Genomic DNA, 56,526 nt, shown 5'->3' with positions numbered 1-56,526 from the left:
GGGACCCACCTTCGGCACGATCGCGCTCGGCCTCGTCGCCGCCGCATCCGTGGCCCTCGTGGGCGCAGGGCTCAAGAACTACCGCAGAGGCGAGGAGACCGCATGAGCACCGCACCCGCTGTCCGTGCCGCAGGCGTGGGCAAGATCTTCCCGACCCGGACCGGCGATGTCGTCGCACTCACCGATGTCGATCTCGACGTCGCGCCGGGCGAGTTCGTGTCGCTGATCGGCCCCTCCGGATGCGGCAAGTCGACGCTGCTGCGCCTGATCGCGGACCTCGACGCCGCCACCGCGGGCACCCTCGAGATCTTCGGCAAGCCTGCCGCCACCGCCCGACTCGACCAGGACTACGGCATGGCCTTCCAGCAGGCAGGGCTGCTCCCCTGGCGCACGATCGCAGAGAACATCGCCCTCCCCCTGGAGATCCAGCGGGTGACGAAGGCGGAGCGCGTCGCACGGGTCGCCGAGCTCGCGGAACTCGTCGGCTTGACCGACTTCGTGCAGCGATACCCCGACCAGCTCTCGGGCGGGATGCAGCAGCGCGTCGCGATCGCCCGCTCGCTCGCCGCGCGGCCCAAGCTGCTGCTCATGGACGAGCCGTTCGGAGCGCTCGACGAGATGACCCGCGAGCGGCTGCAGGCGGAGCTCACCCGCATCGCGGCAGAGACCGGTGCCGCCGTCGTCTTCGTGACGCACTCGATCCCGGAGGCGGTGTTCCTCTCGGATCGGGTCGTCGTGATGAGTCCCCGCCCTGGACGCATCACGACGGTGATCCCGACACGTTTCGACCGCATCCGCGACGAGGCGCTGCGCGAGTCGAACGAGTACTTCGCGAAGGTCACCGAGGTGCGCGAGGCCCTGCACGGAACGCCGGCGACCCGGGCGAACGAACGATGAGCGCCACCGGAGTCGAGCGTCGGCTGCCGTCGTGGTTGCGCGTCGCAGCCCCTGCCGGTGTCGCCCTGATCGGGCTCGGGGTGTGGGTGCTCATCGTCGATGTCGCCGATGCGGCACCGCGGATGCTTCCGAGCCCCTTTGCGATCCTCGAGGAGTTCTTCGCCCGCTGGTCGATCATCGCGCCCGACATGGCGATCACCGGGACCAACGCTCTCGTGGGCCTCGTCGCCGGAACCGTGCTGGCGATCCTCCTGGCCGCACTGGCGGCGTCCGCCAGACCGATCGACGGGATGCTCGCGCCTCTCGTGGCGGCGCTCGCCGTTATCCCGATCGTCGCTCTGACCCCCATCCTGAACACGATGTTCGGCGCCTCGAGCCAGTTCGGCCGGCAAGCCGTCGCCGCCATCGCGGCGTTCGTCCCCGTCTTCGTCAACGTGCTGCGGGGCCTGCGCCAGACCCGCCCCGTGCAGCGCGACCTGCTGCGCGCGTCCGCCGCGTCCCGCGCGCAGACGTTCCGCTTCCTGACCCTTCCCACCGCCCTTCCCTACCTGATGTCCGGAATCCGCATCGCCGCGTCCCTCGCGGTCATCTCCGCCCTCGTGGCCGAGTACTTCGGTGGGCCCGCCGACGGCATCGGCACCGCCATCGCCAGCTACGCGAAGTCGGGCCGCGCCGCTCTCGCGTGGGCTTTCGTGCTCGGCGGCATCCTCATCGGCCTTCTCTTCTTCCTCGTGACGAGTCTCCTGGAGCGACTGTCGACGAGGCGGGCCCCGGTCTGACCGGAGGCGTTCCATCGCACCACCCGGCACCACCGAACCCGAAAGGAACAGCATGAGACACAGCATTCGACGCACCCTCGTCGCCGTATCCGCCGTCGGCATCGCCTCGATGGCGCTGGCTGCCTGCGCAGGCGGAGACTCCGGCGCACCGGCCGCCTCCGGAGACCCCGATTTCGAGCCGCTCACCTCGATCAAGCTGCAGCTGCAATGGCTGCCCCAGGCCCAGTTCGCGGGCTACTACGTCGCGCTCGACCAGGGCTACTTCGAGGAGGAGGGCTTCGACGACGTCGAGATCGTCCCCTCCGGCGGCGACATCGTCCCCCAGGACGCGCTCGTGGCCGGCGACGTCGACTTCGCCGTCGCGTGGGTGCCCAAGGTCCTCGGCACTCTCGAGGCCACGGGAGCCGAGCTGACCGACATCGCGCAGGTGTTCCAGAAGTCCGGCACCCTCCAGGTCTCCTGGGCCGACAGCGGCATCACCTCCGTTGCCGACTTCGAGGGCAAGCGCGTCGGCTCGTGGGGCTTCGGCAACGAGTGGGAGATCTTCGCCGCCATGGCGGCGGACGACCTCGACTCCACCTCGGTTTCGATCACGACGCAGGACTTCAGCATGAACGCCCTGCTGGACGGCGACGTGGATGCGGCGCAGGCCATGACCTACAACGAGTGGGCGCAGGTGCTCGAAGTCGTGAACCCCGCGACGGGCAAGCTCTACCAGCCGGAGGACTTCAACGTCATCTCCTACGAGGACACCGAGGGCGCCATGCTCCAGGACGCCCTCTGGGCCGACACCGCGCGCCTGTCCGACGACCCCGCGTACGCGGACGCCGCCGTGCGGTTCCTGAAGGCCGTCACGAAGGGGTGGATCTTCGCCCGTGACAACCCCGAGGAAGCAGCATCCATCACCTACGACGCGGCGATCAACGCCGAGGCGGCCTTCCCCGTCGGCCCGGTGCACCAGTTGTGGCAGATGAACGAGGTCAACAAGCTGGTCTGGACCGACAGCGACTTCGGCGTCGTGAACGAGGATGCGTGGAACAAGACGGTCGCGGGTGCCCTCAAGGCGGTCAACCAGGACGGTCTGAACCTCATCACCGAGGAGCCCTCCGACACCGCGTACAGCAACGAGTACATCGAGAAGGCGCTGCAGGAGCTCGAAGCCGAGGGGGTCGCGGTCAAGGGCACCTACACGCCCATCGACGTGACGCTCACCGAAGGCGGTAAGTAGGATCCGCGGTGGGGGCGATGCACGCGTCGCCCCCACCGCTCATCAAAGGAGAAGAGCATGACCACCGACCTCGACCGCCGCGCCTGGGAGCTCGACCGCGCCCACGTGTTCCACTCCTGGTCGGCGCAGGCGGCCCTCGATCCGCTCGTCATCGCCGGCGGGGAGGGCACACGCGTCTGGGATCACGCCGGCACGCGCTACCTCGACTTCTCGAGCCAGCTCGTGAACGTCAACATCGGCCACCAGCATCCGGCCGTCGTGGCCGCGATCAAGGAGCAGGCCGAGCTGTTGACGACGATCGCGCCGTCGACGGCGAACCTGACGCGGGGCGAGGCGGCCGAGCGCATCATCGCGCGCGCCCCCGAGGGATTCCACAAGGTGTTCTTCACCAACGGCGGCGCCGACGCGAACGAGAACGCGATCCGCATGGCCCGTCTCGTGACCGGCCGCGACAAGGTGCTCTCGCGCTACCGCTCGTACCACGGCAACACCGGGGCGGCCATCGTGGCCACGGGCGACTGGCGCCGCATCCCGAACGAATACGCCCGCGGACACGTGCACGTCTTCGGCCCGTACCTCTACCGCTCGGAGTTCTGGGCGACGACGCCCGAGGAGGAGTGCGCCCGCGCCCTCCACCACCTCGAACGCGTCGTGCAGGCCGAGGGCGCGGCCACGGTCGCGGCCATCCTGCTGGAGTCGGTGCCCGGCACCGCGGGCGTCCTCGTACCGCCGCCGGGGTATCTCGCCGGTGTGCGCGAGATCTGCGACCGCTACGGCATCATGCTGATCCTCGACGAGGTGATGGCCGGGTTCGGCCGAACCGGCCGCTGGTTCGCCTTCGAGGGCCACGACGTGGTGCCCGATCTCATCACCTTCGCCAAGGGAGTGAACTCCGGGTACGTCCCGGTGGGCGGCGTCATCATCTCCGATCCGATCGCGGCGGCCTTCGACGAGCGCGTCTTCCCGGGCGGTCTCACCTACTCCGGCCACCCCCTGGCGGCGGCCTCCATCGTCGCGACCCTCGACGCGATGGAGGCGGAAGGGGTCGTCGAGAACGCGGCACGGATCGGACGCGACGTCCTGGGCCCCGCGCTGCACGCGCTCGCCGAGAAGCACGACGTCATCGGCGAGGTGCGCGGCGAGGGCGTCTTCTGGGCGCTCGAGCTCGTCGCCGACCGCGGCACACGCGAGCCCCTCGCCGCCTCCGCGATGGGCGCGCTCAAGAAGGACCTCATCGGACGCGGACTTCTGCCCTTCGTGCAGGACAACCGCATCCACGTCGTTCCACCCTGCGTCGTGACCGACGAGGATGTGAGCGAGGCCATCGCCATCTACGACGAAGCCCTCGCGGCCCTCTGATCCCCCACCCACGACGACGTGACAGGAGAAACGACATGACCCACACCCTCGGACACTGGGTATCGGGAAGCGATTGGGACGGGGCATCGGAGCGCACGGCGCCCGTTTACAACCCCGCGCGCGGCACGGTGACGAAGCACGTGCGTCTGGCGAGCGCAGCCGACGTGGATGCGGCGGTGGCCGCCACCGCGGCCGCGTGGCCCGTCTGGCGCGACGCGTCGATCGCCAAGCGCACCTCCGTGCTGTTCGCGTTCCGCGAGCTGCTGAACGCCCGCAAGCAGGAGCTCGCGGAGATCCTCACGGCCGAGCACGGCAAGGTGCTCTCCGACGCCCTCGGCGAGATCGCCCGCGGCCTCGAGGTCGTCGACTTCGCCTGCGGCGTCGGCGAGCTGCTCAAGGGCACCTACTCCGAGAACGTCTCCACCGACGTCGATGTGTACACGCTGCGTCAGCCGGTGGGCGTCGTCGGCGTCATCAGCCCCTTCAACTTCCCCGCCATGGTGCCGCTCTGGTTCCTGCCGATCGCGCTCGCCGCCGGCAACGCCGTGGTGCTCAAGCCCAGCGAGAAGGACCCCTCCGCCTCGATCTGGCTCGCGCGCCTGTTCGCCGAGGCAGGCCTGCCCGAGGGCGTGCTCACCGTGGTCAACGGCGACAAGGAGGCGGTCGACGCCCTGCTCGTGCACCCCGACGTCCGCTCGATCTCCTTCGTCGGATCCACGCCGATCGCGCAGTACATCTACGGGACGGCCGCATCCGCCGGCAAGCGCGTGCAGGCCCTCGGCGGCGCGAAGAACCACATGCTCGTGCTGCCCGACGCCGACCTCGAGCTCGCCGCGGATGCCGCGGTCAACGCGGGGTTCGGCTCGGCCGGGGAGCGCTGCATGGCGGTCTCCGTCGTGCTCGCGGTGGATGCGGTCGCCGACGCGCTCGTCGCGAAGATCACCGAGCGGATGTCGACGCTGCGCACCGGAGACGGCACGCGCGGGTGCGACATGGGTCCGCTCATCACGCGCGAGCACCGCGACAAGGTCGCCGGGTACCTGGATCAGGCCGCATCCGACGGCGCCACGGTCGTCGTCGACGGGCGCGGGATCGACGTCGACGGTGAGGCGGACGGCTTCTGGCTCGGGCCCTCGCTCATCGACCGCGTGCCGCTGGATTCCGCCGTCTACCGCGACGAGATCTTCGGCCCGGTGCTCTCCATCGTGCGTGTGAGCGGATACGAGGAGGCGGTCGACATCATCAACGCCTCGCCCTACGGCAACGGCACCGCGATCTTCACGAACGACGGCGGCGCTGCCCGCCGCTTCCAGCGCGAGGTGCAGGTGGGGATGATCGGCGTCAACGTGCCGATCCCCGTTCCGGTCGCCTACCACTCGTTCGGCGGCTGGAAGGCCTCCCTCTTCGGCGACGCGAAGGCGTACGGCCCGTACGGCGTCTCGTTCTTCACGCAGGAGAAGGCGATCACCAGCCGCTGGCTCGACCCCTCGCACGGCGGCCTCAACCTGGGGTTCCCGCAGAACGCCTGAGCGCGCCCGCCCGCCCGCCGCGTAGCCTGTTCGCACCATCACCACGCCGCATCCGCGGCCGACTTCGACGATCGGAGGTTCCCATGTCCATCGACGCCGCCCACCCCTCCCGTGAGCTCAAGGCGATCATCGGCGAGCCCGAGGTCGTCGAGGACGCCGCGAGCCTCGCGCTCGGCGTGGAAGACGATCCGGCCTGGCTCGAGCTGAAGGACGCCGCCGTCGCACTGCAGGGGATGCAGGCGAAGGACGGCTCGGTGCCCGAGGCGGAGGACCGGACGGCCGCCCGCGTGGAGGTCGAGCGGATCGTGGCGGCCGTGCAGGAGCTCGCGCCGCGCTTCCCGCACGATGCCGAGTACCTGCAGGCCCTCGTGGGCGATTTCCTGCGCTGGTCGGCGGAGGACTTCGGCGTGCCGGATTTCTTCGACGCGCTCGTCGCCTTCCAGCCGCAGCGGCATCGCGTCGACGGGTTGCGCCACCTCGTCGTCTTCCCGATGTACACGCAGAACGGCTCGCCGAACCGGTACATCGAGGCGGTGCTCGTCGAGGTCATCTGGCCCGAGTTCATCGCGCAGCTCGAGACCGAGTACACGAACGCCCTGTTCGTCTCGCTCCGCCTCGTGGACTTCACCCCCGGCTACGACACGAACTCGGCCGTGCTGTTTCCCGAGACCGTGTCGATGCGGGAGGTCCCTGCGTTCACGTGGGGCGCGATCTTCCAGGACCGCGAGGCCGCGCGCTACCGCAGGGTGGTCGCGGCCGCATCCGAGATCACGAAGCTCGAACTGCCCGAGGACGCGGCCCGGATGCTGACCGATCAAGCGCTCACCGAGCAGACGTTCGTGATGTGGGATCTCATCCACGACCGCACGCACATGCGCGGCGACCTGCCGTTCGATCCGTTCATGATCAAGCAGCGCATGCCGTACTTCCTGTACTCGCTGGAGGAGCTGCGGTGCGATCTGACCGCGTTCCGCGAGTGCGTGCTGATCCGCCGGCGCCTCGACGAGCGGGTCGCGGCCGGCGAACAGCTGAGCGAGGTCGACGAGCGGATGCGGGAGCACGCGGGACTCGTGCTGTACGCCGTGCTGTTCGATCGCATCTTCCGCTTCGCGATCACGGGCAGCCGGGTGCGCAACTACGACGGGCTCGGCGGTCAGCTGCTGTTCGCGTGGCTGCACCGCCGCGGCGTGCTGCACTGGACCGACACCCGGCTGCGCATCGACTGGGATCAGGTTCCGGATGCGGTCGTCGCGCTGGCGGATGCCATCGACGAGCTGTACTGGCGCTCGATCGACCGCCCCAAGACGGCGCACTGGCTGGCGGCGTACGAGCTCGTGAGCTCGGTCGTGACCCCGCATCCGGCCTCGGTCTGGGCGCGGGGCCTGCCGGACGAGGTGCTGTCGGGCCCGCCGTCGGGCTACACCGACCAGGTGCTGACCGACGAGTTCCCGCTGTCGATGTTCTACGAGGCGCTGGAGAAGAAGATGCGCGACGTCATCGCCTCCACCGCCGGCATCCGCGCGGCCGACTGACCCGCCCGAGCGGTTCGCCGCCGCATCCGCTCATCAGGAGAAATCCGTTGTGCAGGACGATTCCCCCGGGATCGTCCTGCACAACGGCGATCTCCTGCACAAGGGCCGCCCGACCGGGCGGACGGATGCGGGCACGAGCAGACGTAGATTGGACGATTGTGACGACTCTGCATGACGCCGCCGTGCGCGGCTTCGCCTCCGACAACTACTCCGGCGTGCACCCCGAGGTGCTGGCCGCGATCGCGGCCGCCAACGAGGGGCACCAGATCGCCTACGGCGAGGACGTCTACACGGCCCGCCTGCAGGAGGTCGTCGCCTCCCACTTCGGCGACCGCGCGGAGGCGTTCCCCGTCTTCAACGGCACCGGCGCGAACGTCACCGGCCTGCAGTCGATGCTGCCCCGCTGGGGTGCGGTCATCGCCGCATCCACCGCGCACATCAACGTCGACGAGGGCGGTGCGCCGGAGCGCGTGGGCGGCATGAAGCTGCTCACCGTCCCCTCGCCCGACGGCAAGCTCACCCCCGAGCTCGTCGACCGCGAGGCATGGGGCTGGGGCGACGAGCACCGCGCGCAGCCCCTCGTGGTCTCCATCACGCAGACGAGCGAGCTCGGCACGCTCTACACGCCGGACGAGATCCGCGCGCTCGCCGATCACGCACACGAGCGCGGGATGCGGCTGCACCTCGACGGCGCCCGTATCTCCAACGCGGCAGCCGCCCTCGACGTGCCGCTCGCCGCCTTCACGACCGACGCCGGCGTCGACGTGGTGAGCCTGGGCGGCACGAAGAACGGCGCGCTGGGCGCGGAGGCGATCGTCGTGCTCGACCCCGCCGCATCAACCGGTCTCACCTACCTCCGCAAGCTCAACATGCAGCTGGCCTCGAAGATGCGTTTCGTCTCGGCGCAGCTCGTGGCGCTCTACGAGGGCGATCTCTGGCTGCGCAACGCCTCGCACGCCAACGCGATGGCCCAGCGCCTGCGCCAGGGCGTGGATGCGGGGCTCGCCGACGGCTCGATCCGCGGCGTCTCGTTCACGCATCCCACCCAGGCCAACGGCCTGTTCGCGATCCTGCCCGAGGGCGTGGCGGAGCGCCTGCGCGAGAGCTTCCGGTTCTACGACTGGGGCCCCGCCGACGGAGGCTCGGATCAGCGCGAGAGCGATGATGCGAGTGGCGGTGGGGAGGACGAGACACGCCGCGAGGTGCGCTGGATGTGCTCGTTCGACACGACCGAGGACGACATCGACGCGTTCGTCGCCGCGATCGCGCGCGAGACCACGCGCTGACGCGCTCTCAAGCGCCGGACGGACGCCCGAGCACGAACGACGCCACCGACGGACGCCAGTGGCGGGCCACGTAGTCGACGGCCTCGTCCACCCCGAGCGCGCGCGACGAGTTGCCGACCCGCACCCAGAGCTCACGACTCGAGCCGCCGTCCTTGGGCTGCGTGACGAACACCGGCTTGCCCGCAGGCCGGCACTGCACGAGGCACACCACGACGCCGTCGCCCGCCGTCCCGAAACGGATGCGGGGAAGCGCCGCCGCGTTGCGGCCGAGCGAGGTCGAGAGCATGTCGCGCAGCCACAGCTCGAAGCGGTCGTGGTCGGGCGTGCGCAACGTCTGCAGATCGCGATCGAGTCCGACCGCCTCACCCGCGTCGTTCGCGCCGATCACGAGGACACCGCCGCGCGAGTTGAGAAACGCCGCCACAGTCTTCGCGACCGCGAGCTCCATGCGCGCGTCCTTGCGCGACTCGCGTACGTTCCACCGGGCGGTCTCCTTGAACTCCCGGCGCTCCGACTCGCCGGCGGCGAGCACCGCGGCCGCATCCGGCATCGCGCTCGCACCGCGCACCGCCGCCACCGCTCCTGCGACCAGGAAGGACAGTCCGAGGCTCGCCCCCGTCGCCAGCAGCAGGGTGCTCGGCATCCACAGCCGCTGACCCGGAATGAAGAGTCCCGAGATCAGCGCACCGGCGCTGACACCGAGCACGCCGATGAGGGTCATCGTGGCCGTGCCGAGCGACAGGCGCTCCCCGAACAGCCGTCGCAGCAACAGTGCGATGCCGTAGGCGACGAGGAGGACCACCGGCAGCGCGACGGCGAAGTCGACGAGCGAGGGGCTCGCCGGGAACGCGGATGCGGCGAGCGCCATCTCAGCGCAAGGCGCCGACGCTGGCCAGGCCCAGGCGGATGAGGGTTCCCCGGCCGCCTTCCATCTCGGCCGCGAGCGCGTCGGATGCGGCCTCCGCCGGCTCCATCCACGTCACCTCGAGGGCGTCCTGGCGTGGCTCGCACGTGCCGGTCACCGGCACCACGAAAGCGAGGGAGACCGCGTGCTGGCGGTCGTCGTGGAACGCGCTCACGCCCGGAAGCGGGAAGTACTCCGCGACCGTGAACGGCGTCGGGCTCGGCGGCAGCAGCGGGAACGCCATCGGGCCCAGATCGTTCTCGAGGTGGCGGAAGAGCGCGTCGCGCACGGTCTCGCCGTAGCGCACCCGCCCCGACACGATCGTGCGGGTCATCTCCCCCAGCGGCGTCGCCCGCAAGAGGATGCCCACCTGCGTCACCACACCCATGCCGTCCGTGCGCACCGGGATCGCCTCGACGTAGAGCATCGGCAGGCGACGGCGCGCCTCGGCGAGCTCGACGTCGCTCAGCCACGCCGGATTGCCGGCGCTCCCGGGCAGCCCCCCGAGACCCAGGGGATCGCGCGACGAGTCGTCGCCGGGCTCGTGGGGATCTGGATCGGGCGTGCGGACCGGCATGCCTCCTGTATACCCCACGCGCCCACCTTGCATGGCGGATGGGGGTGGTGGGTAAGAGGATGGAGCGATGGATGCCACCCCGATGCTCGACGACGACGCCGTGCTGTTCTCCGACGACGACAATGCTGCCGACCGCCCCTTGCTCGTGCTGCTGCACGGCTACGCGAGCGACGAACGCGACCTCTTCTCGCTGGCGGCGCATCTGCCCGCCGAGTACCGCATGGCTGCGGTGCGCGCGCCGCTCGCGCCGCCGTGGCCGTCGCCGGGCTACTCGTGGTACCCGATCGAGGGTCTCAACGGCCGCGACGCGGCAGCGATCACCGCCGGGTCGGACGCTCTCATCGCCTGGCTGGATCGCACGAGCACGGCGGAGACCGTGGGGCTCCTCGGTTTCTCGCAGGGCGGCGCCGTCTCGCTGCAGGCCCTGCGACGACAACCGGACCGATTCGCGTTCGCGGTGAACCTCAGCGGCTATGCCACGCCGGGAGAGCTCGACACGGATGCGGCGCTCGCAGCGCTGCGCCCGCCGGTGTTCTGGGGGCGCGGTTCCGCCGACGACGTGATCCCCGCTCCGCTGATCACCCATACCGCGCAGTGGCTGCCCGATTACGTCGATCTGACGGGGCGCCTGTACCCCGGTCTCGGCCACTCCGTCAGCGCGGAGGAGCTCGTCGACATCCGCGCGTTCCTCGAACGGCAGCTCGGCTGATCCTCCGCTCGGCCTGGACATCGCCCTCCGCGCTCGGTAGGGTCTTCGAGTCCTGCCCCTTCCGAAAGGTCGAACCGGTGTACTTCCTCGACGGCTTCCAGCCCACGCGCTGACCCCGTCGATCACCGTGCCCGCGGGCACCCGGGTGTCAGTGCTTCCACCGACATCCCGGGAGGCATCATGCCCGCTCTCTCCGCCGCGGTCGTCCTCGACCGCCTCTCCTTCTCGTGGCCGGACGGCACGGCCGCTCTGACCGAGGTCTCCGGCACGTTCGGCACCGGCACCACGGGCCTGGTCGGACGCAACGGCTCCGGCAAGACGACCCTGCTGCGCCTGATCGCCGGCGAGCTGCATCCCACATCCGGTCAGCTCAGCGTCGACGGCGACGTGGCGGTGCTGCCGCAGCGCCTCACGCTCGACGCCGACCGCCCCGTCGCGGACCTGCTCGGTCTCGGTGAGGTGCTGGCCGCGCTCCGCGCCGTCGAGGCGGGCGACGTCGACGCCCGCCACTTCGACACGATCGGCGACGACTGGGACGCCGAAGCGCGCGCCATCGCCGCGCTCGACGCCGCAGGGCTCCCCGGTGACGCCCTCGACCGGCGCGTCGGACAGCTCTCCGGAGGCGAAGCGGTGCTGGTCGCGACGGCGGGATTGCGGGCCCGCCGGGCGGCGGTGACGCTTCTCGACGAACCGACCAACAACCTCGACCGCGTTGCGCGGACCCGTCTGCGCGACATGCTGACGGACTGGCCGGGCGCCCTGCTCGTCGTGAGCCACGACGTGACACTGCTGGACGGGATGTCGGAGACGGCGGAGCTGTACCGCAATCGGCTGACACGCTTCGGCGGGGGCTACCGCGCATGGCGCGAGCATCTGGAGAACGAGCAGGATGCGGCACGCGCCGCCGAACGCACCGCCGCATCCGCCGTCCGGCGCGAGAAGCGCCAGCGCATCGAAGCGGAGACGACGCTCGCACGACGCGCCAGGACGGCCCACAAGGCGCAGGTCGAGAAGCGTGTGCCCAAGATCATCGCGGGTGGACGCAAGAATGCGGCGCAGGTGTCGGCCGGCAAGCTCCGCGGTATGGTCGCCGATCGCGAGACAGCCGCGCGCGCCGCGCTCGAGACGGCGGAGCGGCGCGTGCGTGACGACGAGAGCGTGCACGTGGATCTGCCCGATCCGCAGGTCGCCGCGGGCAGGCGGCTCGCCGAGATCGGCGACGGCGACCGCACCTGGATCGTGCAGGGCCCCGAGCGGATCGCGATCGTCGGAGCCAATGGCACCGGCAAGTCGACCCTCCTTGAGCGGTTGGCGACGGGGACGGCGCACGGCTCCGTCGGAACCGGTCCGGGCGAAGACGCCGAACGGCAGGTCGGCCCTGCCTGGCTGAGTTCTGCACGTGCGGTGCCGCTCACGGATCGGGTGGGGTACCTTCCGCAGCGCCTGGACGGGCTGGACGACGACGCGACCGTGCTGTCGGTCGTCGCCGCCGCCGCACCGACGATGCCGACGGCGGAGCTGCGCAATCGTCTGGCGCGGTTCCTGCTGCGGGGTGCGACCGTCGACCGCACCGTCGCCACCCTCTCCGGCGGCGAGCGGTTCCGGGTCTGCCTCGCGCGTCTGCTGCTCGCCGATCCGCCGCCGCACCTGCTCCTGCTCGACGAGCCGACCAACAACCTCGACCTGGAGACGGTCGACCAGCTCGTCGACGCACTCTCCGCGTATCGCGGTGCGCTGATCGTGGTCAGCCACGACGACGAGTTCCTCTCCCGCCTGAGCATCGACACGGTCCTCGAGATCGACGAGAAAGGGATGCGGGAGGTGCGACAGGACGACGCCGCATCATAGGGCGCGCAAAGAAATCCCAAAGAGCGCGCCTCATCGGATCTCTCATGATCGTTTCAACACCGCTCGCCGACATGTCAGGAGACGATCATGAAGCGCATCCCCGATGCCGAGCAGACCCCCCAGGGCCCCGCCTACGAAGGCAGGCTGCTGGACCGGCCGGACGAGGAGGTCGTCGACCAGGGCGCGCCCTTCGACGTCCGCACGCTCATCACCCGGCGCGGAGTCCTCGGGCTGGTGGGAGTGGGATTGGGAACAGCGGCGCTCGCCGCGTGCGCCCCCGTCAGCTCTGCCAGCACCACAAGCTCGACGTCGACGCCCAGCGCAACGGCGTCTGCATCGTCCACCAGCGCGACGACGACGACCGCACTGCCGGCAGGAGAGATCCCGGACGAGACGGCAGGACCGTACCCGGGCGACGGCTCCAACGGACCCGACGTGCTCGAGCAGAGCGGCATCGTGCGCAGCGACCTGCGCACCAGCATCGGCTCCTCGACGGCCGTCGACGGCGTGCCGTTGACCTTCACCTTCACCCTCACCGACATGGCGAACGGCGACGCCCCCTTCGCCGGAGTCGCCGTGTACGCCTGGCACTGCGACGCCCAAGGCCGCTACTCGATGTACTCCGAAGGGGTCGAGGACGAGACGTGGCTGCGCGGTGTGCAAGTAGCCGATGCGAACGGGCAGGTGACCTTCACCTCGATCGTCCCCGGCTGCTACACCGGCCGCTGGCCCCACATCCACTTCGAGGTGTACCCGAGCATCGACGACATCACCGATGCGTCGAACGCCATCGCCACTTCGCAGCTGGCCTATCCCGCCGCCCCCCTCGCCGATGTCTACGCGCTGAGCGCCTACGACGGCTCGGCCCGCAACCTCTCCCAGGTCTCGCTGTCCAGCGACAACGTCTTCGGCGAGGACGGGGGCGTGCTGCAGCTCGCCACGGTCACCGGAGACACCACCAGCGGCCACACGGCGACCCTCACCGTCCGCGTCGACACCACCACCACTCCCTCCGCCGGCGCCGCGCCCGGCGGCGGCCGCTGACCGAAAGGATCCGTCTTGTTCCAGAACCTCACCGGATGGCACGCGCTCATCGTGCTGGCCATCGTCCTGCTCATCTTCGGCGCCGCCAAGCTGCCGGCGCTCGCGCGCAGTGTGGGCCAGTCGGTCCGCATCCTTCGGTCCGAATCGACGGAGCCCTCCGTCGCGGCGCCGGCTGCGGCCGAGGGCGTCGACCTCGCCCCCGCGCAGCGCGGGACCGACGACCGTCTCCGCACCGGTTCGGGCTCATGAGCGCCACCGTCGCACCGCCGGCCGGCATGCCGCTTCGCACGCACGTGCGCGAGCTGCGACAGCGGGCGACGCGGGCGACGGTGGCCATCGTGCTCGGCGTTGTCGTCGGGTTCGCCCTCTCCGGCACCCTGCTGGATATCGTGCGCGTGCCGATCGAGCAGATCGCGGCGACACGGGACGCGAGCCTGAACTACACGAGCATCACCGGGGCTTTCGATCTGCGGCTGCGCGTCGCCCTCATAGCCGGGCTCGCCCTGTCGAGCCCGGTGTGGATCGCCGAGATCTTCGGATTCGTCGCCCCCGGCCTCACCCGTCGGGAGAAGCGCTACATGTTCGGCTTCTTCGCCGCCGCGCTACCGCTCTTCCTCGTCGGCGCGGCCTTCGGCCTCGCACTGTTCCCGCACATGGTGGAGCTGTTGAGCTCCTTCGCCGCTGCGGAGGACTCCACCGTCCTCGACGCATCGACGTACGTCGACTTCGTCCTCAAGATCGTGGTGCTGTGCGGGATCGCCTTCGTCGCGCCGGTTCTGCTGGTTCTGCTCAACGCACTCGGCATCCTCCCCGCACGCACCATCGCTCGGAGTTGGAGATGGGCAGTTGTGGCCATCGTTCTCTTCAGCGCGATCGCCACCCCTGCCGCGGACATCCTGTCGATGTTCGTGGTGGCCATCCCCCTCGTCGCGCTCTTCGCCGGCGCATGGGCGGTCGCAGCCGCACATGACCGCCTCGACGCGCGGCGGAAGAGTCAGACCCCGACCTCGAGAGGAGAGGCCCGTGTTCGGACTCACGGTTGAGAAGCTCTTGCTCGTCGTCCTCCTCGCGGCGCTCGTCTTCGGCCCGCATCGCCTGCCGGAGGCTGCTCGAGCTCTGGCTCAGTTCCTCCGCAGGGCGCGCGGCGCGATCGAGGAGGGCCGCGATCGGGTGATCGCGGAGACGGGGCTGCGCCAGGAGGACTGGCGCGAGCTGGATCCCCGCCAGTACGACCCTCGCCGTATCGTCCGTGAGGCGCTGACCGCGCCCGACGTTCCCGCGGTCGCTGCAGCGGCCGACCCAGCGACGTCCGCGCCGATCAGGTGGCGGATCGAGGGAACCTCGGCCCACCCCCGACGCGTGAGGGTACGGGAGACGCAGCCATCCAGCGAGGGCGACGTCTGATCAGCGACCGCCGTCGCGCCCCGCTCCGCCGATGCCGGGCGCGCCCGGCTGGCCGTAGGGCCCGTGCTCGCCCGTCGCACGGTGGTCTTGGATCGGACGCACCGACGAGCCGACGCCGCGCATCATGCGCCACACCCACACGGCGGTGAGCGCCCCGATCACCACCACGACGGCCAAGATCACCGCGAGGCTCTGCGTGACGATGCCGAGGACGACGGCGAGCACGGCGGCCAGTGCCAGCATCCCGAGGACCACCCCGAGGATCGCGCCGATCGATGGACGCCGGAGCGACTGCTGCTCGTCATAGGGCTCGGATGTACCGGCCATCAGCTCGTCCCCCCAGACGTCGAAGATCCGCCCGCGTTGCCGAGCCCCACCGTGTTCGGCTGACCCAGAGGTCCGTACTGCTCGTATCCGGGTCGCTCGCCGGGGCGGTGCTCCGGCGGCGGCGAATCGCGCAGAACGCGGGGCACCCACAGCGCGCCGAGCACGACGACGACGGCGCCGGTGATGATCGCGGCGACCACGCTCTGGGTGATGGCGGCGGTGAAGCCGCAGATGATGCCGGCCAGGACCAGCATGATGGCGGCGAAGGCCACAATGCGCCACACCGAGGAGCGCATCGGGCGATCGTTCTCGTTGTTCGTGTCCATCCCGGCACCCTAGGCACGGGGCTCCGATCGCGCACCCCGTTGACCTGGGCGCGACAGGCGTTTAGGCCTGCGCTCTGAGCGCAATCCCCGCCGGGGTGTCGGCGGCTACGGCCACAATGATCGGGTGAGTGATGTGCTCGGCGAGTTCTCGCCTGCCACGCAGGACTGGTTCCGGGGCGCCTTCGCCGCTCCCACCGACGCGCAGGCAGGAGCCTGGCACGCGATCTCGCAGGGGCGCCACGCGCTCGTGGTCGCTCCCACCGGCTCCGGAAAGACCCTGTCCGCCTTCCTCTGGGCGATCGACAGCGTCTTCCGCGAGCGGACGGCGTCCCCCGCTCCGGCGAAGGATGCACCGCGCACCCGCATCCTGTACATCTCGCCGTTGAAAGCGCTCGGCGTCGACGTGGAGCGCAACCTCCGCTCCCCGCTCGTGGGAATCGGGCAGTCGGCCCGACGCCTGGGCCTCGTCGCGCCCGATGTGCGCGTCGGCGTGCGCTCGGGCGACACCACGTCCGCCGATCGACGCAAGCTCGTGAGCGACCCGCCCGACATCCTCATCACGACGCCCGAGTCGCTCTATCTGATGCTCACGAGCCAGGCGTCAGAGACCCTGCGCGGTGTGCACACCGTCATCATCGACGAGGTGCACGCGGTGGCTGCCACCAAGCGCGGTGCGCATCTGGCCGTCAGCCTCGAGCGCCTCGATGCACTGCTGGAGAAACCGGCGCAGCGCATCGGCTTGTCGGCGACCGTCCGTCCGATCGATGAGGTCGCGCGCTTCCTCGGGGGTGCAGCCCCCGTCGACATCGTCGCGCCTCGCGCCACGAAGGCGTTCGACATGACGGTCGTCGTGCCGGTCGACGACATGCTGCATCCGCCGCCGCCACCGGGGCAACAGCCCGACGGCGAAGGCGAGGACTGGTTCGCCTCCGGCGGGGGCGAGAGCACCGAGGTCACGGGATCGCTGTGGCCGCACGTCGAGGAAGCGATCGTCGACCGCATCCTCCAGCACCGCTCGACGATCGTCTTCTCCAACTCCCGCCGCCTCGCCGAGCGCCTCACCGGACGCCTCAACGAGATCTACAGCGAACGGCTGGGGCTCGATCTGCCCGACCCCGCTGTGCCCGCGGCGGTGATGGCGCAGGCGGGGGCCACCGCCGGCGCGGAGCCGGTGCTCGCCAAGGCACACCACGGCTCGGTCTCCAAGGAGCAGCGCGCCATCGTGGAAGACGAGCTGAAGTCGGGCGCGCTGCGCTGCGTCGTAGCCACGAGCAGTCTCGAGCTCGGCATCGACATGGGAGCGGTCGACCTGGTGATCCAGGTCGAGGCGCCGCCGTCGGCAGCCTCCGGACTGCAGCGCATCGGTCGCGCGGGTCACCAGGTGGGCGAGGTGAGCCGCGCGGCGCTGTTTCCGAAGCACCGCGGCGACGTGCTGCACACCGCGATCGTCACCGAGCGGATGCTGGCGGGTCGGATCGAGTCGATCCGCGTGCCCCAGAACCCGCTCGACATCCTCGCCCAGCAGACCGTCGCGGCCGCCGCGCGAGGCGCGATCGAGGTCGAGGACTGGTTCGAGACCGTCCGACGCAGCGCGCCCTTCCGAACGCTCCCCCGCTCCGCCTATGAGGCGACGCTCGATCTCCTGGCGGGCCGCTACCCGTCCGACGAGTTCGCGGAGCTCAGACCGCGGCTCGTGTGGGACCGCGATCACGGAACGCTCACCGGTCGCCCGGGCGCGCAGCGGATCGCCGTGACCAGCGGCGGCACGATCCCCGACCGGGGGCTGTTCGGCGTGTTCGTCGCGGGCGAGAGCCAGAACGCGCGCGTCGGAGAGCTCGACGAGGAGATGGTCTACGAATCGAGGGTGAACGACGTGTTCACCCTCGGCACGACCAGCTGGCGCATCGTCGAGATCACGCACGACCGCGTCAACGTGGTGCCCGCATTCGGCCAGCCCGGCAAGGTTCCGTTCTGGCACGGCGACGGGCTGGGTCGGCCGGCCGAGCTCGGCGAAGCACTCGGCGCCTTCTCGCGCGAGGTGTCCGCGGCCGAGCCGGCTCGCGCCAGGGAGCGCCTGTCGGAGGCCGGGCTGGATGCGTTCGCGCAAGACAATCTGCTCGCCTACCTCGCCGAGCAGCGCGAGGCGACCGGTTCCGTCCCCACGGATCGCTCCCTCACCGTGGAACGCGGGCGCGACGAGGTCGGCGACTGGCGCGTCATCCTCCATTCCCCGTACGGCATGCAGGTGCACGCCCCGTGGGCGCTGGCGGTGAACGCCCGCATCCGGGAGCGACTGGGGGTCGAGGGGTCCGCCGTGGCCAGCGATGACGGGATCATCGCCCGCGTCCCCGATGCCGAGGCGGAGCCGCCGGGTGCAGAGCTGTTCGTGTTCGACCCGGACGAGCTCGAGCAGATCGTCACGGACGAGGTCGGAGGCTCCGCCCTCTTCGCCTCGCGATTCCGCGAGTGCGCCGCCCGCGCCCTGCTCATGCCGCGCACGAATCCCAACCGCCGCAGTCCTCTCTGGCAGCAGCGCCAGCGTTCGGCGCAGCTGCTGGAGGTCGCCCGCCGCCACCCCACGTTCCCGATCATCCTCGAGACGCTGCGCGAGGTGCTGCAAGACGTCTACGACCTTCCGGCGCTGACCGGGATCGCCCGCAAGATCGCGGACCGCCGCATCCGCCTGGTCGAGACGACGACGTCGCAGCCCTCCCCGTTCGCGCGCGACCTGCTGTTCGGCTACGTCGGCGCCTTCATGTACGAGGGCGACTCGCCGCTGGCCGAGCGCCGTGCCGCCGCGCTCTCGGTCGATCCCGCGCTGCTGGGCGAGCTGCTCGGCAAGATCGAGATGCGCGAGCTGCTCGATCCCGACGTCATCGCGCAGTTCGAACGCGAGGCGCAGCGCCTCGACGACGAACGCAAAGCGCACGGCGCCGAGGGCGTCGCCGATCTGCTGCGCCTGCTCGGCCCTCTCGCCGTCGACGAGCTGGCACTGCGCCTGACCGACGGCGAGCAGGCGGCGCAGTACGCTGCGGACCTGGTCGAGAGCCGTCGCGCGATCCGGGTCGGCATCGCCGGGTCGGAGCGGATCGCCGCGATCGAGGATGCGGGCCGGCTGCGCGACGCGCTCGGTGCCGCGCTCCCGGTGGGACTGCCCGTCGCGTTCCTCGAACCGGTGGCGGATCCGCTCGGCGACCTCGTCGCCAGACACGCCCGCACGCACGGTCCGTTCACTGCCGATCAGGTCGCCGACCGCTTCGGCGTCGGGGTGGCTGTCGCACGGCACACGCTTCAGCGCCTGGAGTCGTCGGGCCGGGTCACGAGCGGCTTCTTCCTTCCCGAGTCCACCGCGCGCCGCAGCGACGACACCGAGTGGTGCGACAGCGAGGTGCTCCGACGACTGCGGATGCGGTCGCTGGCCGCCATCCGGGGCAGCGTCGAGCCCGTCTCCCCCGACGCCTTCGCTCGTTTCCTCCCGGTGTGGCAACACGTGACCCGGCCCCTGGAGGGGATCGACGGCACCCTCGCCGTGATCGAGCAGCTCGCCGGGGTCCCCATCCCGGCGAGCGCCTGGGAATCCCTCGTCCTCCCCTCGCGGGTCAGGGACTACACGCCGTCGATGCTCGACGAGCTGACCGCCACGGGGGAGGTCGTCTGGGCCGGCCACGGCGCGCTGCCCGGTCGCGACGGATGGGTGTCACTGCATCCCGCCGACGCGGCATCGCTCACCCTGGCCGTCCCCGAGGACGAGGTCGCGGCCGATTCGCTCGACGCCCGCATCCTCGACGTCCTCGCCGCCGGCGGCGCGTACTTCGCCGCACAGGTGCGCGAGCTCGCGCAGGCGGAGAACGAGCAATCCGTCGTCGATGCGCTCTGGCGACTGGCGTGGGCGGGTCGGGTGACCAACGACACCTTCGCCCCGGTGCGCGGACTGCTCTCGGGCGGATCCCAGGCGCATCGGGTGGCCCGCCGGGCACCCCGCGCGCGGATGTTCCGAGGCACGAGCATGCCGCGTCCGACGGCTCCGGCGCGGCCCGCATCCGTCGGCGGACGCTGGTCGCTGCTTCCGACGCCGGAGAGCGACCCCACGCTGCGCCACACCGCGGCGGCATCGCTGCTGCTCGATCGCTACGGGGTCGTGACCCGCGGGTCCGTGCAGAACGAGGGCCTGCCCGGAGGCTTCGCCCAGGCGTACCGCGTGCTGGCCCAGTTCGAGCAGGCAGGGCACTGCCGACGCGGGTATCTCATCGAGAAGCTGGGAGCGGCGCAGTTCGCCGCCTCGGCGACGATCGACCGGCTCCGCGAGTTCGCCGCGGTGGGCGACCCACCGCCTCGCCACGGCGTGACTCTCGCGGCGACCGATCCCGCCAACCCCTATGGCGCGGCGCTCGGCTGGCCGGCGCGCGATGGCGTCAAGCATCGCCCCGGACGCAAGGCGGGAGCGCTCGTCGTGCTCGTCGACGGCGAACTCGTGCTGTATCTGGAGCGCGGCGGCAAGACGGCGCTGAGCTTCACCGACGACGAGGACGCACTGGCCGCCGCGGCGGCGTCTCTGGCTCAGACCGCGCGCGCCGGCAGGCTCGAGACCCTCACGATCGAGCAGGTCGACGGCGCCTTCGTCTTCGGCACGGTGCTGGGTCGCCTGCTGCGCGACGCCGGTTTCGTCGAGTCCACCCGAGGCCTGACGCTGCGTCGTCTCACCGCGGGCGATGCGGCGCGAGCGGAGCGGTCGACGCGTGCCTGAGGGCGATACCGTCTATCGCGCGGCGGCCCGCTTGCACGCCGCACTGGCCGGGCGCGTCGTCGAACGGTTCGATCTGCGTGTGCCCCAGCTCGCGACGCTCGACCTCAGGGGTCAGATCGTGCACGCGGTCGTGCCGCGCGGCAAGCACCTGCTGGCGCGCATCGGCGATCAGACGCTCCACTCGCATCTGAAGATGGAGGGCGAGTGGCACGTCTACGCGCCCGGAGCCCGGTGGCGCAAACCCGCCTTCAAGGCACGCGCGATCGTCGGCGTCGCCGCAGCGGATGCGGTGGGTTTCGACCTGGCCATGATCGAGGTCGTGCCGACGGCACGGGAGGATGAGCTCGTCGGCTACCTCGGCCCCGACCCTCTCAGCGATGCGTGGGATGCGGCGGAGGCCGCCCGCAGGCTCGCAGCGGACGCGCGCGCCGCCCACGTGGCCGTCCTGGATCAGCGCAACGTGGCGGGCTTCGGCAACGTCTACGCGAACGAGCTGCTGTTCGTGCGCGGCATCCACCCGGAGACGCCCGCGAACGAGATCGATGCCGCCGGGCTGATCGAGACCGGCGCCCGCATGATCCGCGCCAACCGGGATCGTCCGGCCCGCACGTTCACCGGCCAGGACCGCGCCGGGCAGCGCACCTGGGTGTACGGTCGCGCCGGCAAACCGTGCCGCCGGTGCGGCACCCTCATCCATGAGACGGCCCTGGGCGCCTCGCCCACGGCGGAGCGCAACGTGTTCTGGTGCCCGCGCTGCCAACCGGCGCCCGCCTGAGCTCTCGCTCCCTGAACGGCTCCTCCTGACCCGCCGGCTGCCGGCCGCTGAGTTCCACGGCCCGTCGTCGCCCCTTCGTCACGACCCGGACATGTCCCACTTTCCGCAGGCCATGTCCCCGTTGCCGCAGGCCATGTCCCACTTTGCGCAGAAATCACGTCCCAAAAGTGCAGCAAGTGGGACATGCCGCGGGAATCCAAGCCCAGCAGGGCAGCAAGTGGGACATGCTGCGGGAATCCGCGCCTCAGGATGCGGGAGATGCCGGTGACTGACGGCCCGGAATGTCAGTGACCGATGTAGCGGCCGGGGCGGTGGTTCATGGCGAGGACCAGGTTCAGCAGCACGGCGCCGATCGCGCTCAGCAGGACGGCGGGGGCCGGGATGACCAGCAGCGAGATCAGGATGATCACGAGGTCCAGGATCAGCTGGGTCCATCCGGCGCGGAAGCCGGTGCGTTCCTGGATGAGGAGCGCGACGATGTTGATCCCGCCCAGACTCGCCTTGTGTCGGAACAGGATCAGCAGACCGACGCCGGCCAGGAGGTTGCCGCCGAGCGTGCCGTAGATCGGGTCCAGACTCTCGATGCGCAGGAGAGCGTGGTGCACGATGGACCACCCCGACACGAGCGCGATCGAGACGGCCGTCCGCAGCGTGAAATCCCATCCCTTCTTCCAGATCGCGAGCACGGCGAAGGGAAGGTTCACGACGGCGAAGATCAACCAGAACGGCCACGACGTCGCGTAGTCGAACAGCAGGGCGACGCCCGCGGTGCCGCCGGTGACCGAGCCCGCCGACTGCAGCAGGTAGAGACCGAGCGAGGCAGCGAAGGTTCCGGTCAGAATGCCGAGGATGTCCTCGGGCACACTGTGCGCCGTCTGCTTGACGTCGAAGACGAGTGTCGACGCGGTCTCGGGGGCGCTCGCGCGTGCGCCGAGCTCCGGTTCCATCGCGTCGGCGGATGGCTCGGCGGACTCCGGATGCGGCTCGTTCACGTCGTCCATCGTGCCACCTGGATGCGGCTGCTCCACGCCGCGATGACGTCGTCGGAGCGCGCGGCGCAACCCGCATCCGATCCCCCGTCGGCTCCGAATAAGGTTCAAGGCCGGAAGAGTGCCGGGTCGGGAATGAAATCCCGCACCGGATCGTTTCAATCAGTGCTGGCACCTCGAGGTCCGGAGGAGGCGATCGTGGGCAAGAACTACATCGATATCGAGAACGAGCGCGGTGAGATGCTGCGCTACCGCAAGCACGTCAACGGACGTGGGCTCATCGCGAACGGCGCGAAGGTCCACCCGACGGCCGTCGTCGAAGCGGGCGCCTATGTGGAGCCCGGCGCGCAGATCGCCGCCGACGTCTACGTCGGCCGCGGCGCGTGGATCGAGAGCGACGTCGTCATCGGTCCGAAGGTCAAGATCGCGCCGCACGCGCACATCGGCTCCCGCGCACGAGTGGGCGCCGGCGCGCAGATCGGCGTGCGCACGCAGGTCGGCCCCGGCGCGAGTGTCGCCGGGGGTTCGCTGATCGGCGACGACCAGACCATCGCTCAGGGTGAGCGCGTCGCCACCGACCGCCGGGGGCTTCGCTCCGCCGCCTGAGCGCACCGCATCCGTCACTCCCAACCGTTCGCCTGTCCCAGATCGCGCCCGCCGGCTCGATCTGTGACAGGCGAACTGCCGTTTCGGGTCCGCTCCGTCGGCGCCCGAGTTGCGTCGCATGTGCGCAAATGCCACAGCTTTGCGCAGATGCGACAGCGAACGTCTGTGGCGGATGCGGGAAAGTGTCGCCGCTCGGCGGCCATGCACCGCACCGGTCCGAGCTACGAACGGTGACGCCCCTCGCGACCACACCATGAGCCACGGAGCGGAGGCGGGATAGCCTGGGGGCATGGCTGGTCGAGGGGCACCGAGGGGCGGAAAGAAGCCCGCACGCTCGGCGTCGGCCCGCAGCACCGCCGCACATCGGCCGACCAAGAGCGGCGCACCCCGCCCCCCAGCCAAGAAGCCCGAGCCGGCCCCGGCTCCCCCGATCCCCGAGGGGCCGTTTCGCCTCGGCGCGATCCCGGGAGCCACACCCGGTAAGTGGATCGACATCTGGCAGGAGCGGATGCCACGCACGCCGCTCGAGCTCGTGCCGCTCGAGGTCGCCGCGCAGGAGGGGGCGTTGCAGAGCGGCCGGGTGGATGCAGCGTTGGTCCGCCCGCCCGTCGACACCGAGCGCTGGCACCTCATCCGCCTCTACGAGGAGACCGTCGTCGTCGCCTTCTCGGCCGATTCGCACCTCGCCGCGGGTGAGGAGCTCACCGTCGAGGACCTCGAGGGCGAGGTGCTGATCATCCCGGCCGACGACGTCGTAGACCCGCATGTCGCGGGCACCGTCGCGCCCGCCTTCGCGGCACCGTCGACGACGGCGGATGCCATCGAGATCGTCGCCTCCGGTGTGGGCATCGTGATCGTCCCGATGTCGCTGGCGCGGCTGCACCACCGCAAGGACGTGGAGTACCGGGCGCTCTCGGGCGCAGCACCCTCGCCCGTCGGGTTCGCGTGGCCGCGCGAGGATGCGTCGCCGCTCGTCGACACCTTCATCGGCATCTTCAGAGGCCGCACCGCGCAGTCGTCGCGCGACTGAGCCGACACCGTGGAGGCCGCCACAGCAGCGCCATAGAATCGCAGGATGGATCCCCGCCCGCTGCTGTACCTCTGCGCGCGGCCGCAGAGGGATGCGGCCCAGGCGGAGTGGGGGTCGTTCCGCGTCGCGATGGGGCGCGACGCGGACGGGCTCCATGCGTGGGATCTGATCGCAGACCGCCTGCCGACCGACGTGCTCGATCGCTATGCGGGCTTCGTCGTCGGCGGCAGCCCGTTCAACGTGACGACGCCCGACAAGGGCGCGGTGCAGATCCGGGTGGAGGACGACCTCGCCCGGGTGGCAGAGGCCGCCGCATCCGGCGCGACGCGGGCGATGTTCACCTGTTACGGCATCGGGGTCGTCACCCGCGTCTTCGGGGGCACCGTGGCCGACACGTATCCCGAGGGCACGGGAGCGACGACCGTCACCCTGACGGATGCGGGACACCACGACCCGGTGTTCGGCGGCCTGCCCGAGCGATTCGACGCGTTCACGGCGCACAAGGAGGGCACCGACATCCTGCCGCCGGATGCCGTGCTGCTCGCCACGAACGAGGACTGCCCCGTGCAGGCCTACCGCGTCGGCGAGAGCCTGTACACGACGCAGTTCCACCCCGAGCTCACACCGACCGACTTCACGGCCCGCATGCGGATCTATCGCGACGGCGGGTACTTCGATCCGAGCGAGTTCGACGCGGTCGCGGCGCGGGTGCTGGCATCGCCCGTCACCGAGCCCGCGCGCATCCTGCACGCCTTCGCGCGCCTCTGAGCCGGCCGTCAGCCCCGGCGCAGTCGCCGCACGACACGCACGACGGTGACGAGGGCGATGAGAGCGGCGGCGCAGACGGCGGCCGTGCCGATCGCCGCGCTGTGCGGCTGATCGGTCAGGCGACCCACGGCGAGCCAGGACAGTCCCCAGCAGAGAGCGAGCGAGGGGGCGACGCGGCCGAACCAGGCGATGCCGCATCCGATCGCCGCCACGGCGATCAGCACGACGACGCCCCAGACATCGGCCGCCTCTTCGGCGCCGGCGGGGAGGAGGCGGGTGAGCCACGCGGCGGTGTTCGCCACCGTCGCGAGGGTCACCCATCCGAGGTGCAGTCCCGTGACACCGTCGATCAGCACGGCAGAGACGGCGCCCTCGCGCGGCTGCGTGATGGCTCGACGCCAGGTGATCGCGAGGGCGACGAGAAGCAGCACGATGACGAGCACGGTCAGCGGCAGCGTGGTGAACTGCGCTGACACGAGCCACAGTCCGTTGAGCACCTCGGTCAGAGCGATCAACCAGCCCAGGCGTCGCTGCCGTTCACTCCCCCGCTGACCCGGCAGTGCCTGCCAGATGGCGTAGGCGATGAGGCCCAGGTAGACCGCCGACCAGATCGAGAAGGCCTGTCTCGCGGGGGCGAGGTAGCTCGCGTCGGCGTCGAGGGCACCGTCCTGCAGATCCTGCACGGCCGTGCCGCCGAACAGGCCTGTGCCGACCATGGCCGCGACCAGCATGAATCCGGTCGCGGCCAGGACGACGATCTGGCGCGTGATGTCCGATGAGCGCGAGGTGGCGACGTTCATCCCACAACGCTAGATAATCTAGCTATCTTGCACCAGGGGTTGACAGCGTCCGCCGGGGCCTGCGTCGTCGAGCGAGCACCCGTTCGCCGAGTGAGCACTCCATCGCATACTCGCTCGACGAACGGATACTCCTTCGGCGGCTGGATCGACGCGCAGAGCTCAGCGGTAGCTCGAGAGCACCCGCTGCGACTCCCGCTCCGCCTTCTCGTTCGCCTTCCCTTCGCGCGAGCCCGCGAGCTTCGCACGGATGTGGTCGCCCACGGTGATGGGTTCGTACAGGTCGGGGTGCTCCGCGTCGATGCAGGACGGCAGCGTCTCGATCAGCGCGTCGACGTCGCCGTCGTGGAAGAACGCGGCCGATCGGCGTCGCTCGATCGTCCCGTCGATCACGGGCGGCTTCACCCGGTGCAGGGTCGACATCCACCGCTCGTTCGTCCACCGCGCGGTCACGTCGCCGAGGTTGATGAGAAGCGCGCCGTCAGCGGGAGCGACGTCGTTCCACGAGCCGTCGGCGCCGAGCACCTGAAGTCCCTTCACCTGGTCGGCCCAGAGGATCGTCACGATGCCGTAGTCAGTGTGCTCGCCCATGCCGACCAGGTCACCGTCGAGCGTGACGTCCGTCCCGGGCGGCAGCGCGTAGTTGTTCATCCGCATGACGTCGAGGGAGTGCCCGGTGCGCCGGTCGAAGAAGTCGGGTTCCAGGCCGAGCGCATCCGCGAAGATGCGCGTCATCGTGCGTGCCACACGCGCAGCCTCGGCGAAGTAGGCCCGCACCTGCGCCTCGAACCCGTCGACGTCGGGCCAGATGTTGTCGGCGTACTCCGGCTGCGGAAGGTCCGCGGATGCGGGATAGTCCGCCTGCGCGGCACCGACGTTGAACGCCTCGAAGAAGTCGTTCATCCGGTTCGCCGACTCGACGCCCAGCGAAAGGCTGAGCGACTCGGACTTGGGCGGGCTGTAGCCGCGGTTGATCTGCGGGGGCGTGCGATAGGTCTTCTTCTGCTCCAGATCGAGGGCGAAGAAGCGGTCCATCGCATCGGTCAGGCCGGCGGTGACTGCATCCGGGATGCCGTGTCCGGTGATCTGGATGAAGCCGACGGTGCGGCAGGCCTCATCGATCGCGCGCGCGACGGCGGCTTTCGCTTCGGGGCTGCCGTCTGCGACGTACGCGGTGATGTCGACGAGGGGGACGTGGAAGGTCATGGCGACTCCTGGGTGGGGATCGCCCTCGGAAGGGCGATCGATGGGTATCGAGGCAGCCACTTCACGGTTTCCCACCGCGGCTGCGAGGGCCGCGGCGCGTGTTTACATGAACGCTGCCGCCAGGCTAGACGGCCCGCGTTTCCCCCGCGTTACATCTGCCACGGTGCTCCCGGTCGGGGTACGGCGCGGCGCGCTTGTAGATTCGGAGGGGTTCGCGATGAAGGGGGATCTCCACCATGACGGTTGAGTTGCCGGGGCTGCCGCCCCTGACCTGGACCCACAGCGAGGGTCAGCACCACCGGGAGGGCGATGTGCTGGTGCTCACCTCCGAGGCGGAGGTCGACTGGACGAACGACGCGACCGGCGCGCCGCCGTCGCACACCTCCGCAAGCCTCGCCTTCGACATCGACGAGCCGTTCCAGCTGTCCGCCCGGGTGTCGGTGGATGCCCCGCGCACGACGTTCGACGCCGCCGTGCTCACCCTATGGGTGGACGAGGACTGCTGGGCGAAGCTCTGCTTCGAGTACTCGCCCCAGGGTGAGGAGATGGTCGTCAGCGTCGTGACGGATCGCTTCTCCGACGACGCGAACGGCCCCATCATCCTTGAGGGGTCGGTCTGGCTCCGGGTCTCGAGCCTCGCCGGCGGCGCGTACGCCTTCCACTACTCGACGGACGGCGCCGTCTGGCACTTCGTTCGCCAGTTCCGGCTGAACGCGTCGACGCGCCCCCGGATCGGCTTCATGTCGCAGGCACCCATGGGGCCGGCGGCAACCGCTCGCTTCCGGGACATCTCGCTGGTTCGCGCACAGCTCGCGGACGTGCGCAACGGCAGCTGAGCCCGACCGGTTCGCCGAGCGAGCATCCATTCGCCGAGTGAGCACCCCATTGCATGCTCACTCGGCGAACGAATGCTCATTCGGCGGGGTGCAGCGCGCTCAGGGATGCAGCGGGCCGAGCACCACGGCGGCGTCGGCCGGGACGGAGACCGTGCCGGCGGCGGGCGAGACCGGCACGGTGGCCAGCAGCACGCTCTCCGCCGCGGCGAGCGGCACGTCCCAGGGATCGGCCGCGAGGTTCACGATGATCCGCAGCGCCCCGCGCCCCAGCACGAACCGCCTGGCAGACGGCGCCGCATCCGGTCGCTCGATCGCCGCCGACAGGTGCGCCGACGCGGGGTCGGTGAGCTCGGGCCGCTCGCGCCGCAGCCGCGCCAGGTCGCGGTAGAGCGCGAGGATGCGCGCGTGGTCACCCGACTCGGCCTCGTCCCACGCGAGCTTGGCGCTCTGGAACGTCGCCGGATCCTGCGGGTCGGGCACGACCGAATCGTCCCAGTCCGTCTTCGCGAACTCCTCCGCCCGGCCCTTCCGCACCGCCTCACCGAGCCACTCCTCCGGATGCGAGGTGAAGAACGGCCACGGTGTCGATGCGCCCCACTCCTCGCCCATGAAGAGCATGGGTGTGCCCGGCGCGGTCAGCGTCAGCACGGCGGCGACCGCGAGCCGGTCGGGCGACAGCGTCGCGCTCAGCCGGTCGCCCGCCGCGCGATTGCCGACCTGGTCGTGGTCCTGGGCGAAGGTCACGAGACGCCAGGTCGGAACCTCCGCGGGGATCGGATGTCCGTGGTGACGCTCGCGGAACGACGAGTACGTCCCGTCGTGGAAGAACCCGCGGGTCCACACCTTCTCGAGCGCATCGGATGCGGCGAAGTCCGCGTAGTAGCCGCTCGTCTCGCCGGTGAGCGCGACATGCACGGCGTGATGCCAGTCGTCGCTCCACTGCGCGGCGAGCCCGTAGCCGCCGGCCTCGCGCGGCAGGATCAGCGTCGGGTCGTTCATGTCGCTCTCGGCGATGAGTGTCAACGGGCGGCCGACGTGCGCCGACAGTGCGTCGACGGCCTCCGCCATCTCGCGCAGGATGTGGACGGGCCGTTCGTCGTGCAGCGCGTGAACCGCATCCAGTCGCAGCGCATCGACGTGGTAGTCACGGAGCCACATCAGCGCGTTCTCGACGATGAAGGCGCGCACAGCCGGCTCGTCGAGGTTGACGGAGTCGCCCCACGTGTTTCGGGTGCCCTCCCGCAGGTACGGGCCGAACTCGGGGAGGTAGTTGCCGGACGGGCCGAGGTGGTTGTAGACCACATCCTGCACGACGGCGAGACCCGCGGCGTGGGCCGCGTCGACGAAGCGCGCGTATCCCGCGGGTCCGCCGTAGGCCTCGTGCACCGTGTACCAGGCGACCCCGTCGTATCCCCAGTTCCAGACGCCGTTGAAGCCGTTCACCGGCAGCAGCTCGATGTGGCTGACTCCCAGCTCGACGAGGTGGGGAAGACGTTCGATCGCCGCATCCAGCGTGCCCTCGGGCGTGAACGTGCCGAGGTGCAGCTCGTAGATCAGACCCCCCGCCAGCTGGCGACCGGTCCATGCGTCATCCGTCCACGCGAATGCAGCGGTATCGACCCACGCGGATGCCGCGTGCACGCCCTCGGGCTGGCGGCGCGAGCGCGGGTCGGGGCGCAGTTCGCCGTCGTCGAGCACGAACCCGTAGCGCTCGCCGTCGGTGAGATCCACCGGTGCACGCCACCATCCGTCGGCTTCGGCCGTCAGCTCCCTCTCGCGTGTCAGGTCGGCACCCGAGCGCATCCGTACCCGCCGCGCCTTGGGCGCCCAGAGCTCGATCATCGTCTCGTCCTCGTCTCGTGGGTCGATCGTCATCCGCGCGGTGCCGCGAGCGCGACCGGCGCGAGCAGCGCGACCGGGTAGGTCGCCAGCAGCTCGGCGAGCGGGATCTGCTCGGTGTCGAAGATCCGGCCGGTCAGCTCGTCCTGCACGGCGCCGGCGGGATGCAGGAGGGTCGCGTCGCCCCATCCGCCGTGAGCCGCGAGGCCCATCGGCAGCCGGGTCGCGACCGCGATCGCACCGCCGCGGTCGAAGGCGACCGCGTGCTCGGCGGCCGCACCGGTCACGGTCACCGGCGTGTAGCGGGTGAACAGGTGGGGTCGATCGCGGCGCAGGCGCAGGGCGCGGGATACCAGCAAGAGCTTGGCGGCCGCGGTGTCGTCCACGGGCGGCACGAGTCCCTCATCCAGTCGTGCGAGCGTGGCGGCGCGGGCCGCGAAGTCGACGTGGCGACGGTTGTCCGGGTCGACGAGCGACTGCTCCCACAGCTCGGACCCCTGGTACACGTCGGGGATGCCGGGTCCGGTGAGCTGGAGGATCTTGGCGGACAGGCCGTTCGAGTACCCGGCCGCAGCGATCTCTGCGACGAACGACTCGACGAGCGGGCGCGCCTCGCCGAAGGCGGCATCGACGACGGCATGTATCCGCCGCTCGAAGTCCTCGTTCACGTCGAGCCAGCTGGTCGCGTCGCCGGCCTCGCGCGCGGCCTTCTCGGCGTAGGCGTGGAGCCGCTCGGCGCTCGCGGGCCAGGCACCGACGATGGCCTGCCACAGCAGCGCGTCGAACGGGCCGTGACCGGTCGTCGCGATCTCGCGCAGCGCGTCGAGCGTCTCCGCCCACCGCTCGGGGATCTCCGCGAGCACGTCGAGGCGCGCCCGCACATCCTCGCCCCGCTTCGTGTCGTGCGTCGACAGCGTGGTGAGAGAGTGCGGCCACGATGCCTGCCGCCGCGCGAACGCCTCGTGGAACCCGGCGACATCGAGCGAGAACTCGGAGGGGTCTCCCCCGACCTCGGTCAGCGACCCGAGACGGGTGAAGCGATAGAACGCGGTGTCCTCGACGCCCTTGGCCATGACCGGTCCGGTCGTCTGCTGGAAGCGCTGCGCGAGCTCTCTCGAGCCGTCGGCGAGCAGCGGCACGAGGGCGGCGATCGCCTCGGCGAGCTCCGGACGCGCAGCGGATGCGGCCTCCGCCGCGTTGTCGAGCCACGCGCGCCCCGCAGGCAGGTAGCTGCGGTAGGTCGGGAACAGTGCGAGGAGTTCGGCCAGCGCCTCTCGGGCACCGGGAACGGGGATCGGCAGTAGGCGCACCAGCCGCGCAACCTCGGATGCCTGGATCGTGTCGGCGATCTGACGCTTCGTGCCGTGGATGAGCTCGGCCCACGACGGCGCCGAGGGGAGACCCGTCTCGATGCGCAGCTGCGCATCCAGCGCGTCGAGGCCGGCACGACCCGCGGGGTCGACGAGCACACGCTCGATCTCGCCGAGGGCGTCGTAACCGGTCGTGCCGACGGTGTGCCACCACGAGGGCAGCTCCTCGCCGTGCTCGAGGATCTTCTCGACCCAGACCGGCAGACCGTTCGTGACCTCGGCCAAGCGCGCGAGGTATCCGCCCGGGTCGCGCAGGCCGTCGGGGTGGTCGACGCGCAGGCCGTCCACGAGCCCCTCGCGCACCCACCGCAGGATCTCGACGTGCGCGTCGTCGAAGACGCGCGGGTCCTCGACGCGGACGGCGGCGAGCGTCGTCACGGCGAAGAACCGGCGGTAGTTCAGCAGCGCGACCTCGTCGCGCCAGAAGCGCAGTTCGTAGTGCTGCCGGTCGAGCACCGCGGCGACGTCGTCGGGCTCGAGCCCGTCGAGCGAGCCCGGGGCGAGCGGCAGCTCGTGGTCGTAGTACCGCAGGAGTCCGTCGGGGGCGTCCGGAGCGGGTGTCAGGTCGATCGTGATCTCGCCGATCACCTCCGCGAGCGGAGCGCCCAGGATCGGCAGCCGCACCCGGCCATCGTCGAGCGCGCGGTCGACGTCGAACGCGGCCGCGCGCTCGGACGCCTCGCCGAGGCGCAGGTAGTCCCACCACCACGGGTTCTCGCGGGGGATCGAGACGCCCACGTGGTTGGGAACGATGTCGACGAGCACCCCGAGCCCCGCGTCGTGGGCGGCGGCCACGAACCGATCGAGCGCCTCACCTCCGCCGCGGGCGGGGTCGACGAGGGAGGGATCGACGACGTCGTAGCCGTGATCGGAGCCGGTCGTCGCCTTCAGCAGCGGCGACAGGTACACCCACCCCACGCCGAGGTCGGCGAGGTAGGGCACGACAGCGGCAGCCGCATCCAGATCGAAGCTCGGACGGATCTGCAGGCGGTAGGTCGAGGCGGGCAGCATGCGTCCTCCGGGTCAGTGCGGGAGTTCGGACTTGGGAGCAGCGCCCGGCACCTCGTCGACAGGGACCGTGAGGTTCTGCGTCAGAGATGCGGCGACGGAGTGATCGGGCTCGGCCTCACTCTCGTGGTGCTCGCGCAGCACGATGAGCGACTTCGTCTCGACCGGAAGCACGTCGCCCGGGCGGACGGGCTCCGAGTCGGCGCGGTTGCCGGCCGTGTCGACCAGCACGTCCCACTCGGGCGAGAAGTCGACGTTCGGCAGCGTGAACTCGACGGGCTCGTCGCCCGCGTTGAAGAGCACGATGAAGTGGCTGTCGATGATCTGCTCGCCGCGGCGATCGCGTTCGCGGATGCCGTTGCCGTTGAGGAACACGCCCACGGCACGGCCGAAGCCGGAATCCCAGTCCTCGGGCCGCATGGGCGTGCCGTCGGGACGCAGCCACACGATGTCGGGGACGGGCGCGTCCTCCTCCTGCAGCACCGGACGACCGTCGAAGAAGCGGCTGCGTCGGAACGTCGGATGATCGCGGCGGAGGCGGGACAGCGCTGCGGTGAACTCGATCAGAGGCAGGTCGACGTTCTCCCAGTCGACCCACGTGATCTCGTTGTCCTGCGCGTAGCCGTTGTTGTTGCCGCCCTGCGTGCGACCCAGCTCGTCGCCGTGCAGCAGCATGGGGATCCCCTGGCTCAGCAGCAGCGTCGCGATGAAGTTGCGCTGGGCACGGGCGCGCAGCGTCAGCACCTCGACGTCGTCGGTCGGACCCTCGACGCCGAAGTTGTAGGAGCGGTTGTGGGACTCACCGTCGTTACCGTCCTCGCCGTTCGCCTCGTTGTGCTTCTCGTTGTACGAGACGAGGTCACGGAGGGTGAAGCCGTCGTGGGCGGTCACGAAGTTGACGGATGCGACGGGCCGCCGCCCGGAGTTCTCGTAGAGGTCCGCGGACCCGGTCAGACGTGAGGCGAACTCGCCGAGCGTGGCGGGCTCGCCGCGCCAGAAGTCGCGCACCGTGTCGCGGTACTTGCCGTTCCACTCGGTCCACTGGGGCGGGAAGTTGCCCACCTGGTACCCACCGGGTCCCACATCCCACGGCTCGGCGATGAGCTTCACCTGGCTGACGATCGGATCCTGCTGCACGAGCTCGAAGAAGGCTGCGAGGCGATCGACCTCGTAGAACTCGCGCGCGAGGGTGGCGGCCAGGTCGAACCGGAACCCGTCGACGTGCATCTCGAGCACCCAGTAGCGCAGCGAGTCCATGATGAGCTGCAGCGCGTGCGGGTTGCCGACATTGAGGCTGTTGCCGGTGCCGGTGTAGTCCGTGTAGTAGCGCTTGTCGTCGGCCTCGAGCCGGTAGTAGGCCTCGTTGTCGATGCCCTTCATCGACAACGTGGGCCCGAGGTGGTTGCCCTCGGCCGTGTGGTTGTAGACCACGTCGAGGATCACCTCGATGCCCGCGGCGTGCAGCGCCCGCACCATGCCCTTGAACTCCTGCACCTGCTGCCCGACCTCGCCCGTCGACGAGTACGTGTTCTGCGGCGCGAGGAACGCGATGGTGTTGTAGCCCCAGTAGTTCGACAGCCCCTTCTGCTGCAGGGTGTCGTCGTCGACGAACTGGTGCACGGGCATGAGCTCGATCGCGGTCACGCCGAGCTTTTTGAGGTGCTCGATGATGACCGGATGCGCGATCGCGCTGTACGTGCCCCGGATCTCCTCGGGAATCCCGGGGTGGAGCTGGGTGAGCCCCTTCACGTGAGCTTCGTAGATGAAGGTCTCCGAGTAGGGCGTCTTCGGCTGGCGGTCTCCACCCCAGTCGAAGAAGGGGTTGATGACCACGCCCTTCATCATGTGGGCGGCGGAGTCGTCGTCGTTGCGCGAGTCCGGGTCGCCGAAGTCGTAGCCGAAGAGCGACTGGTCCCAATCGATCTGACCGTCCACGGCCTTCGCGTAGGGATCCAGCAGCAGCTTGTTCGGGTTGAACCGCTTGCCGGATGCGGGGTCGTAGGGGCCGTGCACGCGGTAGCCGTAACGCTGCCCCGGGCCGATGTTGGGCAGGTAGGCGTGCCAGACGAACGCGTCGACCTCGATGATGTCGTGCCGGGTCTCGACGCCGTCGTCATCGAACAGGCACAGCTCGACCCGCTCGGCCCCTTCGCTGAAGAGGGCGAAGTTCGTACCGTTCCCGTCGTACGTCGCCCCCAGGGGATATGCCGATCCGGGCCAGGTGTGCACGTCGTCGCCTCCCGAGGCATCGGATGCAGGGGCTTTCACCCTAATGGACGCGGGGGGCGTGGATTCGTCGGTCACCACCGGAGCATGGCTCATCAGGATGAGGCGGGTGCGGGGCTTGACGCGGACCACCGTGAGGACTCCGGATCCGAGGGCGAGATCACGCTCCCGCGGGCGGGGTGCGGGCAAGAGCCACGCGCTCGGCGAGGTAGGCGCCCAGCGGCATGAACCCGCCCGCCGCGCTCCAGCGCACGAGAGGCCCGTCGGCGCCCAGGCGCAGCGGTGAGGATGCCGCATCCACCGTGTCCGGATCGATCGCCTGCCAGCCGACGTGCACGCTCTGCCCCTCGGCGAATCCGCCACGGAAGGCTGCCGCGGCGATCGCGGCCCGCTCCCGCTGCGACTCGGCCGCGAATCCGCGCCGCACCTCCTCGCGCGCCCGGATGATCTCACCCGTCGCGAGGACGGCGTCCTCAGTCAGCAGCAGGACGCCCAGGTGCCATGCGGAGCCTGCCGGCACGATGCGCGGCGCCGTGGGGATGCCGAGGATGCGGCGGCTGCGCCACGCGCCCAGCGCCTCGCGCGGCACCGCGCCCAGCTCGCGCCGGGCCGCATCCAGCAGTTCGGCCACGGCGTCCACGCGCCGAGCCTAACCGCGCTGCGGCCTCAGACGCGGATGACGTTCGCCGGGCTGCTCGCCTGCCCCCGCTCTCCGTGCACCTCGCGGTGCAGCCGCTCCATGCGCTCGTCGAGCGCGGCCGCGGTCTCGGCCGCCTCGCGCAGGCTCTCGGTGAGCCCCATCGGCACCTGGCGGTCGTACTTGTAGTAGATCTTGTGTTCGAGACTCGCCCAGAAATCCATGGCGATCGTGCGGAACTGCACCTCGACCGGCACGCGTACGGGGCCGGTCGAGAGGAACACGGGCACCTCGACGATCGCGTGCAGGCTCTTGTAGCCGTTCTCCTTGGGGGTCGCGATGTAGTCCTTGACAGTGCGCACGCTGATGTCGTCCTGCTGCGTCAGCAGGTCGAAGAGGCGGTACGCATCCGTCGTGAAGCTGCAGGTGACGCGCACGCCGGCGATGTCGGTGATGTGCTCGCGGATCGAGGCGAAGTCCGACGGGATGCCCTTGCGCGTGACCTTGTCGACGAGGCTGTCGGGCGACTTCAAGCGGCTGGTGACGTGCTCGATCGGGTTGTACTCGTGCATGTGCAGGAACTCGTCGCGCAGGATCGAGATCTTGGTCTCGATCTCCTGCATGCCGAAGCGGTACTCGAGCAGGAACCGCTGGAGCTCGTCACGCACCTCGCGCAGCTGCGCGGGGGACATCATGATCTGTTGCTGCTCGAGCGGCACCTTCATGTCTCCGACCGTACGGGCACCCGCTCGGTGGGTGCTGTGAGGACCGACCGGATCGGCCATGTCACGGCCGGCCCTCACGCTCAGTCCAGGATGCGGGCGGCCTGGCGCGCGGCGCCGAGCGCGACGTACTCGCCGGGCTCCGGAACCTCCACCGGCAGTCCGAAGACCTCGGGCGCCACACGGCGCACCGCCTCGGACTGCGCCGCACCGCCGATCAGCAGCACCCGCTCGAGCGGCACACCCAGCGCGCGGAGGGCGTCGAGACCCGCCCCGAGCCCGGACAGCATGCCCTCCACCGCCGCGCGAGCGAGGTTCTCCCGCGTCGTCGAGGCGAGCGTCATGCCCTCCAGGGATGCGGTCGCGTCCGGCAGGTTGGGGGTGCGCTCCCCCTCGAAGTACGGGATGAGCCGCAGGCCGCCTGCGCCCGGCTGCGCTGTCAGCGCGAGTGCGCTGAGCTCGGCGTGGTCGACGCCGAGCAGCCGCGCGATGGCGTCGAGCACGCGCGCGGCGTTGAGGGTCACGACGATGGGCAGGAAGTTGCCGGATGCGTCGGCGAACCCCGCAACCGTGCCGGTGGCGTCGATCGTGCGTTCGGCGCTGACCGCGAACACCGTGCCGGAGGTGCCGATGGAGACGATCGCATCCCCCGGGACCGCGCCGACACCGAGGGCGGCACCCGCGTTGTCGCCGGCACCCGGGCCGACGCGGCGGCCGACCGCATCCGTCACCCACTCGTCGGGGCCGAGCACGCGCGGCAGCTGGGCGTCGTGACCGAGGGCGGCGACCAGCAGCTCACGGTCGTAGCCGCCGGTCTCGGGCGACCAGTAGCCGGTGCCGGAAGCGTCGGAGCGGTCGGTGACGAGCTCGTCGAGCACGGGACCGAGGGCGCTCTCGCCTGCGGGCCCGTACCCCCGCAGCCGCCAGGTCAGCCAGTCGTGCGGCAGCGCGACGGCGGCCACGCGCGCCGCGTTGTCGGGCTCGTTGTCGCGCAGCCACCGCAGCTTCGTGATCGTGAAGGAGGCGACCGGAACGAGACCCGTGCGCTCGGCGAGCGCTTCGGCGCCGAACTCGGCGGTCAACTGGGCGGCGGCGCCGCCGGAACGGGTGTCGTTCCACAGCAGCGCCGGACGGATGACCCGGCCGTCGGCGTCGAGCGCCACCATTCCGTGCTGCTGCCCGCCGATGGACCACGCGGCGATGTCGTCGAGTCCGTCCGCATCCGCGATGGCCGACTGCAGCGCCTCCCACCAGGCCCCCGGGTCCACCTCGGTGCCGTCCGGATGCGGGGCGCGTCCGGTGCGCACGATGGCACCCGACTCGGCGTCGATCACGACGACCTTGCACGACTGGGTCGACGAGTCGACCCCCAACACCAGCGTCATCGCTGCTCCTTCTTGTCAGGACGTCTGCTTGTTCAGAGGGCGCCTCCCGCATCCGCCCCGCGCACCCATGTCCCACTTTCCGCAGTTTTCGGGGTCGAATCCTGCGGAAAGTGGGACACGGAATGCGGCAAGTGGGACATGGGGCGCCCCACCCGGACCGGATGCGCGCGGCGGGCCGGACCGCGGCGGTCCGGATGCGGGCCCGGGGCCGGATGCGGGTGCGTCAGCCGCGGGCGCCCAGCAGGTGCTCGGTAGCCAGCTGCTGCAGGCGCACGAAGCCGCCGCCCTTGCCGCCCAGGTACGCGTCGGTGTCGAAGTCCTCGTAGGCCGAGCGGTCGGCGAGGAACTGCTCGTACGTCTCGCCGTCGCCCAGGGTCGGCACCGACAGCTCGGGGACCTTGGCGGCGGCGAGCGCCTCCTGCACCTCAGGGTCGGCGCGGAAGGCCGCGGCGCGCTCCTTCAGGAGCAGGTAGGTGCGCATGTTGGCCGCGGCCGACTCCCACACGCCCTTCTCGTCCTCGGTGCGGCTGGGCTTGTAGTCGAAGTGGCGGGGGCCGTCGTACGCGGGAACACCGCCGGGGCCGCCGTTTTCGAGCAGGTCGACGAGCGCGAACGCGTTGTGCAGGTCGCCGTGTCCGAACACGAGGTCCTGGTCGTACTTGATGCCGCGCTGGCCGTTGAGGTCGATGTGGAAGAGCTTGCCGTGATACAGCGCCTGCGCGATGCCGGCGGCGAAGTTCAGGCCCGCCATCTGCTCGTGCCCGACCTCGGGGTTGAGGCCCACGAGCTCGGGACGCTCGAGCGAGTCGATGAAGGCGATCGCGTGGCCGAGCGTCGGCAGCAGGATGTCGCCGCGGGGCTCGTTGGGCTTCGGCTCGATGGCGAACTTGATGTCGTAGCCCTTGTCGGTGACGTAGTCGCCCAGCAGGTTGACGGCCTCGCGGTAGCGCTCGAGGGCGGCACGGATGTCCTTCGCGCTGTCGTACTCGGCGCCCTCACGGCCGCCCCACATGACGAACGTCTTCGCGCCGAGCTCGGCACCCAGGTCGAGCTGGCGGAACACCTTGCGCAGCGCGTAGCGGCGCACGTCGCGGTCGTTGGCCGTGAAGCCGCCGTCCTTGAAGACGGGGGCCGAGAAGAGATTCGTGGTGACCATCGGGATGATCAGGCCGGTGTCGGCGAGTGCGCCCTTGAGGCGATCGATCTGCTTCTGGCGCTCGGCATCGGTGGACCCGAACGCGAAGAGGTCGTCGTCGTGGAAGGTGAGGCCGTAGGCGCCGAGCTCGGCGAGCTTCTCGACGGCGTGGACCACGTCGAGAGGGGGACGGGTGGGCCCGCCGAACGGGTCGGTGCCGTTGTATCCGATGGTCCAGAGGCCGAACGAGAACTTGTCGGCGGGAGTGGGGGCGGGCATGACGCTCCTTCGCGATGCGAGGCGGATATGTTGTTACTCGCAACTTACTACACTGGAGCCATGGACGCCATCGGCATGCGGCAGCGCAACCTCTCCCGCATCCTTCAACTCGTGCACCGCGAGGGCGCCCTCTCGCGCGCCGCCCTCACCGAGGCGACGGGACTCAACCGCTCGACGGTCGCGGCCCTCGTCGCCGAGCTGGCGGCGCAGCAGCTCGTCGCAGAGAAAGCGCCCGACCCCGCCAGGCGGGCGGGGCGCCCCTCCCCGATGGTGGCCCCGCAGTCCCGCACGGTCGCGATCGCGGTCAACCCGGAAGTCGACGCGGTCACCCTCGCCGCCGTCGGGCTCGACCTCTCGATCCCCGTCCGCGCTCGCGTCACGATGCCGGAGTCCCCCACGCCCACCCAAACGGCGACGCTCGTCGCCGAGCACATCGACCGTTGGCGGCGCGCGGAGCTCGCCGATCACCGCATCGTGGGCGTCGGACTCGCCGTCCCCGGCCTCGTCCGCACCGGCGACGGTCTCGTGCGCGACGCCCCTCACCTCGGGTGGCGGGATGTCCCCCTGGCCGAGCTCATCCGCGACGCGACGGGACTTCCCACCGCCATCGGCAACGACGCGAGCCTCGGCGTGCTCGCCGAGCACCTCTTCGGCGCCGCGCGCGGCACGGCCGACGTCGTCTACCTCAACGGCGGCGCGAGCGGTATCGGCGGTGGCGTCATCGTCGCGGGCCAACCGCTGGCCGGCACCGGCGGGTACGCGGGCGAGTTCGGGCAGAACCGGCCGGGGATCGAGGACGCGGCCGATCGCCGGGTACCCGGCGGCGTGCTGGAGGACGAGGTCAACCGCTCGCTCCTGCTGGCCGCCCTCGGGTTGACGGATGCCGACGACGCGCAGCTCACGGATGCGGTCGCCGCCGCAGCCGGAGACGCCCGCGCCGAGATCGAGCGACAGCAGCGCATCCTCGCGACGGCGCTGGCGAACGCGGTGAACGTCCTCAACCCGAGCGTCGTCGTGCTCGGCGGGTTCCTCGCGGCGCTGTGCGCGAGCGACCTGGGCGCACTCGGAGACGCAGTGCGCGCCCAGGCGATGCCCGCGTGCGCCGAGCCCCTCCAGCTGCGCCTCGCGTCGCTCGCGGAGGACCGCCTGCTCATCGGGGCCGGCGAACTCGCCTTCGCCGACCTCCTCGCCGACCCTTCGGAGTTCAGCCCGCGCTGAGCGTGAAACGCGTGATGCGCGCCTGACCCGATCCGACCGCCACCGGTCCCACCCAGGCACCGATGAACCCACGCGGCGGCCTGGGAGCCAGCACGTCGAGCTCGCAGGAGGCCAGCTCTTCCTCGCCCACGAAGACCCGCGCTGTGAGATCCCGGATGCGGAGGGTGAGCTCGAGCTCGTCACCGAGGGCGTCGCCTCCGAGCGACAGGCGTCCGATCTCGGCTCCGGCGAGCACCGCGATCGCCTCGCCGGCGCCGGTCACCGACAGCTCCAGCTGCTGAGCATCGGAGACCCGCAGCAGGATGCCCGCGCGGAACGCGTCGTCTTGCGCAGCGATCCGTACGCGCAGCGACACGTCGCTGTTCTCGTCGGGCAGACGCCGACCGAGGAACGAGACACCCGCCGTGCTCGACGGCTCGGCACCACCGGGAAGCAGCAGGCCGTCGGCACCCCAGCTCGCAAACTCCTCCGGCAGGCGCCCGGCGCCGTTCCATTCGAGGTCGAGCAGCTCGCCGGCGAAGTGCTCCTCGATGCGGGTCGGCCAGGGGCGCTGGTCCGGCACGCCCTCCGCCGTCACCACAGCCTCGACCCGCCCGACACCCGGCGCGAACAGCGGACGGCCGTCGGCCCAGGCGACCGGCACGAGGGAGGTCCGGCGCCCGAGGATTCCGCGGCGCCCGTCCACCGGATGCAGCGCCAGCACCGTCGCCCAGCTGCGGCCGTCGCCGTCCTCCACCAGATCGGCGTGGCCCACGGCGACGATCGGCGCCACGGGCCCGAGATCACGGTGCGAGAGACGCGGGTTTCCCGCATCCGGCGTGTACGGACCGTCGATGCGATCGGCGTAGGCGACGCACACCGCGTGCTCGAGGTCGGTCCCGCCCTCGGCGACCAGCAGCATCCATCCGCCATCCGGATGCGGCAGAAGATGCGGACCCTCGGCCCAGACCGCCCCCACGGCGGCTCCCGTCCAGATCACGACCGGCTCGCTGCCGAGCGCGCCCGTGGCGATGTCGAGCTCCGCCACCCACACCTCGGTGCGGCCGGGCCAGTACCCCTCCACCGCCTCCCGCGTGCCGCAGAGCCAGACGCGATCGCCGTCGACCGTGATCGAGGGGTCGAATCCGCCCACGCCGTCGATCCACACGGGGTCGGACCAGGGACCCTCGGGAGCACTCGCCGTCACCAGGAAGTGGCCGGTGCGCCCGGCCCACTCGCCCTCCTCGGGTCCGACGACGGTGCAGACCACGACGAGCCGACCGTTCACCTCGCGCACCGTCGGCGCATACGTGCCGGAGGACGAGGTCAGCCCGGACAGGTCGATCTGCCCCGGGCGGTGTAGCGCGTGCCCCGCGAGCGTCCAGTTCACGAGATCGTCGGAGACGTGGACGGGGAGTCCCGGCAGGTACTCGAAGCTCGAAGTCACGAGGACGTAGCGGTCGCCGAAGCGGCAGATGCTGGGGTCCGGATGACAGCCCGGCAGGATGGGATTGCGGTAACGACCCATGGATGCTCCTTCGCGTGATGGTCGGGTGCCGCCCGGTGCGGGCGGTGGTCTCAGCGCTCCACGCGCGGCGGGGCGGTGGTGGCGCGCGGGACGAGCCGGGTCGCGAGCCGGACGTGCGTCGCATCCAGTTCTTCGCCGTTCATGAGGGCGAGGACCATGGTCGCGGCGGCGGCGCCGAGGCGTTGCATGGGCTGGCGGACGGTCGAGAGGGGCAGCGCTGCGCGGGCGGCCTCGGGGACGTCATCGAACCCGATGACCGACAGGTCCTCCGGCACCGAGAGCCCCAGCTCGTGCGCGACGTCGATGATCGAGAGCGCGGAGAGGTCGTTGGCGGCGAAGATCGCCGTGGGGCGGTGCGGCGACGAGAGCATCTGCACGGCTGCCTCGCGGGCGATGTCACCGTGGTACCGGCCGACGCCGACGAGGTTCGCATCGAACGGGATGCCGGCCTCGGAGAGCGCGACCCGGTAGCCCGCGTCTCGCGCGGCGGACGAGCGCAGGTCCGGGCGGCCGGCGATGAAGCCGATGCGGCGGTGCCCGAGTTCGACGAGATGGCGAACCGCCTGCTGCGCGCCGGTGAAGCTGTCGGACTCGACGGTCGGGAGATCGGCGCGGCCGGTGTGCGGGTCGACGGCGACGATCGGCACGTCCGATGCGACGTTCACGATCGTGGGGGTCACCATGATCGCCCCGTCGATGAGCGTTCCGCTGAGCCGGCTCAGGGAGCGGCGCTCCCATCCCGTCCCCTCCTGGTGCGAACCGCTGTAGGCCAGCACATCGTGACCGGAATCGGCCAGCGCGGTTCCGACGCCCTTGAGCACCTCCGCGGAGAAGGGCTCGAAATCGGCGACGAGAACGCCGATCACGCCCGTGCGCCGTGAGCGCATGCTCGAGGCGACGAGGCTGGACTCGTACCCCAGCTCATCGACCGCCGACAGCACGCGCGCCACCGTCTCCTCCGCCACGCCGTACCGGCCGTTGACGGCTTTCGAGACGGTCGCGACGGACACACCGGCGGCGGCGGCGACGTCGTGAATCGTGACCCTTCGGACCATGACGCCTCAGCGTAGACCACCGGAAAAGGTTTTCGAAAACGTTTGACACCCTTTCGGGTGGTTGCCACACTGACACCGCTCGAACCCTTCGAGCCCCCGCACGACGCCACGTCGAGGCAGCGACGCCACGGATGCTCGTGCCCACAGCAGCACCTCGGGGTGCGACTCGATGAAGAGAAAAGGTGGATCACATGAGAACCAAGAAGTTGCTGGTCGGTGCTGCTGCGCTGGCCATGAGCGCCCTGGCGCTCGCCGGGTGTAGCGGCGGCGGCGACTCCGGCGAGAACGGCGGCGATGTCACGCTGACCTTCTGGCACAACTCGACCACGGGTGACGGCAAGCAGTACTGGGTCGACACGGCCGCCGCCTTCGAGAAGGCCAACCCCGGCGTGAAGATCGAGATCCAGTCGATCCAGAACGAGGAGATGGACGGCAAGCTCCAGACCGCCCTCAACTCGGGCGACGCCCCCGACATCTTCATGGCGCGCGGCGGCGGCAAGCTCGCCGATGTGGTCAAGGCGGGTCAGGCCATGGACCTCACCGACGGCCTGACGCAGGCGACGAAGGACGCGATGGGCGGCTCGCTCTCCGCCTTCGCGATCGACGGCAAGAACTACGGCGTTCCGACCGCCGTCCTGCCCTCCGGCATCTACTACGCGTCCGATCTGTTCACCCAGGCCGGCGTCACCGAGACCCCCACCACGATCGACGAGCTCGAGGCGGCCGACGAGAAGCTCCGCGCGGCGGGCGTCGACCCGATCGCCGTCGGCGCGAAGGACGCATGGCCCGCCGCGCACTGGTATTACAACTTCGCCCTCCGCGCCTGCTCGAAGGACGCCCTCGACAAGGCGGCCTCCGACCGGTCCTTCGACGACCCGTGCTGGCTGGAAGCGGGCGAGAACCTCGAGGCCTTCATCAAGACCAACCCCTTCAACGAGGGCTTCCTCACCACGACCGCGCAGCAGGGCGCCGGCTCGTCGGCCGGCCTGCTGGCCAACCACCAGGCCGCGATGGAGCTCATGGGCGCCTGGGACCCGGGTGTGATCGCCTCGCTGACGCCGAACGAGGAGCCTCTCGCCGACCTCAAGTGGTTCCCCTTCCCCGAGGTCTCGGGCGGTAAGGGCGAGGCAGGCGCCATGATGGGCGGCGTCGACGGCTTCAGCTGCTGGGTCAACGCGCCCAAGCAGTGCGTCGACTTCCTGAACTTCATCGCCGAGAAGGAGAACCAGGAAGGCTACGCGAAGGCGTTCCAGACCCTTCCGGCATCCACCGAAGCGCAGAGCGTCGTGACCGACCCCGCTCTGGTCGACGTCCTCAAGAGCTACAACGACGCGCCCTACGTGGTCGTGTGGCTCGACACCCTGTACGGCCAGAACGTGGGCAACGCGCTCAACGTCGCCGTCGTCGACCTGTTCGCCGGCAAGGGCACGCCGCAGGGCATCGTCGATGCCGTCAACGCCGCGGCCGCGAAGTCCTGAGAGGTCGATGACGATGGCTTCCGTTCGCGAACACGCGAGTACCGTCGCTGACGCGGCGGACAGCCTTCCGCCGGTGGGCGGTGCCGCATCCGCGGCATCGCCCACCCGGCCCCGCCGACGCGGGGGCAGGTGGCGCCTGCGCGCCGAGCTGCTCCTGCTGCTCGGCCCCGCCCTGATCGTCTTCGTCTCGTTCGTGATCTTCCCGGTCGCGATGGCGGCGTTCTACGGCTTCTTCAGCTGGTCGGGCTACGGCGCCCCCACCGACTTCGTCGGCATCCGCAACTACGTCACGATCCTCACCGACCCGGCCTTCCACGAGGCCCTGGGCCACAACGGCTTCATCGTCGTGATGTCGCTCGTGATGCAGGGACCGCTCGCTCTCGGGCTCGCACTGCTGCTGAACCGCAAGATGCGGTTCCAGTCCCTCATCCGCGTGCTCATCTTCGTGCCGTACGTCATCTCCGAGGTCGTCGTCGGCCTCGGCTGGGGACTGCTTCTGCAGTCGAACGGCGCACTGAACGGGCTGCTCGAGAAGATCGGCCTCGGCGCTCTCGCGAACGACTGGATCTCGAATCCCTCGCTCGCGATCTGGACGCTCATGGTCATCATCACGTGGAAGTACGTCGGCTTCGCCGTCATCCTCTTCCTCGCAGGCCTCCAGGGCATCCCGGAGGAGCTGTCGGAGGCGGCCGCGATCGACGGCGCGTCGTACTGGCAGATCCAGCGCCACATCGTGCTGCCGCTCATGGGACCGACGATCCGCATCTGGGCCTTCCTCTCGGTGATCGGATCGCTCCAGCTGTTCGATCTCGTGTGGATCGTGTGGGGTCAGTACGTCGCCTCGACGGCGGGCACCTCCACCATGGCCACCTACATGGTCGCCAACGGGCGCAACGCCGGCAGCTACGGCTACGGCAGCGCGGTCGCGGTCGTCATGTTCCTCATCTCGCTGGCGGTCGCACTGCTCTACCAGCGCTTCGTCCTGCGCCGCGACACCGCCGGCGCCATCACGGGAGGTGCCCGATGACCGCCACCGCCGCCGTCGTCACCCCGGGCCGGCGCACGCCGACCCGCCGACACTCCAGCGGCCTTCCCGGCCAGCGGAAGTCGTCCAACCTCGCCGTCTACTTCGTCGCCCTCGTGCTCGTCGCCCTGATGCTGGCGCCCGTCGCATACGTCATCTTCGGCGGGTTTCGCACGAACTCCGAGATCACCCTCGACCCGTCCGGCCTTCCGACCACGTGGAACTGGGAGAACTACGTCAACGTCCTGGCCAGCGGTGTCTTCTGGCGACAGGTGGGCAACTCGCTCATCGCCGCCGTGGCCACGACGCTGTTCGTGGTCGTCCTCGGGCTCATGGCCGCCTTCGCTCTGGCGCGGTACAACTTCCGCGGACGCGGTGCGTTCTACGCGCTGTTCACCGCCGGACTCATGTTCCCGATGACCGTCGCGATCACACCGCTGTACATCCTCGTGCGCGACCTCGGCCTCATGAACTCCCTGGCGGGCGTCATCGTGCCGCAGATCGCCTTCGGCCTGCCGATGACGATCATCATCCTCGTCCCCTTCCTCGCAGCGATCCCCCATGAGCTCCAGGAAGCCGCATCCATCGACGGATGCTCGCGCCTCGGCTTCTTCTGGCGCATGGTGGTCCCGCTCGCGGTGCCCGGCATCATCACCGTCGGCATCCTCGTCTTCGTCCAGAGTTGGAACTCCTACATGCTCCCGCTGTTCATCCTCAACAACGAGGCGTCCTTCACGCTGCCGCTGGGCACGCAGGCGTTCGCGTCGCAGTACTCGGTCGACACGGCCAAGGTGCTCGCGTTCACCTCGCTGTCGATGATCCCCGCCCTCGTGTTCTTCAGCCTCTTCGAGCGCCGCATCGTCGGCGGTCTGACCGGGGCGGTGAAGGGCTGATGTCGCTCGAACAGGATGCGGCCGTGTCCGCCGCGGCCCCCAGCTCCCGCGTCGTCGATCTGCTGGGGCAGATGACCCTCGAGGAGAAGCTCGCTCAGCTCGTCGGATTCTGGATCGACCAGGGCGACGAAGTCGTGGCGCCGATGGCCGGCGAGATGGCCGGCTCCACGCGCTACGCGGATGCGTCGGTACACGGCATCGGCCACCTGACCCGCGTCTACGGCACGCGCCCGGTCGACCCGGTCGAGCGCGCCCAGTGGCTGTGGTCGGAGCAGCGCCGGCTGCGGGAACAGACGCGGCTGGGCATCCCCGCGATCGTGCACGAGGAGTGCCTCACGGGCCTGGCCGCGTGGCAGGCGGCGACGTTCCCGACCCCCCTCGCCTGGGGCGCGGCGTTCGATCCCGAGCTGGTGGCCGAAGTCGGTGAGGTGATCGGCGAGTCGATGCGCGAACTGGGCATCCACCAGGGCCTCGCGCCCGTGCTCGACGTCATCCGCGACCCGCGCTGGGGACGCGTCGACGAGTGCATCGGCGAGGACCCGTACCTCGTGGGAACCGTCGGCACGGCATATGTGCGGGGTCTGCAGGATGCGGGCGTGCACGCGACCCTCAAGCACTTCGCGGCCTACTCCGCCTCGCAGGCGGGCCGCAATCATGCTCCCGTGCACGCCGGCCGGCGCGAGCTGCAAGACGTGTTCCTGCCGCCGTTCGAGATGGCCGTCCGCGACGGCGGCGCGCGCAGCGTCATGAACTCCTACGCCGACATCGACGGCGTCCCGGTCGCCGCATCCGGCGAAATGCTGACGGGGCTGCTTCGCGAGGAGTGGGGCTTCGACGGCGTCGTCGTCTCGGACTACTTCTCCGTGGCGTTCCTCGAGACGATGCACAAGATCGCGGCGGACCGCGGCGAGGCGGCGGCGCTCGCGCTCGCGGCGGGCATCGATGTGGAGCTTCCCACCGGCGACGCGTACGCGGAGCCTCTCGCCCAGCGCGTCCGCGAGGGAGTGGTGCCCATCGCCGACGTCGACCGCGCGGTGCTGCGTGTGCTCACCCAGAAGGAGGAGCTCGGCCTGCTGGATGCCACCTTCGAGGAACCGGCACCCGCATCCGTCGATCTCGACACCCCTCGCCACCGCGAGCTCGCCCGCCGCCTGGCCGACGAGTCGATCGTGCTGCTCTCCAACGACGGCGTCCTGCCGCTCGCCGAGCCCACGCGCATCGCGCTGATCGGACCGAACGCGGATGCGGCCTCGGCACTGATGGGCTGCTACTCGTTCGTCAACCACGTACTGGCGCACCATCCCGGCGTTCCGATGGGATTCGAGATCCCGTCGCTGCGGGAGGCCCTGACGGCGCGCTACCCCGGCGCATCGTTCGACGTCGCCGAAGGATGCGCCGTCGAGGGCGACGACCGCTCCGGCTTCACGGCCGCGATCGATGCCGCCCGCGGCGCCGAGGTGGCGATCGTCGCGGTGGGCGACCGCGCCGGGCTCTTCGGCCGGGGAACGGTCGGCGAGGGCAACGACGTGGAGTCGCTCGAGCTGCCCGGCGTGCAGCGCGAGCTGGTCGAGCGCATCGTCGCCACCGGCACGCCCGTCGTCCTGGTCGTGCTGTCGGGCCGCCCCTACGCGATCGACTGGGCGCTCGAGGGCGAGACCGCGCCGGCGGCGGTGCTGCAGTCATTCTTCCCCGGCGAGGAGGGTGCCACTGCCTTGGCCTCCCTTCTCGCCGGGGATTCGGTACCGTCGGGGCGGCTGCCCGTCTCCCTCCCGCGGTCGGCGGGAGCGCAGCCGTACAGCTACCTGCATCCGCTGCTGGGCGCGGCGAACGAGATCACGAGCGCGGACAGCACCCCGGTGCGGCCGTTCGGCTTCGGCCTCTCCTATACGAGGTTCGCGCACCGCGACCTCGAGGTGGATGCGGACGCGAGCACGGCGGGCGGGTTCACGGCGCGCGTCGTGGTCGAGAACGTCGGCAACCGATCCGGCGTCGACGTGGTGCAGCTGTACACGCACGACCCGGTCGCCTCGGTGACCCGCCCGGTCGCGCAGCTCGTGGGCTACGCCCGCGTCGAGCTCGCCGCCGGCGGGCGGGCCACGGTGGAGTTCGCCGTCCCCGCCGCGCGACTCGCATTCTCCGACCGCGGCTATCGCCGGGTGGTGGAACCCGGCGCCCTCGAGGTCTGGGTCGGACCGTCCTGCGACGAGCGCGAGACGGTGGCCGAGACCACTCTTGCGGGAGGGGTGCATGAGATCACGGCGCGCGACGAGCGACTCACGGTGGTGAGCATCACGTCGTAGGCGCCGCGCGGGACGGGCCGGCGCGCGCTGGGGGGACAGTTCGCGCGCCGGCCTCTTCGCGCCCGCCCCGCATCCGCCACACTTTTGCGCAACCGCCACAGACAACCACTGCCGCGCCTGCGCAAAAGTGGCGCACCTGCGCACATGCGACGCAACTCGGGCAGAGAAGGAGGGGACCGTCCGACGGGTGCAGTTTGCGCGGGGGCGGGAGTATCGTCGGGCGCAACGAAAGGCGCCGACATGACTGCTGAGCCCGCCCCGTCCTTCGACATCGCCGATCTGCAGAGCAAGGCGCGCGACCACCTCTGGATGCACTTCGCCCGCCAGTCCACGATGGACGCGCCCGACGGGGTCCCCATCATCGTCCGCGGCGAGGGCCATCACATCTGGGATGCGGCAGGGCGCCGCTACATCGACGGACTCGCCGGGCTGTTCGTCGTCAACGCGGGGCACGGCCGACGCCGCCTCGCCCAGGCGGCGGCCCGGCAGGCCGAGCAACTCGCCTTCTTCCCGATCTGGTCCTACGCGCATCCCGCCGCGATCGAGCTCGCCGACCGGCTGGCGCATCTCGCGCCGGGGGACCTCAACCACGTCTTCTTCTCCACGGGCGGCGGCGAGGCGGTCGAGACCGCGTTCAAGCTCGCCAAGAACTACTGGAAACTCGTCGGCAAGCCCGGCAAGCACAAGGTCATCTCCCGCGCCATCGCCTACCACGGCACCCCGCAGGGGGCGCTCGCGATCACTGGGCTTCCGGGCATGAAGCAGATGTTCGAGCCGCTCACGCCGGGAGGCTTCCGCGTTCCGAACACGAACTTCTACCGTGCCGCCGAGATGGGCTTCGCCGGCACCTCGGAAGAGGAGTTCGGCCGGTGGGCGGCGGATCGCATCGAGGAGATGATCCTCTTCGAAGGCCCCGACACGGTCGCCGCCGTCTTCCTCGAACCTGTGCAGAACTCCGGCGGATGCTTCCCTCCCCCACCCGGCTACTTCGCGCGGGTGCGGGAGATCTGCGACCGGCACGACGTCCTGCTTGTCAGCGACGAGGTCATCTGCGCCTTCGGCCGCGTCGGAGAGTACTTCGCCGCCGACGCCTTCGGCTATCAGCCCGACATGATCACCTTCGCCAAGGCGGTCACCAGCGGCTACTCGCCGCTGGGCGGCACGATCGTCAGCGACCGCATCTACGAACCGTTCGCGACCGGGACGACGAGCTTCGCGCACGGCTACACCTTCGCGGGGCACCCTGTCTCGGCCGCGGTCGCCCTCGAGAACCTCGACATCTTCGAGGAAGAGCAGCTCAACCTGCACGTCCGCGAGAACTCTCCCCTCTTCCGTGCGGCTCTCGAACGACTCACCGAGCTGCCGATCGTGGGCGACGTCAGAGGCGCCGGGTACTTCTTCGGCATCGAGCTCGTCAAGGACAAGGCGACGAAGCAGACGTTCGACGAGGCCGAGTCCGAGCGTCTGCTGCGGGGGTTCCTCTCCAAGGCGCTCTACGACGCGGGGCTCTACTGCCGCGCGGACGACCGAGGGGATCCCGTCATCCAGCTCGCACCGCCGCTCACGATCGGGCCGGCGGAATTCGACGAGATCGAGCAGATCCTGCGCGGTGTGCTCACCGAAGCCTGGCAGCGCCTCTGACACGCTGTCGGGCACAAAGACGATTCGGGGGAATCATGTCGCACACCAGTGTCTTCGCCGCTCCGTTCGCGCGGTCGTCGGATCGTGACTTCGTGGTGCGCTGCGTGCTCGGTCTCGCGCCGTCCGGCGGCGCGGACATCGGCGAGGTCCTCGCCGCCGTCGATGATGTGAAGCCGAAGGACGCGGCCGCGTGGCGTTCGGCGTGGCAGATGCTCGGCGAGCGCGTCGCGGGGCAGGCGGAGGAGGCGGCGGCCGACGGGCGTTCCGACACGGCACGCTGGGCGGCGCTGCGGGCGGCGAACTATCTGGCGGTCGCGGTGGACGCCGCATCCGCTTCCGACGACACGGACCGGGCCGCGTCGCTGTTCGCCGCGCATCGCGCCGCGTGGGATGCGTTCGCCGCCGACGCGGGCGTGCGGATGAGCCGGATCGATGTGCCGCTCGACGGCGCCACGATGCCCGGGTACCTCTTCCACGCGGATGCGGCGGGTCCCCGCCCGACCATCGTGTTCGTCAACGGCAGCGACGGCTCGATCAGCTCCCTCTGGGGCACCGGCGTCGCCGCCGCCCTGGCACGGGGCTTCCACGCGTACGTCTTCGACGGGCCCGGTCAGCAGTCGATGCTCTTCCAGCACCACGTGCCGTTCCGCCCGGACTGGGAGAACGTGCTGGCCCCTGTCCTCGACGAACTCGTGCGCCACCGCTACGTCGACGAGCGCCGTCTCGTCGTCTGGGGCATCAGTCAGGCGGGTTACTGGGTGCCGCGGGCGCTCTCCGGCGAGCATCGCTTCGCGGCCGCAGTCGTCGATCCCGGCGTCGTCGACGTATCGACGTCATGGACGGATCACCTGCCGGCGTCGCTCGGCAAGCTCCTCGCCGAGGGGAAGGATGCGCAGTTCGATCGCGACATGGCTCTCGGGATGCGGTTCTCCCACGATCTTTCGGCGACGTGGGCGTTCCGCGCCCGGCCAGTCGGTGTCGGCGGATACGCCGCGGTGATCCGCCGCATCCGGGAGTTCGCGTTGACGGATGCTCAGGCGGCGAGCATCGACACACCCCTGCTCATCACCTCGCCCGAGGGCGAGCAGTTCTGGCCGGGTCAGTCGGAGAGACTCGCGGCCCTGACGCCGACCGTCTCGCACCTGGTGCGCTTCACCGCCGCCGAAGGCGCGGACGGCCACTGCGAGCCGTTGGCGAGGACGCTCGTGCACGAGCGTGTGCTGGACTGGGTCAGCGCGACGATCCCGGGCTGAGGGGGCCGTCCGTTCGCGGCAGCAGCTCACCGTCCACGACGTCGATGCCGGGCACGCTGTCGAACAGGGCGCCGCCCTCGGACGGCTCGGGTTGGGCGTTCTCGTCGCGGGGGCGCATCGGCCTCACCTCCTGCGGAAGACAAGCCTGCCTCATCCGCGGGACGAGCCCGGACGCTCTTGACAGCGCGAACCGGGCGCCGTAGAGCTTCTCAGCCGTGGTCGACGGGCTCGTCGGCCGGCTCCGGCACGATCGAGAGCCCGTGCGGACCGGATGCGGCGAGCATGAGGTCCTCGACCCAGACACGGTTGATCTTCGGCTGACGCGAGCCGTAGAAGTGGAACTGCAGCGGCACCGACGGATGCACCCAGAAGCTGCGGCGGCCGCTGCCGTCGCCCACCTCGACGTCGAACATGAACGGCTCGCCGCGGCGCAGCTTGTTCATCACGACGATGCGCAGATGCGCGAGAGTCCTGTCCTCGATCTCGACGGCGTTCGAGGCGGTGTCGTAAATGAATCGGCCCACGGTATGAGCATAACCAGGCGGGCCCCGGATGCCGCGACCTCCCGTTCCGGGTGGGTCGGGATTAGGGTGTGCGCATGGGAACCATCTACTACGGCGGCGGCAGCACGCCGATCCACATCGAGGATCGTGCTCTCGCGCATCTCAAGGTCGTCATCGCGACCAAGCTCCGCCGCGGCGAGAGTTTCACGCTGTCGTGGCGGCACCCCGACGATCAGCCGCGCGGGCGCAGCACGCTGTGGCTGCATCCCTCGATCCCGCTGCGCTTCGTCTTCGACGACCCGGAGCCGGCCATGCTCAGCCGCGAATGGGTCGAGGAGCTGGCGAACTCGGCCAACTCCTCCGGTGGCATCATGCTCGTCGCCGAGCACTTCGACTCCCACCCCGCGCCGACGGCCTCCTGACTCAGGCGGTCGGGGTGAGCGGGCCCCAGTGCCCCGGGGCGGGAAGGTCCGCGTAGCGCACGTCCACGCCGCCGGCTCCCCCCACACTCGCCACGCACACGAGCAACGACAGCGTCGGGATGCCGAGATGGCGGTGATCCCGGATGAGCGCACGGTCGTCCGTCGCCTCGAGTTCCGCGCTGCGCTCGATGACCGCGAGCCAGGTTCGCCACCAGCCGTCGCCGGATTCCTCGTCGGCCACCGCGGCGAACTGCGGCAGCCAGTGGGTGATGCGCGCCGTGCGCGGATCGTCGAGATCGTCGTGGGCGATCATGTGTGTGCCGGGGCTCAAGACGCTCTCGCGCAGCGCCTCACCGTCCCACGCGATCACCCGGGCGCCGGCCGGTGAGACCTCGAGCAGATTGAAGCCGCGCGTCGGCGGCGCTCCCTCGGGAACCCGGCCCGCCACCGCCTCCAGCGGCAGCACACCGCGCGAGGTGACCGCGTCGTCCGCGAGTGGTGAGGTGTCGGCGCGGTTCAACAGCACCGCGAGCCGGGATGCGGCAGGGTCCGCCGCGAGCCACGCGCCCCCGGCGCGGACGTCGTGCACCCCGATGACCCCGGGGTAGGCGTCCGGCCACCAGGGTCCCAGGCGATTCCAGGGACGGTTCGGGTCCTCGTCGCGGATGGCCACGATCCGTGTGGGCTCGCTGGCATCCTCGGGCACGCGGACGATCACGGTGCACATCGGCGGGACGGTCTCCTTCGGGCGGCGGGACCGGATGCGACAATCGAGACATGTTCGTCGTCGTCGCGGTCACGGGCGGCATCGCCGCATACAAGACGGTACATCTGGTGCGCGACCTGGTTCGCGCCGGCCACGAGGTTCACGTCGTCCCCACGGCCGATGCCCTCCGGTTCGTGGGCCTGCCGACCTGGGAGGCGCTCAGTCGCAACCCGGTCACCACCTCGGTGCACGACGACGTCGCGCGCGTGCGCCACGTCTCCCTAGGGCAGCAGGCGGATGTCGTCATCGTCGCCCCCGCCACGGCGAACACGATCGCCAAGATGGCGGCCGGCATCGCCGACGACCTGCTCGGCACGACGCTGCTCGCCACGACCGCACCGGTCGTCATCGCCCCGGCGATGCACACCGAGATGTGGCGCCACCCCGCCACGACCGCGAACATGGCGACCCTGCGCAGCCGGGGCGTGATCGTCGTCGGCCCCGACGACGGACTGCTCACCGGCGGCGACAGCGGGCCCGGCCGGATGAGCGAACCGGCGGACATCCTGCGTGCGGCGCTGGGCGCCGTGTCCGCCCCCGACCTCGAAGGCCTGCGGGTGCTCGTGAGCGCCGGCGGCACGCGGGAGCCGCTCGACCCGGTGCGCTTCATCGGCAACCGTTCGAGCGGGAGGCAGGGCATCGCCCTCGCGCTCGCCGCCGCCGATCGCGGGGCCGAGGTCGATCTCGTCGCCGCGCACGTGGGGGCCGCCGTCCTCGCCTCGGCCGCCTCCCACCCCCGTATCCACATCTCGCATGTGGGCACGACCGCCGAGCTGCAGGATGCGGCGGTGGCCGCCGCATCCGTCGCAGACGTCGTCGTGATGGCCGCCGCGGTGTCGGACTACCGCGTCAGCGAGGTCGCCGACACGAAGCTCACGAAGGAGGGCGGCGACGGCACGCTCACGCTGCGGCTCGTCGAGAACCCCGACGTGCTCGCGGGACTCGCCCGCACGCGCCGACCCGGCCAGACGATCGTCGGATTCGCCGCCGAGACCGCATCCGGCGACGAACTCCGTGAGCGGGGGCGCCGCAAGCGCGAGCGCAAGGGCGCCGACCTGCTCGTCGTCAACCGCGTCGGCTGGAGCGAGGGCTTCGAGTCCGAGGAGAACTCCGCGCTGCTGCTGACCGAGGGCTCCGAGACCGAGACCTCCGGCTCGAAGCGCGAGGTGGCCGACGCCGTCTGGGATGCGGTGCTCGGCCTGCGCTGATCAGGCCACCACTCTCTCGTTCGTCGCCTCCTCGGGCAGGGCCGGCACCACCACGACCGACACGTCCTGCATCTTCCAGTCGATCTCCGCCACGGCGCGGCGCGCCTCGTCGAGCTCGCGCACGCGCACCTTCCGGCGTCGGGGCACGACATACGCCTCGACGTGGAAGACCTGGCCCATGTCGCGCATGCGCACCGCGACCGCATCCACCCACGACAGCTCCTCGAGACGCTGGACGATGCGGCCGATGAGCGGGTGGGCGCCGCTGTCGTCCTCTGTTCGTGCCCGCTGATCGATCAGATCGAGGATGGCCGTGCGTGCGTTCTTGATGCCGTCCCAGACGATGCCGACCGAGATGAACAGTGCGGCGACGCCGTCGAGCCACCAGAGGCCGATTCCCACCCCGAGGACTCCGACGATCGAGGCGACCGTCGTGGTCCAGTCGGCCTTGGCCATGTCGGCGTCCGCGTAGAGCACCTTGTTGTGCAGGACCGGCGCGAGCTTCGCCTTCGCATGGCCGTAGAAGAACGGCCCCACCACGACGAGCGCCATGACGGCGACCATGAACCATCCGAGCCACACGGTCGTACCGAACACGCGCACCGTCCCGATCGCCGGATGCTCGGCGTTCACGAGTCCGATGACCGACTCGATGGCGAGGCTGCCTCCGATCGCCAGCAGAGCCACACCGGCCACGAGATGCCCGACGCCCATCACGCGGTGCAGCCCGTACGGGAATGCCCGTGTCGGTCGACGGCGGATGAATAGGAGCGCGAGGAGGAAGGAGATCTGCGGGATGAGGGAGAGCATGTCCTCGATCCACGCCGTCTTCATCGCCTGAGATCCCCCCACGACCAGGGCGATCACCACGATCGTGACGGTCGTGTACCCGATCGTGAACCACTCCCAGCGCACGGCGGAACGCAACGCATCCCGCTGCTCGTCGGGAAGATCGGTGCGCCCGACCGAGTCGATCCGCATCAGTGGGCCTCCTCGTCGAGGAAACGCTCGATCGCCGCCTGGAGCCCGTTCTCGCCCATCGGAAGGAGGATGACCACATCCGCCCCGTTCGACCCGGGGAGCTCCGGATACGCGCGGGTGACCGACACCCGCTCGGCCCACGGCGTCTGAGCGGTCATGCCTCCCACGGCGACGTCGAGGCGCCCCGACGCCAGATCGTCGACGAGATCCTCTTCACTGTCGACCGTCCATTCGACGCGGGCATCCCGCGTCGCGGCGAAGTCCTCGATCACCTCCGGGAGGACGCCCGACACCTCGTCGCCGTCCACGATCACGAGGTCCCCGCTTGTCGATGCGCCGGCGCGGAGCACGCCACCCGTGATGCGATCGAGCGATCCGTCCGGGTCGGCGGGGATGCCGCATCCGGTCAGCGCCAGAGCGATCGTCGCCGCCACGACGAGCGCTGATGCGATCCGCGGTCTCATGTCGCCTCCGTCCGCCTCCTCATCGCGGACGCTACCCGGACGTCGCAGAGCTCGCAGCGGCTTGACAGCGAGCGTCGCCTGCCGCATCCACGGGCTCGGCGCAAGGCCCGTGGTGCGCACCGGTGCGGGGCATAGCGTCGCTGGCACCCCCCCCACGGAAGGACGACGCGATGACACGTTTCGGCTACACCCTCATGACCGAGCAGAGCGGGCCGCGCGAGCTCGTGGGCTACGCCGCCGGCGCGGAAGAAGCGGGATTCGACTTCCTCGTCTCCAGCGACCACTTCTCCCCGTGGTTGACGAGCCAGGGACACGCTCCGCACGCGTGGACCGTGCTGGGAGCCGTCGCGCAGGCGACGAGCCGCGTCGAGCTGATGACCTACGTCACCTGCCCCACGATGCGCTACCACCCCACGATCGTCGCCCAGAAGGCGGCTACGCTGCAGCTGCTCTCCGAGGGGCGCTTCACGCTGGGTCTCGGCTCCGGCGAGAATCTCAACGAGCACGTCGTCGGAGAAGGCTGGCCGGCCGTGCAGATGCGCCAGGACATGCTCGTCGAGGCGATCGAGATCATTCGGGCGCTGCACACGGGCGAGCTCGTCACGTACGACGGCCAGTACTTCCGGGTCGACTCGGCCCGCATCTGGGACAACCCCGAGGGCGGTGTGCCCATCGGCGTCGCGGTGTCGGGCGACAGCTCCATCGAGAAGTTCGTCGACCTCGCCGAGCACCTCATCGCCGTCGAGCCGGATGCGGACCTTGTGCAGGCATGGGACAGCAAGCATCCGGCGGGCGGCTCGGAGTCGGGTGAATCGCGCAAGATCGGCCAGATCCCGATCAGCTGGGATCCGGACCGCGAGGCGGCGATCGCCCGCGCGCACGACGAGTTCCGTTGGTTCGGCGGCGGCTGGGGCGTCAACGCCGACCTGCCGACGCCCGCAGGGTTCGCGGCCGCATCCCAGTTCGTTCGTCCGGAGGACGTCGCGGACTCGATCGCGTGCGGGCCGGACCTCGACGAGCTGGCCGAGAGCGTGCGGCCGTTCCTGGATGCGGGCTTCACCGATGTCGCCGTCGTCCAGATCGGCGACGCGCAGCAGGAGCGTTTCGTCGCGGAGGTCGCCGCTCCCCTGCTGGAGAAGCTCCGCGCCCTCTGATCCCGGCCGGTGCGGGGCCGGCCGTGCGGCGACATGTGCACGATCGATCGCCGGGCGGGCGTCCCCTCCGTCCCACCGCACCCCTTCTGCACCACGGGTCGTGCAGATGTCGCGGTACTCGGCCCGGGCGGTCAGTCCACGGGCAGACGGACGGCGGTGCGCGCCGTGGCGAGTTCCGCGGCGGTGCGCTCCGGGGTCCAGCCGCGGGCCTCGGCCATGATGTCGGCGGCGAGACCGAGGATGCGCTCCCCGGGGTCCTGGAGGCGTCCGATACCGGTGCGCCGCAGCAGCACGTCCGTCAGGTGCTCGGGTGCCTCGTCACGCACGGCCCACGCGACCGCCGCGAGCGGTTCGCCGTCGGAGGTGGCGCGCTCGGCGAGACGCGGGCCGGATGCGGCGAGCGCCAGCACGGAGCGCGCCCTGCTGCCGTAGTGCGCGAAGAGCACGTCAGCCGTGTCGGCGGCGAACCCGAGGCCCGCGGCATCTCGGCGCAGGACGGCCTGCGCGGCCGTGACGTCGTCGACATCCCCGCCGGGCAGGGGTGTCTTCGCGGTGGTC

Annotated in this window: 52 protein-coding genes (2 of these 52 running past the window's edge); 30 read left to right on the top strand and 22 right to left on the bottom strand. The window is 70.5% G+C overall.

The features are described from left to right. The 8 genes from KYX17_RS25830 to KYX17_RS25795 form a co-directional block, all read left to right on the top strand. Positions 1-106, top strand: partial view of an ABC transporter permease gene (locus KYX17_RS25830; protein ID WP_243231303.1) — the 3' portion only. It extends 788 nt beyond the left edge of the window; 106 of the gene's 894 nt are visible here — the last part of the coding sequence; its start codon lies beyond the left edge, outside the window; the stop codon is at positions 104-106. Next, on the top strand, positions 103-897 hold the full coding sequence (locus KYX17_RS25825; protein ID WP_243231301.1) for an ABC transporter ATP-binding protein: 795 nt from the start codon (positions 103-105) through the stop codon (positions 895-897). Before KYX17_RS25830 ends, KYX17_RS25825 begins: the two co-directional genes overlap by 4 nt. Continuing rightward, complete coding sequence (locus KYX17_RS25820; RefSeq protein ID WP_243231298.1) at positions 894-1,676, top strand: ABC transporter permease; 783 nt, start codon at positions 894-896, stop codon at positions 1,674-1,676. The genes KYX17_RS25825 and KYX17_RS25820 overlap by 4 nt, the downstream gene beginning before the upstream one ends. A gap of 52 nt (positions 1,677-1,728) precedes the next feature. Further along, the gene (locus KYX17_RS25815; RefSeq protein WP_243231296.1) at positions 1,729-2,904 is read left to right on the top strand and encodes an ABC transporter substrate-binding protein; all 1,176 of its coding nucleotides are present in this window, start codon (positions 1,729-1,731) and stop codon (positions 2,902-2,904) included. Positions 2,905-2,961: 57 nt separating this feature from the next. Beyond that, positions 2,962-4,263 carry an aspartate aminotransferase family protein gene (locus tag KYX17_RS25810; RefSeq protein WP_243231293.1) on the top strand — a complete coding sequence of 434 codons (1,302 nt, stop codon included), beginning with the start codon at positions 2,962-2,964 and terminating at the stop codon, positions 4,261-4,263. Positions 4,264-4,298: 35 nt separating this feature from the next. Beyond that, the gene (locus KYX17_RS25805) at positions 4,299-5,792 is read left to right on the top strand and encodes a CoA-acylating methylmalonate-semialdehyde dehydrogenase (protein ID WP_243231291.1); all 1,494 of its coding nucleotides are present in this window, start codon (positions 4,299-4,301) and stop codon (positions 5,790-5,792) included. Between the two features lie 83 nt (positions 5,793-5,875). Beyond that, the gene (locus KYX17_RS25800) at positions 5,876-7,324 is read left to right on the top strand and encodes a DUF6421 family protein (protein ID WP_243231288.1); all 1,449 of its coding nucleotides are present in this window, start codon (positions 5,876-5,878) and stop codon (positions 7,322-7,324) included. 158 nt (positions 7,325-7,482) lie between these two features. Further along, entirely contained in the window at positions 7,483-8,610 is a 1,128-nt protein-coding gene (locus KYX17_RS25795; protein WP_243231287.1) for a low specificity L-threonine aldolase, read from the top strand. Positions 8,611-8,617: 7 nt separating this feature from the next. On the opposite strand, the gene KYX17_RS25790 is transcribed toward KYX17_RS25795, so the two are convergent. Beyond that, positions 8,618-9,478 carry a helix-turn-helix domain-containing protein gene (locus KYX17_RS25790; protein ID WP_243231286.1) on the bottom strand — a complete coding sequence of 287 codons (861 nt, stop codon included), beginning with the start codon at positions 9,476-9,478 and terminating at the stop codon, positions 8,618-8,620. A gap of 1 nt (position 9,479) precedes the next feature. Further along, complete coding sequence (locus KYX17_RS25785; protein ID WP_243231285.1) at positions 9,480-10,091, bottom strand: NUDIX hydrolase family protein; 612 nt, start codon at positions 10,089-10,091, stop codon at positions 9,480-9,482. Positions 10,092-10,158: 67 nt separating this feature from the next. Between KYX17_RS25785 and KYX17_RS25780 the strand changes: the two genes are divergently transcribed. The 6 genes from KYX17_RS25780 to KYX17_RS25755 all read left to right on the top strand — a co-directional run bounded on the left by KYX17_RS25780 (position 10,159) and on the right by KYX17_RS25755 (position 15,096). Next, positions 10,159-10,800 carry an alpha/beta hydrolase gene (locus KYX17_RS25780; protein ID WP_243231284.1) on the top strand — a complete coding sequence of 214 codons (642 nt, stop codon included), beginning with the start codon at positions 10,159-10,161 and terminating at the stop codon, positions 10,798-10,800. A gap of 180 nt (positions 10,801-10,980) precedes the next feature. Further along, entirely contained in the window at positions 10,981-12,648 is a 1,668-nt protein-coding gene (locus KYX17_RS25775) for an ATP-binding cassette domain-containing protein (RefSeq protein ID WP_243231282.1), read from the top strand. A gap of 87 nt (positions 12,649-12,735) precedes the next feature. Beyond that, entirely contained in the window at positions 12,736-13,692 is a 957-nt protein-coding gene (locus tag KYX17_RS25770) for an intradiol ring-cleavage dioxygenase (protein WP_243231270.1), read from the top strand. Between the two features lie 15 nt (positions 13,693-13,707). Next, positions 13,708-13,941: a twin-arginine translocase TatA/TatE family subunit gene (locus tag KYX17_RS25765; RefSeq protein WP_243231268.1), complete on the top strand. Its 234-nt coding sequence runs from the start codon at positions 13,708-13,710 to the stop codon at positions 13,939-13,941. After that, positions 13,938-14,735, top strand: coding sequence for a twin-arginine translocase subunit TatC (gene tatC, locus KYX17_RS25760; RefSeq protein WP_243231265.1), 798 nt, complete (start codon positions 13,938-13,940; stop codon positions 14,733-14,735). The genes KYX17_RS25765 and tatC overlap by 4 nt, the downstream gene beginning before the upstream one ends. Further along, positions 14,716-15,096: a twin-arginine translocase TatA/TatE family subunit gene (locus KYX17_RS25755; protein WP_243231262.1), complete on the top strand. Its 381-nt coding sequence runs from the start codon at positions 14,716-14,718 to the stop codon at positions 15,094-15,096. The genes tatC and KYX17_RS25755 overlap by 20 nt, the downstream gene beginning before the upstream one ends. Here KYX17_RS25755 and KYX17_RS25750 read toward each other — a convergent pair whose 3' ends face one another. Beyond that, positions 15,097-15,423 (bottom strand): hypothetical protein, encoded by a 327-nt coding sequence (locus KYX17_RS25750; protein ID WP_243231259.1) that lies wholly within the window; start codon positions 15,421-15,423, stop codon positions 15,097-15,099. Then, positions 15,423-15,749 carry a hypothetical protein gene (locus KYX17_RS25745; RefSeq protein WP_243231255.1) on the bottom strand — a complete coding sequence of 109 codons (327 nt, stop codon included), beginning with the start codon at positions 15,747-15,749 and terminating at the stop codon, positions 15,423-15,425. The genes KYX17_RS25750 and KYX17_RS25745 overlap by 1 nt, the downstream gene beginning before the upstream one ends. Positions 15,750-15,873: 124 nt before the next feature. Here KYX17_RS25745 and KYX17_RS25740 point away from each other — a divergent pair, with 124 nt between their 5' ends. Then, complete coding sequence (locus tag KYX17_RS25740; protein ID WP_243231253.1) at positions 15,874-20,493, top strand: ATP-dependent helicase; 4,620 nt, start codon at positions 15,874-15,876, stop codon at positions 20,491-20,493. Continuing rightward, the gene (locus tag KYX17_RS25735; protein ID WP_243231249.1) at positions 20,486-21,268 is read left to right on the top strand and encodes a DNA-formamidopyrimidine glycosylase family protein; all 783 of its coding nucleotides are present in this window, start codon (positions 20,486-20,488) and stop codon (positions 21,266-21,268) included. The genes KYX17_RS25740 and KYX17_RS25735 overlap by 8 nt, the downstream gene beginning before the upstream one ends. A gap of 284 nt (positions 21,269-21,552) precedes the next feature. Here the strand turns inward: KYX17_RS25735 and KYX17_RS25730 are convergent, their stop codons facing one another. After that, the gene (locus KYX17_RS25730; protein WP_243231247.1) at positions 21,553-22,269 is read right to left on the bottom strand and encodes a YitT family protein; all 717 of its coding nucleotides are present in this window, start codon (positions 22,267-22,269) and stop codon (positions 21,553-21,555) included. Between the two features lie 186 nt (positions 22,270-22,455). Here KYX17_RS25730 and KYX17_RS25725 point away from each other — a divergent pair, with 186 nt between their 5' ends. From KYX17_RS25725 to KYX17_RS25715, 3 genes are all read left to right on the top strand, one after another. Further along, entirely contained in the window at positions 22,456-22,863 is a 408-nt protein-coding gene (locus KYX17_RS25725) for a transferase (protein WP_243231245.1), read from the top strand. A gap of 289 nt (positions 22,864-23,152) precedes the next feature. Next, entirely contained in the window at positions 23,153-23,893 is a 741-nt protein-coding gene (locus KYX17_RS25720; protein ID WP_243231244.1) for a LysR family substrate-binding domain-containing protein, read from the top strand. A 45-nt stretch (positions 23,894-23,938) separates the two neighbouring features. Continuing rightward, on the top strand, positions 23,939-24,661 hold the full coding sequence (locus tag KYX17_RS25715; RefSeq protein ID WP_243231243.1) for a GMP synthase: 723 nt from the start codon (positions 23,939-23,941) through the stop codon (positions 24,659-24,661). 8 nt (positions 24,662-24,669) lie between these two features. Here the strand turns inward: KYX17_RS25715 and KYX17_RS25710 are convergent, their stop codons facing one another. Both KYX17_RS25710 and KYX17_RS25705 read right to left on the bottom strand, forming a co-directional pair. Continuing rightward, positions 24,670-25,461 carry a tryptophan-rich sensory protein gene (locus tag KYX17_RS25710; RefSeq protein ID WP_243231241.1) on the bottom strand — a complete coding sequence of 264 codons (792 nt, stop codon included), beginning with the start codon at positions 25,459-25,461 and terminating at the stop codon, positions 24,670-24,672. A 159-nt stretch (positions 25,462-25,620) separates the two neighbouring features. Next, positions 25,621-26,664: an isopenicillin N synthase family oxygenase gene (locus KYX17_RS25705; RefSeq protein WP_243231240.1), complete on the bottom strand. Its 1,044-nt coding sequence runs from the start codon at positions 26,662-26,664 to the stop codon at positions 25,621-25,623. A gap of 236 nt (positions 26,665-26,900) precedes the next feature. On the opposite strand from KYX17_RS25705, the gene KYX17_RS25700 reads away from it, so the two are divergent. Beyond that, positions 26,901-27,500, top strand: coding sequence for a DUF1349 domain-containing protein (locus KYX17_RS25700; RefSeq protein ID WP_243231239.1), 600 nt, complete (start codon positions 26,901-26,903; stop codon positions 27,498-27,500). Positions 27,501-27,599: 99 nt separating this feature from the next. On the opposite strand, the gene treZ is transcribed toward KYX17_RS25700, so the two are convergent. The 7 genes from treZ to xylA form a co-directional block, all read right to left on the bottom strand. Then, positions 27,600-29,342 carry a malto-oligosyltrehalose trehalohydrolase gene (gene treZ / locus KYX17_RS25695; protein ID WP_243231237.1) on the bottom strand — a complete coding sequence of 581 codons (1,743 nt, stop codon included), beginning with the start codon at positions 29,340-29,342 and terminating at the stop codon, positions 27,600-27,602. 29 nt (positions 29,343-29,371) lie between these two features. Then, the gene (gene treY / locus KYX17_RS25690; protein ID WP_243231235.1) at positions 29,372-31,720 is read right to left on the bottom strand and encodes a malto-oligosyltrehalose synthase; all 2,349 of its coding nucleotides are present in this window, start codon (positions 31,718-31,720) and stop codon (positions 29,372-29,374) included. A gap of 12 nt (positions 31,721-31,732) precedes the next feature. Continuing rightward, complete coding sequence (glgX, locus tag KYX17_RS25685; protein ID WP_243231232.1) at positions 31,733-33,946, bottom strand: glycogen debranching protein GlgX; 2,214 nt, start codon at positions 33,944-33,946, stop codon at positions 31,733-31,735. 157 nt (positions 33,947-34,103) lie between these two features. Continuing rightward, on the bottom strand, positions 34,104-34,583 hold the full coding sequence (locus KYX17_RS25680) for a glutaminase (protein WP_243231228.1): 480 nt from the start codon (positions 34,581-34,583) through the stop codon (positions 34,104-34,106). Between the two features lie 26 nt (positions 34,584-34,609). Beyond that, on the bottom strand, positions 34,610-35,305 hold the full coding sequence (locus tag KYX17_RS25675; protein WP_243231226.1) for a GTP pyrophosphokinase family protein: 696 nt from the start codon (positions 35,303-35,305) through the stop codon (positions 34,610-34,612). Between the two features lie 80 nt (positions 35,306-35,385). Beyond that, positions 35,386-36,687 (bottom strand): xylulokinase, encoded by a 1,302-nt coding sequence (xylB, locus tag KYX17_RS25670; protein WP_243231225.1) that lies wholly within the window; start codon positions 36,685-36,687, stop codon positions 35,386-35,388. Between the two features lie 223 nt (positions 36,688-36,910). After that, positions 36,911-38,101 (bottom strand): xylose isomerase, encoded by a 1,191-nt coding sequence (gene xylA, locus KYX17_RS25665; protein ID WP_243231224.1) that lies wholly within the window; start codon positions 38,099-38,101, stop codon positions 36,911-36,913. 60 nt (positions 38,102-38,161) lie between these two features. Here xylA and KYX17_RS25660 point away from each other — a divergent pair, with 60 nt between their 5' ends. Continuing rightward, positions 38,162-39,319 carry an ROK family protein gene (locus KYX17_RS25660; RefSeq protein ID WP_243231222.1) on the top strand — a complete coding sequence of 386 codons (1,158 nt, stop codon included), beginning with the start codon at positions 38,162-38,164 and terminating at the stop codon, positions 39,317-39,319. Here KYX17_RS25660 and KYX17_RS25655 read toward each other — a convergent pair. Together KYX17_RS25655 and KYX17_RS25650 are read right to left on the bottom strand one after the other, a co-directional pair. After that, positions 39,306-40,826, bottom strand: coding sequence for a glycoside hydrolase family 43 protein (locus tag KYX17_RS25655; protein ID WP_243231219.1), 1,521 nt, complete (start codon positions 40,824-40,826; stop codon positions 39,306-39,308). The two genes, KYX17_RS25660 and KYX17_RS25655, sit on opposite strands and share 14 nt — an antisense overlap. 50 nt (positions 40,827-40,876) lie before the next feature. After that, positions 40,877-41,881: a LacI family DNA-binding transcriptional regulator gene (locus KYX17_RS25650; RefSeq protein ID WP_243231216.1), complete on the bottom strand. Its 1,005-nt coding sequence runs from the start codon at positions 41,879-41,881 to the stop codon at positions 40,877-40,879. 191 nt (positions 41,882-42,072) lie between these two features. Between KYX17_RS25650 and KYX17_RS25645 the strand changes: the two genes are divergently transcribed. From KYX17_RS25645 to KYX17_RS25620, 6 genes are all read left to right on the top strand, one after another. Beyond that, positions 42,073-43,359, top strand: coding sequence for an extracellular solute-binding protein (locus KYX17_RS25645; RefSeq protein WP_243231215.1), 1,287 nt, complete (start codon positions 42,073-42,075; stop codon positions 43,357-43,359). A 13-nt stretch (positions 43,360-43,372) separates the two neighbouring features. After that, positions 43,373-44,386, top strand: coding sequence for a carbohydrate ABC transporter permease (locus KYX17_RS25640; protein WP_137418124.1), 1,014 nt, complete (start codon positions 43,373-43,375; stop codon positions 44,384-44,386). After that, complete coding sequence (locus tag KYX17_RS25635; protein WP_243231207.1) at positions 44,383-45,276, top strand: carbohydrate ABC transporter permease; 894 nt, start codon at positions 44,383-44,385, stop codon at positions 45,274-45,276. Before KYX17_RS25640 ends, KYX17_RS25635 begins: the two co-directional genes overlap by 4 nt. Beyond that, a complete protein-coding gene (locus tag KYX17_RS25630) occupies positions 45,276-47,576 on the top strand; it encodes a glycoside hydrolase family 3 N-terminal domain-containing protein (RefSeq protein ID WP_243231206.1) in 2,301 nt (766 codons plus the stop codon). Before KYX17_RS25635 ends, KYX17_RS25630 begins: the two co-directional genes overlap by 1 nt. 240 nt (positions 47,577-47,816) lie before the next feature. Then, complete coding sequence (locus KYX17_RS25625) at positions 47,817-49,217, top strand: aspartate aminotransferase family protein (RefSeq protein WP_243231197.1); 1,401 nt, start codon at positions 47,817-47,819, stop codon at positions 49,215-49,217. 35 nt (positions 49,218-49,252) lie between these two features. Then, entirely contained in the window at positions 49,253-50,470 is a 1,218-nt protein-coding gene (locus tag KYX17_RS25620) for a S9 family peptidase (protein ID WP_243231187.1), read from the top strand. Here KYX17_RS25620 and KYX17_RS25615 read toward each other — a convergent pair. Then, complete coding sequence (locus KYX17_RS25615) at positions 50,448-50,588, bottom strand: hypothetical protein (protein WP_243231184.1); 141 nt, start codon at positions 50,586-50,588, stop codon at positions 50,448-50,450. The two genes, KYX17_RS25620 and KYX17_RS25615, sit on opposite strands and share 23 nt — an antisense overlap. A gap of 91 nt (positions 50,589-50,679) precedes the next feature. Further along, a complete protein-coding gene (locus KYX17_RS25610) occupies positions 50,680-50,994 on the bottom strand; it encodes an ATP-dependent DNA ligase (RefSeq protein ID WP_243231182.1) in 315 nt (104 codons plus the stop codon). A 74-nt stretch (positions 50,995-51,068) separates the two neighbouring features. Here KYX17_RS25610 and KYX17_RS25605 point away from each other — a divergent pair, with 74 nt between their 5' ends. Further along, positions 51,069-51,395: a hypothetical protein gene (locus tag KYX17_RS25605; RefSeq protein ID WP_243231181.1), complete on the top strand. Its 327-nt coding sequence runs from the start codon at positions 51,069-51,071 to the stop codon at positions 51,393-51,395. A gap of 1 nt (position 51,396) precedes the next feature. Here the strand turns inward: KYX17_RS25605 and KYX17_RS25600 are convergent, their stop codons facing one another. Further along, positions 51,397-52,122, bottom strand: a complete 726-nt coding sequence (locus KYX17_RS25600; RefSeq protein ID WP_243231180.1) for an NRDE family protein — start codon at positions 52,120-52,122, stop codon at positions 51,397-51,399. Positions 52,123-52,172: 50 nt separating this feature from the next. On the opposite strand from KYX17_RS25600, the gene coaBC reads away from it, so the two are divergent. Next, the gene (gene coaBC / locus KYX17_RS25595; protein ID WP_243231179.1) at positions 52,173-53,369 is read left to right on the top strand and encodes a bifunctional phosphopantothenoylcysteine decarboxylase/phosphopantothenate--cysteine ligase CoaBC; all 1,197 of its coding nucleotides are present in this window, start codon (positions 52,173-52,175) and stop codon (positions 53,367-53,369) included. Here coaBC and KYX17_RS25590 read toward each other — a convergent pair whose 3' ends face one another. Beyond that, positions 53,370-54,350, bottom strand: coding sequence for a cation transporter (locus KYX17_RS25590; RefSeq protein ID WP_243231168.1), 981 nt, complete (start codon positions 54,348-54,350; stop codon positions 53,370-53,372). Then, positions 54,350-54,814, bottom strand: a complete 465-nt coding sequence (locus tag KYX17_RS25585) for a transporter substrate-binding domain-containing protein (RefSeq protein ID WP_243231156.1) — start codon at positions 54,812-54,814, stop codon at positions 54,350-54,352. The genes KYX17_RS25590 and KYX17_RS25585 overlap by 1 nt, the downstream gene beginning before the upstream one ends. Positions 54,815-54,984: 170 nt before the next feature. On the opposite strand from KYX17_RS25585, the gene KYX17_RS25580 reads away from it, so the two are divergent. Next, complete coding sequence (locus KYX17_RS25580; RefSeq protein ID WP_243231155.1) at positions 54,985-55,968, top strand: LLM class F420-dependent oxidoreductase; 984 nt, start codon at positions 54,985-54,987, stop codon at positions 55,966-55,968. A gap of 131 nt (positions 55,969-56,099) precedes the next feature. Here KYX17_RS25580 and KYX17_RS25575 read toward each other — a convergent pair whose 3' ends face one another. Next, positions 56,100-56,526, bottom strand: the final stretch of a protein-coding gene (locus KYX17_RS25575) for a glycerol-3-phosphate dehydrogenase/oxidase (RefSeq protein WP_243231154.1). The gene runs 1,181 nt beyond the window's last position; 427 of the gene's 1,608 nt are visible here — the last part of the coding sequence; its start codon lies beyond the right edge, outside the window; it ends in the stop codon at positions 56,100-56,102.

The sequence above is a fragment of the Microbacterium sp. CIAB417 genome, assembly GCF_022788845.1.
Note: the sequence above shows the minus strand (reverse complement) of the source record. Positions and strands in the feature narration are given on the sequence as shown.

Excerpts from the sequence above, each read along its gene's own strand:
- treY (WP_243231235.1), bottom strand. The coding sequence starts at position 31,720 with ATGCTGCCCGCCTCGACCTACCGCCTGCAGATCCGTCCGAGCTTCGAT.
- KYX17_RS25775 (WP_243231282.1), top strand. The coding sequence starts at position 10,981 with ATGCCCGCTCTCTCCGCCGCGGTCGTCCTCGACCGCCTCTCCTTCTCG.
- KYX17_RS25600 (WP_243231180.1), bottom strand. The coding sequence starts at position 52,122 with ATGTGCACCGTGATCGTCCGCGTGCCCGAGGATGCCAGCGAGCCCACA.
- KYX17_RS25655 (WP_243231219.1), bottom strand. The coding sequence starts at position 40,826 with ATGGGTCGTTACCGCAATCCCATCCTGCCGGGCTGTCATCCGGACCCC.
- KYX17_RS25715 (WP_243231243.1), top strand. The coding sequence starts at position 23,939 with ATGGATCCCCGCCCGCTGCTGTACCTCTGCGCGCGGCCGCAGAGGGAT.
- KYX17_RS25700 (WP_243231239.1), top strand. The coding sequence starts at position 26,901 with ATGACGGTTGAGTTGCCGGGGCTGCCGCCCCTGACCTGGACCCACAGC.
- KYX17_RS25625 (WP_243231197.1), top strand. The coding sequence starts at position 47,817 with ATGACTGCTGAGCCCGCCCCGTCCTTCGACATCGCCGATCTGCAGAGC.
- treZ (WP_243231237.1), bottom strand. The coding sequence starts at position 29,342 with ATGATCGAGCTCTGGGCGCCCAAGGCGCGGCGGGTACGGATGCGCTCG.
- KYX17_RS25810 (WP_243231293.1), top strand. The coding sequence starts at position 2,962 with ATGACCACCGACCTCGACCGCCGCGCCTGGGAGCTCGACCGCGCCCAC.
- xylB (WP_243231225.1), bottom strand. The coding sequence starts at position 36,687 with ATGACGCTGGTGTTGGGGGTCGACTCGTCGACCCAGTCGTGCAAGGTC.
- tatC (WP_243231265.1), top strand. The coding sequence starts at position 13,938 with ATGAGCGCCACCGTCGCACCGCCGGCCGGCATGCCGCTTCGCACGCAC.
- KYX17_RS25800 (WP_243231288.1), top strand. The coding sequence starts at position 5,876 with ATGTCCATCGACGCCGCCCACCCCTCCCGTGAGCTCAAGGCGATCATC.
- coaBC (WP_243231179.1), top strand. The coding sequence starts at position 52,173 with ATGTTCGTCGTCGTCGCGGTCACGGGCGGCATCGCCGCATACAAGACG.
- KYX17_RS25590 (WP_243231168.1), bottom strand. The coding sequence starts at position 54,350 with ATGCGGATCGACTCGGTCGGGCGCACCGATCTTCCCGACGAGCAGCGG.
- KYX17_RS25785 (WP_243231285.1), bottom strand. The coding sequence starts at position 10,091 with ATGCCGGTCCGCACGCCCGATCCAGATCCCCACGAGCCCGGCGACGAC.
- KYX17_RS25605 (WP_243231181.1), top strand. The coding sequence starts at position 51,069 with ATGGGAACCATCTACTACGGCGGCGGCAGCACGCCGATCCACATCGAG.
- KYX17_RS25710 (WP_243231241.1), bottom strand. The coding sequence starts at position 25,461 with ATGAACGTCGCCACCTCGCGCTCATCGGACATCACGCGCCAGATCGTC.
- KYX17_RS25790 (WP_243231286.1), bottom strand. The coding sequence starts at position 9,478 with ATGGCGCTCGCCGCATCCGCGTTCCCGGCGAGCCCCTCGCTCGTCGAC.
- KYX17_RS25750 (WP_243231259.1), bottom strand. The coding sequence starts at position 15,423 with ATGGCCGGTACATCCGAGCCCTATGACGAGCAGCAGTCGCTCCGGCGT.
- KYX17_RS25805 (WP_243231291.1), top strand. The coding sequence starts at position 4,299 with ATGACCCACACCCTCGGACACTGGGTATCGGGAAGCGATTGGGACGGG.
- KYX17_RS25585 (WP_243231156.1), bottom strand. The coding sequence starts at position 54,814 with ATGAGACCGCGGATCGCATCAGCGCTCGTCGTGGCGGCGACGATCGCT.
- KYX17_RS25770 (WP_243231270.1), top strand. The coding sequence starts at position 12,736 with ATGAAGCGCATCCCCGATGCCGAGCAGACCCCCCAGGGCCCCGCCTAC.
- xylA (WP_243231224.1), bottom strand. The coding sequence starts at position 38,101 with ATGCCCGCCCCCACTCCCGCCGACAAGTTCTCGTTCGGCCTCTGGACC.
- KYX17_RS25650 (WP_243231216.1), bottom strand. The coding sequence starts at position 41,881 with ATGGTCCGAAGGGTCACGATTCACGACGTCGCCGCCGCCGCCGGTGTG.
- KYX17_RS25630 (WP_243231206.1), top strand. The coding sequence starts at position 45,276 with ATGTCGCTCGAACAGGATGCGGCCGTGTCCGCCGCGGCCCCCAGCTCC.
- KYX17_RS25780 (WP_243231284.1), top strand. The coding sequence starts at position 10,159 with ATGGATGCCACCCCGATGCTCGACGACGACGCCGTGCTGTTCTCCGAC.
- KYX17_RS25620 (WP_243231187.1), top strand. The coding sequence starts at position 49,253 with ATGTCGCACACCAGTGTCTTCGCCGCTCCGTTCGCGCGGTCGTCGGAT.
- KYX17_RS25705 (WP_243231240.1), bottom strand. The coding sequence starts at position 26,664 with ATGACCTTCCACGTCCCCCTCGTCGACATCACCGCGTACGTCGCAGAC.
- KYX17_RS25640 (WP_137418124.1), top strand. The coding sequence starts at position 43,373 with ATGGCTTCCGTTCGCGAACACGCGAGTACCGTCGCTGACGCGGCGGAC.
- KYX17_RS25815 (WP_243231296.1), top strand. The coding sequence starts at position 1,729 with ATGAGACACAGCATTCGACGCACCCTCGTCGCCGTATCCGCCGTCGGC.
- KYX17_RS25635 (WP_243231207.1), top strand. The coding sequence starts at position 44,383 with ATGACCGCCACCGCCGCCGTCGTCACCCCGGGCCGGCGCACGCCGACC.
- KYX17_RS25615 (WP_243231184.1), bottom strand. The coding sequence starts at position 50,588 with ATGCGCCCCCGCGACGAGAACGCCCAACCCGAGCCGTCCGAGGGCGGC.
- KYX17_RS25745 (WP_243231255.1), bottom strand. The coding sequence starts at position 15,749 with ATGGACACGAACAACGAGAACGATCGCCCGATGCGCTCCTCGGTGTGG.
- KYX17_RS25720 (WP_243231244.1), top strand. The coding sequence starts at position 23,153 with ATGGCTGGTCGAGGGGCACCGAGGGGCGGAAAGAAGCCCGCACGCTCG.
- KYX17_RS25820 (WP_243231298.1), top strand. The coding sequence starts at position 894 with ATGAGCGCCACCGGAGTCGAGCGTCGGCTGCCGTCGTGGTTGCGCGTC.
- KYX17_RS25675 (WP_243231226.1), bottom strand. The coding sequence starts at position 35,305 with ATGAAGGTGCCGCTCGAGCAGCAACAGATCATGATGTCCCCCGCGCAG.
- KYX17_RS25580 (WP_243231155.1), top strand. The coding sequence starts at position 54,985 with ATGACACGTTTCGGCTACACCCTCATGACCGAGCAGAGCGGGCCGCGC.
- KYX17_RS25825 (WP_243231301.1), top strand. The coding sequence starts at position 103 with ATGAGCACCGCACCCGCTGTCCGTGCCGCAGGCGTGGGCAAGATCTTC.
- KYX17_RS25660 (WP_243231222.1), top strand. The coding sequence starts at position 38,162 with ATGGACGCCATCGGCATGCGGCAGCGCAACCTCTCCCGCATCCTTCAA.
- KYX17_RS25645 (WP_243231215.1), top strand. The coding sequence starts at position 42,073 with ATGAGAACCAAGAAGTTGCTGGTCGGTGCTGCTGCGCTGGCCATGAGC.
- KYX17_RS25730 (WP_243231247.1), bottom strand. The coding sequence starts at position 22,269 with ATGGACGACGTGAACGAGCCGCATCCGGAGTCCGCCGAGCCATCCGCC.